The 53,507-nt window shown below is 70.9% G+C and carries 56 protein-coding genes (1 of these 56 cut by a window edge); 21 read left to right on the forward strand and 35 right to left on the reverse strand.

Annotated features, from left to right (window positions below):
* Nucleotides 1–767, reverse strand: the 5' portion of a protein-coding gene (locus HAV39_RS12075) for an alpha/beta hydrolase (protein ID WP_191839262.1). 97 nt of this gene lie to the left of the window's left edge; only the first 767 of its 864 coding nucleotides appear in the window; the start codon lies at nt 765–767; its stop codon lies beyond the left edge, outside the window.
* A 3-nt stretch (nt 768–770) separates the two neighbouring features.
* Nucleotides 771–1,469 carry a TetR/AcrR family transcriptional regulator gene (locus tag HAV39_RS12080; protein ID WP_191839263.1) on the reverse strand — a complete coding sequence of 233 codons (699 nt, stop codon included), beginning with the start codon at nt 1,467–1,469 and terminating at the stop codon, nt 771–773.
* A 123-nt stretch (nt 1,470–1,592) separates the two neighbouring features.
* Here HAV39_RS12080 and HAV39_RS12085 point away from each other — a divergent pair, with 123 nt between their 5' ends.
* Nucleotides 1,593–2,567, forward strand: coding sequence for an extracellular catalytic domain type 1 short-chain-length polyhydroxyalkanoate depolymerase (locus tag HAV39_RS12085; protein ID WP_191839264.1), 975 nt, complete (start codon nt 1,593–1,595; stop codon nt 2,565–2,567).
* A 444-nt stretch (nt 2,568–3,011) separates the two neighbouring features.
* Here the strand turns inward: HAV39_RS12085 and HAV39_RS12090 are convergent, their stop codons facing one another.
* From HAV39_RS12090 to HAV39_RS12105, 4 genes are all read right to left on the reverse strand, one after another.
* A complete protein-coding gene (locus HAV39_RS12090; protein ID WP_191839265.1) occupies nt 3,012–3,773 on the reverse strand; it encodes a DUF6518 family protein in 762 nt (253 codons plus the stop codon).
* 72 nt (nt 3,774–3,845) lie between these two features.
* The gene (locus tag HAV39_RS12095) at nt 3,846–4,352 is read right to left on the reverse strand and encodes a hypothetical protein (RefSeq protein WP_191839266.1); all 507 of its coding nucleotides are present in this window, start codon (nt 4,350–4,352) and stop codon (nt 3,846–3,848) included.
* A 70-nt stretch (nt 4,353–4,422) separates the two neighbouring features.
* Nucleotides 4,423–4,875 (reverse strand): hypothetical protein, encoded by a 453-nt coding sequence (locus HAV39_RS12100; RefSeq protein ID WP_191839267.1) that lies wholly within the window; start codon nt 4,873–4,875, stop codon nt 4,423–4,425.
* 733 nt (nt 4,876–5,608) lie between these two features.
* Complete coding sequence (locus tag HAV39_RS12105) at nt 5,609–6,586, reverse strand: EamA family transporter (protein WP_191839268.1); 978 nt, start codon at nt 6,584–6,586, stop codon at nt 5,609–5,611.
* An 87-nt stretch (nt 6,587–6,673) separates the two neighbouring features.
* Between HAV39_RS12105 and HAV39_RS12110 the strand changes: the two genes are divergently transcribed.
* Nucleotides 6,674–7,219: a CGNR zinc finger domain-containing protein gene (locus HAV39_RS12110; protein WP_191839269.1), complete on the forward strand. Its 546-nt coding sequence runs from the start codon at nt 6,674–6,676 to the stop codon at nt 7,217–7,219.
* Nucleotides 7,220–7,221: 2 nt separating this feature from the next.
* Here the strand turns inward: HAV39_RS12110 and HAV39_RS12115 are convergent, their stop codons facing one another.
* The 7 genes from HAV39_RS12115 to HAV39_RS12145 all read right to left on the reverse strand — a co-directional run bounded on the left by HAV39_RS12115 (nt 7,222) and on the right by HAV39_RS12145 (nt 14,139).
* Nucleotides 7,222–7,986 carry a sulfite exporter TauE/SafE family protein gene (locus HAV39_RS12115; RefSeq protein ID WP_203736221.1) on the reverse strand — a complete coding sequence of 255 codons (765 nt, stop codon included), beginning with the start codon at nt 7,984–7,986 and terminating at the stop codon, nt 7,222–7,224.
* A 214-nt stretch (nt 7,987–8,200) separates the two neighbouring features.
* Complete coding sequence (locus HAV39_RS12120) at nt 8,201–9,637, reverse strand: sigma-70 family RNA polymerase sigma factor (protein WP_191839270.1); 1,437 nt, start codon at nt 9,635–9,637, stop codon at nt 8,201–8,203.
* Between the two features lie 130 nt (nt 9,638–9,767).
* Nucleotides 9,768–10,811: a coiled-coil domain-containing protein gene (locus HAV39_RS12125; RefSeq protein WP_239120532.1), complete on the reverse strand. Its 1,044-nt coding sequence runs from the start codon at nt 10,809–10,811 to the stop codon at nt 9,768–9,770.
* A 170-nt stretch (nt 10,812–10,981) separates the two neighbouring features.
* Nucleotides 10,982–11,476 (reverse strand): GNAT family N-acetyltransferase, encoded by a 495-nt coding sequence (locus HAV39_RS12130; RefSeq protein ID WP_191839271.1) that lies wholly within the window; start codon nt 11,474–11,476, stop codon nt 10,982–10,984.
* A gap of 120 nt (nt 11,477–11,596) precedes the next feature.
* Nucleotides 11,597–11,935, reverse strand: coding sequence for an RNA polymerase-binding protein RbpA (locus HAV39_RS12135; protein ID WP_120319291.1), 339 nt, complete (start codon nt 11,933–11,935; stop codon nt 11,597–11,599).
* A gap of 116 nt (nt 11,936–12,051) precedes the next feature.
* A complete protein-coding gene (locus HAV39_RS12140; protein WP_239120531.1) occupies nt 12,052–12,567 on the reverse strand; it encodes an aldo/keto reductase in 516 nt (171 codons plus the stop codon).
* Between the two features lie 93 nt (nt 12,568–12,660).
* The gene (locus tag HAV39_RS12145; RefSeq protein ID WP_191839272.1) at nt 12,661–14,139 is read right to left on the reverse strand and encodes a cellulase family glycosylhydrolase; all 1,479 of its coding nucleotides are present in this window, start codon (nt 14,137–14,139) and stop codon (nt 12,661–12,663) included.
* 266 nt (nt 14,140–14,405) lie between these two features.
* Between HAV39_RS12145 and HAV39_RS12150 the strand changes: the two genes are divergently transcribed.
* Nucleotides 14,406–14,945: a dihydrofolate reductase family protein gene (locus tag HAV39_RS12150; protein ID WP_191839273.1), complete on the forward strand. Its 540-nt coding sequence runs from the start codon at nt 14,406–14,408 to the stop codon at nt 14,943–14,945.
* A gap of 177 nt (nt 14,946–15,122) precedes the next feature.
* On the opposite strand, the gene HAV39_RS12155 is transcribed toward HAV39_RS12150, so the two are convergent.
* Entirely contained in the window at nt 15,123–15,443 is a 321-nt protein-coding gene (locus HAV39_RS12155; RefSeq protein WP_191839274.1) for a hypothetical protein, read from the reverse strand.
* 198 nt (nt 15,444–15,641) lie between these two features.
* Here HAV39_RS12155 and HAV39_RS12160 point away from each other — a divergent pair, with 198 nt between their 5' ends.
* The 4 genes from HAV39_RS12160 to HAV39_RS12175 all read left to right on the forward strand — a co-directional run bounded on the left by HAV39_RS12160 (nt 15,642) and on the right by HAV39_RS12175 (nt 18,926).
* On the forward strand, nt 15,642–16,877 hold the full coding sequence (locus HAV39_RS12160; protein ID WP_191839275.1) for a lipocalin-like domain-containing protein: 1,236 nt from the start codon (nt 15,642–15,644) through the stop codon (nt 16,875–16,877).
* A 79-nt stretch (nt 16,878–16,956) separates the two neighbouring features.
* Nucleotides 16,957–17,532 (forward strand): TetR/AcrR family transcriptional regulator, encoded by a 576-nt coding sequence (locus tag HAV39_RS12165; RefSeq protein ID WP_191839276.1) that lies wholly within the window; start codon nt 16,957–16,959, stop codon nt 17,530–17,532.
* Between the two features lie 14 nt (nt 17,533–17,546).
* Nucleotides 17,547–18,215 carry a lysophospholipid acyltransferase family protein gene (locus tag HAV39_RS12170; RefSeq protein WP_203736220.1) on the forward strand — a complete coding sequence of 223 codons (669 nt, stop codon included), beginning with the start codon at nt 17,547–17,549 and terminating at the stop codon, nt 18,213–18,215.
* A 189-nt stretch (nt 18,216–18,404) separates the two neighbouring features.
* On the forward strand, nt 18,405–18,926 hold the full coding sequence (locus tag HAV39_RS12175) for a hypothetical protein (protein ID WP_239120530.1): 522 nt from the start codon (nt 18,405–18,407) through the stop codon (nt 18,924–18,926).
* 9 nt (nt 18,927–18,935) lie between these two features.
* Here the strand turns inward: HAV39_RS12175 and HAV39_RS12180 are convergent, their stop codons facing one another.
* Both HAV39_RS12180 and HAV39_RS12185 read right to left on the reverse strand, forming a co-directional pair.
* Nucleotides 18,936–19,829, reverse strand: a complete 894-nt coding sequence (locus HAV39_RS12180; protein ID WP_191839277.1) for a hypothetical protein — start codon at nt 19,827–19,829, stop codon at nt 18,936–18,938.
* Nucleotides 19,830–19,882: 53 nt separating this feature from the next.
* A complete protein-coding gene (locus HAV39_RS12185; RefSeq protein ID WP_191839278.1) occupies nt 19,883–20,509 on the reverse strand; it encodes a calcium-binding protein in 627 nt (208 codons plus the stop codon).
* 74 nt (nt 20,510–20,583) lie between these two features.
* Here HAV39_RS12185 and HAV39_RS12190 point away from each other — a divergent pair, with 74 nt between their 5' ends.
* The 4 genes from HAV39_RS12190 (at nt 20,584) to HAV39_RS12205 (ending at nt 22,977) form a co-directional block, all read left to right on the forward strand.
* Complete coding sequence (locus HAV39_RS12190) at nt 20,584–20,901, forward strand: helix-turn-helix domain-containing protein (RefSeq protein WP_191839279.1); 318 nt, start codon at nt 20,584–20,586, stop codon at nt 20,899–20,901.
* A gap of 135 nt (nt 20,902–21,036) precedes the next feature.
* Nucleotides 21,037–21,510, forward strand: a complete 474-nt coding sequence (locus HAV39_RS12195) for a hypothetical protein (protein ID WP_191839280.1) — start codon at nt 21,037–21,039, stop codon at nt 21,508–21,510.
* Between the two features lie 13 nt (nt 21,511–21,523).
* The gene (locus tag HAV39_RS12200) at nt 21,524–21,979 is read left to right on the forward strand and encodes a hypothetical protein (protein WP_191839281.1); all 456 of its coding nucleotides are present in this window, start codon (nt 21,524–21,526) and stop codon (nt 21,977–21,979) included.
* Nucleotides 21,980–22,107: 128 nt separating this feature from the next.
* Entirely contained in the window at nt 22,108–22,977 is an 870-nt protein-coding gene (locus HAV39_RS12205) for an AraC family transcriptional regulator (protein WP_191839282.1), read from the forward strand.
* Between the two features lie 57 nt (nt 22,978–23,034).
* On the opposite strand, the gene HAV39_RS12210 is transcribed toward HAV39_RS12205, so the two are convergent.
* The 3 genes from HAV39_RS12210 to HAV39_RS12220 all read right to left on the reverse strand — a co-directional run bounded on the left by HAV39_RS12210 (nt 23,035) and on the right by HAV39_RS12220 (nt 24,876).
* Nucleotides 23,035–23,469, reverse strand: coding sequence for a DNA-binding protein (locus HAV39_RS12210; protein WP_191839283.1), 435 nt, complete (start codon nt 23,467–23,469; stop codon nt 23,035–23,037).
* A 106-nt stretch (nt 23,470–23,575) separates the two neighbouring features.
* A complete protein-coding gene (locus tag HAV39_RS12215) occupies nt 23,576–24,358 on the reverse strand; it encodes a hypothetical protein (RefSeq protein WP_191839284.1) in 783 nt (260 codons plus the stop codon).
* The gene (locus tag HAV39_RS12220; RefSeq protein WP_155390963.1) at nt 24,358–24,876 is read right to left on the reverse strand and encodes a SigE family RNA polymerase sigma factor; all 519 of its coding nucleotides are present in this window, start codon (nt 24,874–24,876) and stop codon (nt 24,358–24,360) included. The genes HAV39_RS12215 and HAV39_RS12220 overlap by 1 nt, the downstream gene beginning before the upstream one ends.
* A gap of 325 nt (nt 24,877–25,201) precedes the next feature.
* Here HAV39_RS12220 and HAV39_RS12225 point away from each other — a divergent pair, with 325 nt between their 5' ends.
* Nucleotides 25,202–25,894 (forward strand): type 1 glutamine amidotransferase domain-containing protein, encoded by a 693-nt coding sequence (locus tag HAV39_RS12225; RefSeq protein ID WP_191839285.1) that lies wholly within the window; start codon nt 25,202–25,204, stop codon nt 25,892–25,894.
* 544 nt (nt 25,895–26,438) lie between these two features.
* Nucleotides 26,439–26,645, forward strand: coding sequence for a winged helix-turn-helix domain-containing protein (locus tag HAV39_RS12230; RefSeq protein ID WP_373311737.1), 207 nt, complete (start codon nt 26,439–26,441; stop codon nt 26,643–26,645).
* A 146-nt stretch (nt 26,646–26,791) separates the two neighbouring features.
* Here the strand turns inward: HAV39_RS12230 and HAV39_RS12235 are convergent, their stop codons facing one another.
* The 3 genes from HAV39_RS12235 to HAV39_RS12245 all read right to left on the reverse strand — a co-directional run bounded on the left by HAV39_RS12235 (nt 26,792) and on the right by HAV39_RS12245 (nt 33,445).
* Nucleotides 26,792–27,298, reverse strand: coding sequence for a hypothetical protein (locus tag HAV39_RS12235; protein ID WP_203736219.1), 507 nt, complete (start codon nt 27,296–27,298; stop codon nt 26,792–26,794).
* Nucleotides 27,299–27,528: 230 nt separating this feature from the next.
* Nucleotides 27,529–32,148 carry a galactose-binding domain-containing protein gene (locus HAV39_RS12240; protein ID WP_425547561.1) on the reverse strand — a complete coding sequence of 1,540 codons (4,620 nt, stop codon included), beginning with the start codon at nt 32,146–32,148 and terminating at the stop codon, nt 27,529–27,531.
* Between the two features lie 460 nt (nt 32,149–32,608).
* Nucleotides 32,609–33,445 (reverse strand): alpha/beta fold hydrolase, encoded by an 837-nt coding sequence (locus tag HAV39_RS12245; protein ID WP_191839288.1) that lies wholly within the window; start codon nt 33,443–33,445, stop codon nt 32,609–32,611.
* Between the two features lie 20 nt (nt 33,446–33,465).
* Between HAV39_RS12245 and HAV39_RS12250 the strand changes: the two genes are divergently transcribed.
* Nucleotides 33,466–34,548, forward strand: a complete 1,083-nt coding sequence (locus tag HAV39_RS12250) for a sigma-70 family RNA polymerase sigma factor (RefSeq protein ID WP_191839289.1) — start codon at nt 33,466–33,468, stop codon at nt 34,546–34,548.
* 13 nt (nt 34,549–34,561) lie between these two features.
* Here HAV39_RS12250 and HAV39_RS12255 read toward each other — a convergent pair whose 3' ends face one another.
* The 4 genes from HAV39_RS12255 to HAV39_RS12270 all read right to left on the reverse strand — a co-directional run bounded on the left by HAV39_RS12255 (nt 34,562) and on the right by HAV39_RS12270 (nt 37,580).
* On the reverse strand, nt 34,562–35,809 hold the full coding sequence (locus tag HAV39_RS12255; RefSeq protein ID WP_191839290.1) for an MFS transporter: 1,248 nt from the start codon (nt 35,807–35,809) through the stop codon (nt 34,562–34,564).
* Nucleotides 35,810–35,855: 46 nt separating this feature from the next.
* Nucleotides 35,856–36,248, reverse strand: a complete 393-nt coding sequence (locus HAV39_RS12260; protein WP_191839291.1) for a hypothetical protein — start codon at nt 36,246–36,248, stop codon at nt 35,856–35,858.
* An 81-nt stretch (nt 36,249–36,329) separates the two neighbouring features.
* Nucleotides 36,330–36,779: a hypothetical protein gene (locus HAV39_RS12265; protein WP_191839292.1), complete on the reverse strand. Its 450-nt coding sequence runs from the start codon at nt 36,777–36,779 to the stop codon at nt 36,330–36,332.
* A gap of 249 nt (nt 36,780–37,028) precedes the next feature.
* Nucleotides 37,029–37,580 (reverse strand): TetR/AcrR family transcriptional regulator, encoded by a 552-nt coding sequence (locus HAV39_RS12270; RefSeq protein ID WP_191839293.1) that lies wholly within the window; start codon nt 37,578–37,580, stop codon nt 37,029–37,031.
* 103 nt (nt 37,581–37,683) lie between these two features.
* Between HAV39_RS12270 and HAV39_RS12275 the strand changes: the two genes are divergently transcribed.
* The gene (locus tag HAV39_RS12275) at nt 37,684–38,940 is read left to right on the forward strand and encodes an MFS transporter (protein WP_191839294.1); all 1,257 of its coding nucleotides are present in this window, start codon (nt 37,684–37,686) and stop codon (nt 38,938–38,940) included.
* Nucleotides 38,941–39,045: 105 nt separating this feature from the next.
* Here HAV39_RS12275 and HAV39_RS12280 read toward each other — a convergent pair whose 3' ends face one another.
* Nucleotides 39,046–39,792: a class I SAM-dependent methyltransferase gene (locus tag HAV39_RS12280; protein ID WP_191839295.1), complete on the reverse strand. Its 747-nt coding sequence runs from the start codon at nt 39,790–39,792 to the stop codon at nt 39,046–39,048.
* A 105-nt stretch (nt 39,793–39,897) separates the two neighbouring features.
* Here HAV39_RS12280 and HAV39_RS12285 point away from each other — a divergent pair, with 105 nt between their 5' ends.
* Complete coding sequence (locus HAV39_RS12285) at nt 39,898–40,758, forward strand: SAM-dependent methyltransferase (protein WP_191839296.1); 861 nt, start codon at nt 39,898–39,900, stop codon at nt 40,756–40,758.
* 4 nt (nt 40,759–40,762) lie between these two features.
* Here HAV39_RS12285 and HAV39_RS12290 read toward each other — a convergent pair whose 3' ends face one another.
* Together HAV39_RS12290 and HAV39_RS12295 are read right to left on the reverse strand one after the other, a co-directional pair.
* Nucleotides 40,763–41,377, reverse strand: a complete 615-nt coding sequence (locus tag HAV39_RS12290) for a dihydrofolate reductase family protein (RefSeq protein ID WP_191839297.1) — start codon at nt 41,375–41,377, stop codon at nt 40,763–40,765.
* 50 nt (nt 41,378–41,427) lie between these two features.
* A complete protein-coding gene (locus HAV39_RS12295) occupies nt 41,428–41,715 on the reverse strand; it encodes a DUF1905 domain-containing protein (RefSeq protein WP_191839298.1) in 288 nt (95 codons plus the stop codon).
* Between the two features lie 84 nt (nt 41,716–41,799).
* Here HAV39_RS12295 and HAV39_RS12300 point away from each other — a divergent pair, with 84 nt between their 5' ends.
* Together HAV39_RS12300 and HAV39_RS12305 are read left to right on the forward strand one after the other, a co-directional pair.
* The gene (locus HAV39_RS12300; RefSeq protein ID WP_191839299.1) at nt 41,800–42,144 is read left to right on the forward strand and encodes a PadR family transcriptional regulator; all 345 of its coding nucleotides are present in this window, start codon (nt 41,800–41,802) and stop codon (nt 42,142–42,144) included.
* Complete coding sequence (locus HAV39_RS12305; protein WP_191839300.1) at nt 42,141–43,181, forward strand: hypothetical protein; 1,041 nt, start codon at nt 42,141–42,143, stop codon at nt 43,179–43,181. The genes HAV39_RS12300 and HAV39_RS12305 overlap by 4 nt, the downstream gene beginning before the upstream one ends.
* Nucleotides 43,182–43,219: 38 nt before the next feature.
* On the opposite strand, the gene HAV39_RS12310 is transcribed toward HAV39_RS12305, so the two are convergent.
* The 3 genes from HAV39_RS12310 to HAV39_RS12320 form a co-directional block, all read right to left on the reverse strand.
* Nucleotides 43,220–44,962: an alpha/beta hydrolase family protein gene (locus HAV39_RS12310; protein WP_191839301.1), complete on the reverse strand. Its 1,743-nt coding sequence runs from the start codon at nt 44,960–44,962 to the stop codon at nt 43,220–43,222.
* Nucleotides 44,963–45,091: 129 nt separating this feature from the next.
* Nucleotides 45,092–45,544 carry a DUF3291 domain-containing protein gene (locus HAV39_RS12315; protein WP_191839302.1) on the reverse strand — a complete coding sequence of 151 codons (453 nt, stop codon included), beginning with the start codon at nt 45,542–45,544 and terminating at the stop codon, nt 45,092–45,094.
* A gap of 32 nt (nt 45,545–45,576) precedes the next feature.
* Entirely contained in the window at nt 45,577–46,203 is a 627-nt protein-coding gene (locus tag HAV39_RS12320) for a helix-turn-helix transcriptional regulator (protein ID WP_223124412.1), read from the reverse strand.
* Nucleotides 46,204–46,372: 169 nt separating this feature from the next.
* Here HAV39_RS12320 and HAV39_RS12325 point away from each other — a divergent pair, with 169 nt between their 5' ends.
* Complete coding sequence (locus tag HAV39_RS12325) at nt 46,373–47,068, forward strand: hypothetical protein (protein ID WP_191839304.1); 696 nt, start codon at nt 46,373–46,375, stop codon at nt 47,066–47,068.
* 64 nt (nt 47,069–47,132) lie between these two features.
* Here the strand turns inward: HAV39_RS12325 and katG are convergent, their stop codons facing one another.
* The 3 genes from katG to HAV39_RS12340 form a co-directional block, all read right to left on the reverse strand.
* Complete coding sequence (gene katG / locus HAV39_RS12330; RefSeq protein WP_191839305.1) at nt 47,133–49,361, reverse strand: catalase/peroxidase HPI; 2,229 nt, start codon at nt 49,359–49,361, stop codon at nt 47,133–47,135.
* 33 nt (nt 49,362–49,394) lie between these two features.
* On the reverse strand, nt 49,395–49,826 hold the full coding sequence (locus tag HAV39_RS12335) for a Fur family transcriptional regulator (protein ID WP_191839306.1): 432 nt from the start codon (nt 49,824–49,826) through the stop codon (nt 49,395–49,397).
* A 156-nt stretch (nt 49,827–49,982) separates the two neighbouring features.
* The gene (locus tag HAV39_RS12340) at nt 49,983–50,186 is read right to left on the reverse strand and encodes a hypothetical protein (protein ID WP_191839307.1); all 204 of its coding nucleotides are present in this window, start codon (nt 50,184–50,186) and stop codon (nt 49,983–49,985) included.
* Between the two features lie 688 nt (nt 50,187–50,874).
* Here HAV39_RS12340 and HAV39_RS12345 point away from each other — a divergent pair.
* The gene (locus HAV39_RS12345; protein WP_191839308.1) at nt 50,875–52,410 is read left to right on the forward strand and encodes a sigma-70 family RNA polymerase sigma factor; all 1,536 of its coding nucleotides are present in this window, start codon (nt 50,875–50,877) and stop codon (nt 52,408–52,410) included.
* A 454-nt stretch (nt 52,411–52,864) separates the two neighbouring features.
* Nucleotides 52,865–53,507: non-reducing end alpha-L-arabinofuranosidase family hydrolase (locus tag HAV39_RS12350; protein WP_191839347.1), on the forward strand; the 643-nt coding region annotated here is incomplete at its 3' end.

Genomic DNA, 53,507 nt, shown 5'->3' on the forward strand with positions numbered 1-53,507 from the left:
AGCGACGGCGCCTGCGCCGCCCAGTGGTCCACCACCGGCTGCGGCAGCATGCCCGGCTCCTGCCCGAACATGCCGCGCGGGGCGTGCAGCAGCGTCGCGGGCAGCGGCAGCCGCACCAGGTCGTCGCCGAACGCCGAGCCGTTGACCAGCAGGTCCCGGCCGTCCGCGTAGACGGCCTCGGAGCTGGTCCGGGAACGGACCGCGCCGGGCTCACCGGCGGCGTCGTAGCGCACGTACTCGGCCATGTCGTCGTTCCAGTCCCCGGCCAGTGCCGGGTGCGCCTGGAAGAAGGCGACGTAGGCGTCCGCCGACGGGTAGGTCTCGCGCAGCCGGGCGACGGCGGGGCCGATGGTCAGCTCCAGCAGCTGGTCCGGGTCGAACTCGGCCGGCACCGGCAGCGGCAGCCCCCCGTCGACCAGCACCAGGCGGTCGAACAGCTCGGGCCGCCGCACGGCGGCACGCAGCGCGGCGTACGCCCCCATCGACTGCCCGGTCAGCGCGACCGGCGCGCCCAGCTGCTCGGCGACCGCGGCGAGATCGGCGGCGTGCGCGTCCATGCCGTACGGCCCGGGCGTTCCGGCGCTGCCGCCGCGGCCGCGCAGGTCCACCGCGACCAGGCTCCAATCCGCCGGAAGATGCCGGGCCACGGTGCGAAACGACATCGCCGAGGCGGTGATGCCGTGCGCGGCGAGCGCGATCTTCGCACCGTCGCCGAAGCGCAGCGCGTGCAGCGAACCGCCGGGAACCGGGATCTCGATCGAGCGCATCAATCAGCCTTTCTTCGCGGGGGTGGCGCCCGGGGCGCGGGCGGTCTTCTTCGCCGGGACGTCGGCCGCGCCGGCGAGCTGGAGGGCGTAACCGGCATAGGTGTCGGCGACCTGGTCCCGGGTGTACGGCTGGTCCGGGCCGAACCAGTGCGCGACCTGCATGCCCATCGAACCGATCGCGGTCGCGGCCAGCAACGGGTCGGCGACGTGGAACACGCCCTGCGCGACGCCGAGCCGCAGCACGCGCAGACCGAGCTCGCGGGACTGCTCGCGCAGCGCCAGCGCGGGGGCGGCACGTTCCGGCGACAGCGCGTGCAGCTCCGCGTTGGCGACCAGCGCCAGCAGCGGGAAGTCGGCGTGCGCGGCCACCTGCGCCCGCACCAGCGCGGCGAGCTGCGCGGCGGGTCCGGGCGGGGCCTCCACGAGCGCCTGCTGCAGGCGGCGGTGCAGTTCGGTGTGCCCGAGCAGGACCAGCTCGGCGAGCACATGCTCCTTGGCCGGGTAGTGCGCGTACAACGTGGCCGAGTTGATCCCGGCCGCCCCGGCCAGGTCGCGGATGGACGTGCCGTGGAAGCCGTACTCGGCGAACAGCCGCAGGGCCGACAGCAGGATGCGGCCGCGGGTGCCGGGCGGGGTGACGCCCTCGGGCAGCTCGACGGCGACGGCGCTCAGCCGCCGCGGCTCCCACCGGGGCGTCGTCACATGCACTCCTCTACCGATCGAACGATTGGTTGACACCGTAACCGACCGGGCGCATAGTCGCTAGCAATCCTGCTACCCAATCAATCGATTGGTTGGCAGCCGGAACCGAGAGGAGAGCGTGCCATGTCTGTCCCGTCCCCGGACCGCACCGCCGTTCCACCGCTCCGCCGCCTCGCCACCGCCGCCGCCACCGCACTCGCCCTGCTCCTGGCGCAGCTGGCGGTGCCCATCCCGGCGCACGCCGCGGGCGGGTTCTTCCACGGCGTCTACGCGAGCATCTACGGCGCCCGCGACTACCACGGCTACGTGCCGTCGTCGTACCGTCCCGGCACGCCCATACCCCTGCTGGTCGCCCTGCACGGCTGCACCGAGAACGACGTGGGCTTCGACCTGCTGTCGGGCTGGAGCGCCGAGGCCGAAGCGCGCGGTTTCATCGTGGTCTTTCCCGACCAGAGCAACGTGGCCAACCCCGCCACCTGCTGGAACTGGTTCCTGGAGACCAACCAGCACCGCGGCTGGGGCGAGCCCGCCATCATCGCCGGCATCACCAACCGGATGCGCTCGCAGTACACCGTCGACGCCAGGCGGATCTTCACGACCGGCGTCTCCGCGGGCGGCGTGATGGCCGGCATCATGGCGGTGACCTATCCGGACCTGTTCGCGTCCGTCTCCGTCATGGCCGGCTGCGAGTACGACTGCGACGTGCTGCAACTGCAGACCGCGCGGGAGTCCGGCCGCAAGGCGCTGCAGGAGATGGGCAGCCGGGCCCGCCCCGTGCCCGCGATCGTCTTCCAGGGCACCGCCGACCTCGTCGTGCCACCGTCCACGGCATACCGCATCGCCGAGCAGTGGACGACCGTCGCCGGGACCGACCCGGTCGCCGACACCGTGACCACCGGCCAGGTGCCCGGCGGCCGCACCTTCACCCGCCTGACCTACCGCACCACGTCCGGGCAGCCCCTCGTCGAGCAGTACATGATCGACGGCGCGGGCCATGCCTACCCCGGCGGCTGCCCCTGCAGCCTCTACGGCGACCCCACCGGCCCCGACGCCACCGCCCTCACCTGGGACTTCTTCCTGGCCCACCCCAAACCTTGAGAAAGGAAGGGCACCTTCACCACGCTATAGGGGGTCGACGCGCATCCGCACCCGGGTCCGTAGGCGGCACTCTGGTGCTATCGGAGTTGGCGACGCTACCGGCAGCTCCACATCGGCGGGGGCCGCACATCGGCGTGAAATAAGGCTACAGGAGTGATTCGGCATCGGAGGTACTCCGATCCCGAACCACTATTTCATGCATCAATATCACTTCGATCGATCTGGACCCCCGTCGAAGATGTGCCGACGATGACGGTCCCGTCGAATCGAAGGGATCCTCGGGGCGCGTGTTGATGAGTTAACGATGGAGCACGTGCAAGGACTTGTCGATCAAGTCGGCGAGACTTTTGATCTTGAGTTCAGCAAAGGATCTCCACGGGACTTCTGCGCGGGGGAGCGCCACACCGCGTCGACCACGCCAGGGCCGTCGGGGCGTTACCTGGATCAGAGCGCCCCTCGGATATCGCCGACCATCTCCCAGAGTCCCGCGACTGCGGCCGTCGACGTTAGCGACATCAGTGCCAGCAGTGCCCAGTTAATCCGCTTTGCCTTCAACACGGCCGCACCGATAAGAATGATGCAGGCCAGAGCGATCTGACATATTGCGGGGAGAATCTGTTCGGATGTGGTGGTGTTGACGCCGACCCGGGCGACAAACAGCAGCGCGTTGACGCCCGGACCCGCGACAATGCCGAACGTCACACCGACGGCGGCGGTCTGCAGCAGGGCGCTGCTGTTGCGAATGGCGAATCCAAGCTGGCCCATGACGACGCCTGCGAGCACCGACGCCGCGACCCAGAACCCGACGCCGCGGGCCATCGATCCCAGCTCCTCAATCCAGGTGGGCGACGAGAACACCGGCCCTGCGCTGGTTTGGGTTGCCTCATAGCCGCCGGCGCGGACGCCAGAAAGCGCTATGGTGCCGTAGTAGGTGAGCGTGGCGAGCAATAGCAGCCCGGTGGCGGCCAGTGAGCTGCTGCGGCGGCTCACGCACATGTAGCCTGCGATGACGGCGAGCGAACACCAGGCGGCGGCGGTGCTGAAGACCGCCTGGATGATCTGGCTGATCGGGTCGGGTGCGACGTCCGCAGCGAAGCTCATTACGCCCAGGATCACCCCTGCCCCGATGACATACCCTTTGACGTGACGTCCGTCAATGTTCACGGCGGCATTCTCGGCGGGCCGGGCTTCCGGTTCGGGAGTCACGCTTTCTCGCCTTCTCGTCATTGTGGGTCGGTGGTTCTTAGGCTGGGCGGTCAGCCAGCCACGGCAATGTAGCTATGCGCAGTTCTGCGTGACTGTTGCCTTCACGCCGGAGTAGTCGCCGGCTTGGGCTGGGGTCACCACGTCGTGATCGAACACAGGCCGGTCTTGTGGGACGAGGCCTTCGGCGTAGAACGGCGTCTGGTGCACGCTTAGGACGTGTGGCAGTGCAGTGTCGTGGTCTGCCGGGGTCTGCGCCTCCACGAGCATCCGCGCCCACGAGCACCACCAATCGAAACTTGCGTCTATTCTCGCGGTGCCTTTCTGATACATCGCCTGTTTTCCGTCCGACAGAGTATCGGCGTAGGTTTTCTTAGGCTGCGGTCGCATTGGAGCGAAAGTCCATTTGGTGGCCTCTTGCTCGTATTCCGCCATTGTTTGCTGCGCTGTCAGGTATGCGATGCCGTCGAGGGTCTCCTGGCCGTCGTTGGCACCGGAACGGCCAGCTGATGTGACCCAAACGAGCGAAGCGGTGAGAATCGTGGCCGACGCGAGCACTACCAACCTGGTGGTTTTCTTCATTTTTCCTTGCCAATTGCGATGTCAAGAACTGTTTGGGGGCGGAGAGAGTCCGCCCCCAAACGTTCATATGTCAGTAGTATTCTTCGCCGACGAAGGTGTGGCTGCCTCCGTCTTGGGACGTGTGCCACCGAGCGAAAGCGTTCTTGAAGACCGTCGCGTGGGGGATGCTTGCTCCAATCCTCTTGGTGGTCTCGTCGCCGATCAGGACGGACCAGCAGCTGTTGGGCAGACAGCTGCCGTCGAGCTTGGTGGCCTGGAAGTAGATTCCGTCCGGGGAGCCGTCCTTGTAGGTGGGCAGCCGCGAGAACTTGACTTGCATGTCGCCGGTGCCGCTCTTGTAGCGCTGCGTGCTGGACAGGAACCATTTGCCGCCGGTCGACCAGGTCTCGCCGCTGATGGGGTTCCAGGCGGCTGCGCTGGCCGCAGTCGGGGCGAGAAGGGCGCCCGCTGCTGCGGCCGCGACAATCGCGCCTGCGATTCCGAACGACTTAGCCGATGTGCGACCGGCGAAGATTCGCTTCATGTTGATCCTTTATTGCGGGGCATTTGCCCTAGGGGTCCAGCCGAGTGAATGCGACGAAGAGCGTTTCCGGACACGCCTTCTGAAGGTCCTCAAACGCATTGCGGCAGATTCATTCGGTTGGGCGGGAATCCCAACCTGGTGCAGCGGCTCCGCGGCTCCGTGCCGGTTGGGAGCGTGAAGTTAGCACGTGCACAGCACCTATGGGTGTCGGCAGCCCTCAGCCATTGCCGTGTATTTCACGCTGCGTTAGTCCTTTTGGGACGCCTTCCGCATGGCGTCGATCGGCGTCTCGCCCACCGCGATTACCGTCAGTGAAATACGACCAAATACCTGTGAGCCAGGTCACATGATGGGCTCGACCTGGTAGCTGTCTACCCCCGTTCGGCCGATGAATACTTGGCCCCAAGGTCGCCACCATCAGCAGGTCGCCGTGGTCCTGACTGGCAGAGCTGCCGACCGAGGTGCAACGGCAACTCTACGAAGCACTCCGACTCCAGGTGATCATGACGAGTCGAACCACCGCCATTATCAAGATCACCCTCGCCAGGGACGGCCCCACGGAGGTGGCCGCCATCGCCGTACAAGATCAAACAGCCGTGGTCGGCGGCGACACCGCGACGGTAGACCAGCATCCGCACAAACGTGCGGATGCTGGTCTACCCCGTATGCGTTGTAGAAGGTGCCCTCCCCATCCGAATCGTTCGGGTGTGCAGCCGCGACCTGCGGCGACGTGCTAGCGCGACTGGCCCGCGAGCGCCGGCTCGGCGGCGGGCACGATCTCGTCCGGCACGGACGGCGCGGACCGCAGCTCGTCGACGCGCACCAGCACCACGCCGCCGATGATCAGTGCGCCGCCGAGCAGCTGCACGGGCACCGGCAGCTCGCCCAGGAACAGCCAGGCGATCAGCACCGCGAACAGCACCTCGGTCAGCCCGACGAACGACGACAGCCGCGCGCCCAGGATCCGGGCCGCGCCGATGCCGGAGACGTACGAGATCACCGCGGCCACCAGCGACAGCCCGACGATCGGCACCAGCCAGCTCATCCGCTCCCCCGCGAACGTGACGTCGCCGAAGGTCGCCCGCAGCGGCAGCGCGCCGAACGCACCGAGCGCCAGCAGCACCACCGCGCCGATCGCCATGCCGGTGCTGGCCATGGCCACCGACGGCAGCCGCTCGTCGACCCGCGCGCTGAGCACGAAGTACGCCGCCAGGCCCACCGCCGCGCCCAGGCCCCACAGCACACCCACCGGGTCGATGCTGCCGCCGCCGGTCACGTCGAACACGAAGAACAGCCCCAGCATCGCCGCCGCCGACCCGGCCAGGGTCAGCCGGCGCGGCCGCTGGCCGTGCCGGGCCCACATCCAGAACACGACGAGGATGATGCCCAGGTATTCCAGGAGCAGGGCGACGCCGACGGGCAGGTATCGGACGGCGTTGAAGAAACCCACCTGCGCGCCCACGACGGCGAGCAGCCCGAAGACGCCGATCGAGCCGAGGTTGCGGCGCAGCACGTGCCACTTGCCGCGCAGGGCGAGGACGGTCGGCACGGCCAGCATCAGGGCGGCGGCGCCCACCCGCGCGGCGACCGCGGCCTCGGCCGACCAGCCCGCCTCGATCAGGGACCGGGCGAAGGTGCCGGAGGTGCCGAACGTCGCGGCCGACAGCAGGGCCAGACCGAGGCCGACACCGGCGGAGCGTTGGGTCTGCATGGAACTCACCTCGGAAGTTGCCAGAAGCGTAATGAGCAAAACACCGCTATGCTAATGACAGTAGACCGATGGGTGACAGGAGTCAAGGTGCTTTTTGCTCATGACACTGAAGTAGCGCTGGTGGCCGCCGCGGCACTGGTCAACACCACCGGCTCGGACGGCGAGAAGCTGCCCGACCTGGCCGCGCTCGACGACTTCGTCCGGGCGTACGAGTGGACCGGCGGCCGCGAGCACACCGCCGCAGAGCTGCGCGCGGTGCAGGACCTGCGCCCACGGCTGCGCCGGGTGTGGGAGGCCGACGAGGACGAGGTCGTGCAGATCGTGAACGCGCTGCTACGCGAGTCGAACGCGCTACCCCAGCTCGTCAAGCACGACCAGTGGGACTATCACCTGCACGCGACGCCCTCCGACGCGCCGCTGGCCACCCGCTTGGCGGTCGAGGCCGCGATGGCGCTGGTCGATGTGGTCCGCAGCGGTGAACTCAGCCGCCTGCGCGTCTGCGAACTCCCCGACTGCGGCAACGTGGTCGTCGACCTGTCCAAGAACCGCTCGAAGCGCTTCTGCGACGCCGGCTGCGGCAACCGCGCCGCCGTCACCGCGTACCGGGCCCGCAAAGCCGCCGCCCGCGCCTGACCTCAGACCAGGAGCTTGATCATGGCGACCAGGCCGATGACGACGATGAGGGCACGCAGGACCGCCGGGGGCAGGCGGCGGCCCCAGCGGCCGCCGATGAGGCCGCCGACGACCGAGCCCGCCGCGATCAGCAGCGCCGGCTGCCAGGCGACCATGCCCAGGGCGATGAACAGCACCGCGGCGACCCCGTTCACCAACGCCGCCAGCACGTTCTTGATGCCGTTGACCCACTGCAGGTCGGTGGAGAGCAGCACCCCGAGCAGCCCCAGCAGCAGCACGCCCTGGGCCGCGCCGAAGTAGCCGCCGTACACACCCGCACCGAACACGCCGAGCAGCAGCAACGGCCCCACGCGCCGGTCGCTCTCGGGACGCCGGTGAGCCAGCGACCGGGCCAGCCGCGGCTGCAGGATCACCAGCACCAGGGCCAGGCCGATCAGCACCGGCACGATGGCGTTGAACGCGCCCGGCGGCAGCCACAGCAGCAGCACCGCGCCGAGCAGGGCGCCCAGCACCGAGGCGGTGCCCAGGCGCAGCAGCAGCGGGCCGTGCCCGGCCAGGCCCTTGCGGTAGGCGTACGCCCCGGACAGCGAGCCGGGCACCAGGCCGACCGTGTTGGACACGTTCGCGACGACCGGCGGGTAGCCCAGGGCCAGCAGCACCGGGAAGGTCACCAGCGTGCCGGAGCCCACCACCGCGTTGATCCCGCCCGCGGCCATCCCTGCCAGCAGCACCGCCACGCCCTCGGCGACGGTCAGCGTCGTCTGCATCCTTGTCGCGCCTTCCCCGGGCCGGTCGACGCCGACAGGTCGCCGCCACCCGGATCCTCATGATCCGATGACGCGAGCCTAGGCGGCCGCCTGCCGGGGTCCACCATCGAAGCGGCGAAGGTCACCGCCGGATGATCGCTCGACTTGCCAGGCACATGTGGCAATCCATGATCAAGATACGCACACGTGCCAGGCAAGTCCGACGATCTTGGCGTCAGCGGAAGCCGAACATCTGGGTCCAGTAGTAGCGGTAGCTGCCGCCGGTCGCCCGGCCCACGCCCATCGCCTTGTAGGAGCAGTTCAGGATGTTCGCCTTGTGGCCGGGCGAGTTCATCCACTGGGTCATGGTGGCCTTCGCGGTGGCGTTGCCCGCGGCGATGTTCTCCGCCGACGGCTGGTCGTAACCGGCCGCCTTGGCCCGGTCCCACGGGCTGACCCCGTCCGGGGTGGTGTGCGAGAAGTAGTTGCGCTTGGCCATGTCGGCGCTGTGCAGCCGGGCGGCCTTGTCCAGCTTCGGCTCGGCGCGCAGCGCACCGCAACCCGCGCTCTTACGGGCCTGGTTGACCAGCGCCAGCATCTGCGCCTCCAGCGTCACCGGGGCGGCCTTGGTGGGGCTGGGCGGCACCGACGCGGCGGCCGACGGCGAGGCCGACGGGCTCGCCGGAGCAGCCGAGGGCGAGGCCGAGGCCGGCGCCGCGACCGACGGCGGCGCGGACCCGGGGGCGACACCCGCCGCGACGGCGGCCGCGGCGCTTCCGGCCCGGTCGACGTCCGGGCCCTCACCGACCACCGGGACCAGCGCGTACACGCCGGTCGCGGCCAGCACGGTCGCCGCCGAGCCGAGCGCCAGCTTGCCGGGCAGGCGCAGCCCGCGCGCGCCCGCGGCGGCGATCGCGGCCGCCGGGCTGGTCTGCGCCGAGCCGCCCGGCACCGGCCCGTCGGTGAGCGCCAGCAGCGCGGCGAGCACGGTGGCCGCGCCGTTGCGGGCGGACAGGCGGCGGCACCGGTCGCAGCCGCGCACGTGCCGGTCGACCTGCGACCGTTCCCGGGAGGTCAGCCGCCTGCGGCCGTGCACGATGGCGTCGAGCCCGGCGCAGCGGCCGTGCCTGCGGGCGATGAGCACGGTGCGCACCGCGCTGCCCAGCGCCGCGCGCGAGCGGTGCACCAGCACCGCGGCGTGCGCGGTGCCGACACCGAGCACCTCGCCGATCTCGCGGCTGGTCAGCTCCCACCGCACGTTCAGCTCCAGCACCGCGCGCTGGCGCGGTTCGAGGCCGTGCGCGGCGGCCCAGACCAGCTCGTACGCCTCCCGCTGCTCGGCGGCCTGCTCGGGGTGGCGGCCGGGGCTGTCGTCGACCAGCAGCGCCGGATCGGGCAGCGGGGCCGGCGCGACCCGGGCCGCCACCGACCTCGCCCGCCGGTACGCGATGGAGAACAGCCAGGTCCGGAACACATCGGGGTCGCGCAGCTTGGCCAGGTCGCGCCAGGCGACGAGGAACGTCTCCTGCACCACGTCCTCGGCGGTGTGCCGGTCACCGACCTGCCGGAACACGAAGCCGAGCAGGCCCGGCCGGTACAGGCGGTAGAGCCGGTCGAACGCCTCGCGGTCGCCTGCCGCGGCGGCCCTGGCGAGGGACGTGTCTGACCGCATGACTGCCTCCCGAGGTAGCGGTGTCTCGCTGATAAGTCCCGCTACCGGTCGCGCCATTACACCCAACGCGAGAAAATCTGTCCACGCGAGAGCCGTGCCCGCTCGCCTGGCGCGGATCGGCGCCCGCCGGCTAGTACACCGACAGGTGCACGTGGTCGGTGTGGTCGGCCGACGGCGAGTCACCGCAACTCGACCCGGTCGGCGAGTACCTGTGCCAGCCGCCGCCGGTGGCGGTCCACACCTGGCAGAACCAGATGACGTACATGACCCCGAGCGCGCTGGCGTTCTTGACGAAGTACGCGGCCAGCTTGTTGCCGTAGGTCCGGTCGGCGCCGGAGGCCGTCCCGCCGAAACCGCCCGCCGCCGCCGAGAAGTCGCAGGCCCGGCCCTTGGGGTGCTCATACATGTCGCCGGGGCGCCAGCACGAGGTGTACCGCTTGAACCCGTCCTCCCGCGCCTGCTCGTAGGCGTGCAGCGTGCGCGGGGTGATGCAGGCGTCCGACGAGGGCCGGGTGGGGTCGTTGATGCTGCAGACCTCCTTGGGCCAGGTGCCGTCCGAGTTGCGCTTGGCCGGAGCGGCCAGCGGCGAGTCCGGGTCGACCCAGCCGCGGGTGGCCTCGCCGCCCAGCGCGCTGAGCGCCTTGTCGGCGGCCTTGCGCAGCTTCGCCATCTCGGCGAAGTGCTTGGCCTGCTCCTGCACGGAGGCGTCGACGGCGGCCTTGGCTGCGGAGATCTCCCTCTTGACATGGACCAGCTCGCTGATGCGGGCCTCGTCGCGGGCGGTCAACTTCTCCAACGCCGCGGAGCGGGCCAGGAACTCGTCGGACGAGTTCGCGTTCAGCATCACGCCGATGACGCCGAGCCGCCCGGCCTTGTACGCCTCGGCGGCGTACTTGGCGACGCTCGCCCGGACCCGGGTGTACCGGTTCTCCGCCGCCAGCAGCGTCTGGTTCATGGTGGTCTGTTCTTTTTTGGCCTTCAGCATCGCCGCCTCGGCCTCCAGGTACTGCCCGGCGGCGCTCTCCAGGTTCTGGCGCGCCTGGGCGACCTTGGTCGACGGGATCTCGTTGGGCTCGGCGTTGGCGGGCGTCCCGAAGCCGGCGACCAGCAACACGGCGGCCACGAGCAGGGCGAGCAGGGACGCAGGGCGGGGGCGGCGCACCGGGGCAGGCACGTACAGGATCCTTCCGTCGTCCGCCGCGTAACAGCCGGGCACGCGGCGGCGGCCGCCAGGGGTGAGGGGGAACTCTGCACGGGCGCGGCCGCCTGGCAGATTACCGCGCCGCGGCGGCGCGGGAAAGTCTTCGAGGTCGCCGTGGGTGACCACGGACCGCTCGCGAGGCCTCAGCCCACCGATATCAGCAGGTCACGGACGTACCGCATACCCGGACGGTCACCCAGAGTGATCGGACCATCGACAGTGAAGCCGTTACGGCGCAGCACCGCGGCGGAGGCGGCGTTGTCGAGGGTCGTCACGGCGGTGAGAGCGGTCAGCCCGTACTCGCCGGCGGCCAGCGCGCAGACCTGAGCCACCATCGCCGTGGCCAGACCCGCGCCCGACGCGCTCTCGGCGATCCGGTAGCCGAGCTCGGCGCGGCCGTCGGCGACGTCGATCAGGTTGACCCGGCCCACGATCGCCGCGGCGGGGTCGGTCACCACGTGGAAATGGTGCAGCCCCGCCGCCTGCTCGGCGAGGATCGCCGCGTGCCGCTCGGGGAAGTGCGTGAAGTAGTCGTCGCCCCGGTCGGCGATGGTCCGCGCGAACCAGGCCCGGTTGGCGGTCTCGAACGCCAGCAGCGCCGGGGCGTGCGCGGGGGTCAGCCGCCGCAACTCGTACATGCGCCGGGACGCTACCCGACCGGACCGCCGCGCTGCGTCGAATTTGTCGCGGTCCGGATCGGGGAACACGAATGCCGACGCCGGTCTCGGGGACCGGCGCCGGCATCGGCGGTGTCGGGGTCAGCGACCGCGCTTGGTGCGCACCTCGGCCAGGCGCTCGTTCAGGATCTCCTCGAGCTCCTCGATCGAGCGGCGCTCCAGCAGCATGTCCCAGTGCGTACGCGGGGGCTTGACCTTCTTCTGCTCCGGCTCCGTGCCGTCGACCAGGCGCGCCACGGCGCCGTCGAACTTGCACTCCCACGTCGAGGGCACCTCGGCGTCCACCGCGAACGGCACCTCGAAGCGGTGCCCGTTGACGCAGGAGAACTCACGGGTCTGCCGGGGCGCGAACTCGGTGTTGCGGTCAGACTCGTAGCTGACGGCGCCAAGTCGGCTTCCCCGCAGCACGCGCTCGCCCATACCAGCTCCTCACAGTTGAAATGGCCTCTGGTGACGCAACGACGCGCACACCCGTCGTGTTTCCCCAGCGGCAGACGACAGTACGCGTCCGGCGCCAGCCACGACAACCCGACACGTCAGGCCCCGGCGGCGTCCAGGCGCACCATCTGCTCGCCGGAGAGCACGGCGTCGAGCGCGGCATGCGCCGTCTCATACTGCTCCAGCGTGCGCGGGCCCACCAGTGGAATCATCGTGGGCGACTGGCGCAGCAGCCAGGCCAGCACCACCTGGTCGGCCGTGACGCCGATCTCAGCGGCCACCTGCGCGACCGCGGCCAGCCGCGCCTGCGCGTCAGGGCCTTCGTAGTTCTCCATGGCCCAGTGCCCGGCCCGTTTGGCCGCCGAGTCGCGGACCCCCTTGCGGATCGGCGAGTACGCCACCGGCGGCAGGTCGTCGTGCGCACGCAGGTAGTCGAGCTGCTCGCCGTCCAGGATGGAGGCGGAGTCCAGCCCCGCCCTCGGGCGCAGGTAGGTGTGCTGCTGAAGGGCGACCGGGGCGGGCCAGCCGTCGGCCGCGCGCAGCCGCCGGATCCGCTCCAGCCGCCAGGTGCGCACGTTCGACCAGCCGATTCCTCGATCGCGTACGCCGGCCACGCTAGAAGCTGGAGTGCGCTCCAGGTCAAGCCTGACCGCACGGCGCGGCCCCCTCGCCGGGCACGAGGGGGCCGCGCCGCCGATCGGGGCGGGTCAGCTGGTCGGGAAGTTGTCCGCGGTCCGGATGCGGTTGCGCATGAAGTTGCCGGACTCGGTCAGCACCGCGGTGCCCGCGTACTGGCCGCCGTTGCAGGTGCCGGGCCTGAACGCGGCACTGCCCTCGTCGGCGTCGGAGTAGGTCCAGTTCGCGTAGCCGATCTTCAGCCGGTCGAGCATGTCCAGCCAGGCGGTGCTGCTGGAGGTGTCGACCGCGCCGCCGCCGGTGTAGGTGACCGTGCCGAACTCGGTGACGAAGATCGGCAGCGCGGCGGCCGCCCGCTCCACCTCGGCGCGGTAGTTGTCCTTGTGCGAGGCGGCGTAGAAGTGGAACGCGTACATGACATTGGTCGCGTTGACCTTGTTGTTGATGATCTCGGTGGAGTTGCCGCCCTCCGAGACGCCCAGCGACGACCAGCCGCGGGTGCCGACGATGACCACGGCGTCCGGGTCGTTGGCACGGATCACCGGGATGACCTGCTCGGCGTAGTTCTTGATGGTCGACCAGCTCACGCCGTTCGGCTCGTTGGTGATCTCGTAGATCACGTTGTTCTTGGCCGCGTGGCGGGCCGACACCGCGGCGAAGAACGTCTTCGCCCGGTCCAGGTTGTACATCGGGTCGCCGGGGGTCAGCGTGTGGAAGTCGATCAGCGCGTACAGGCCGCGCTCGGTGGCCTCCTCGACGAGGTTGTTCACCTGGTTGGTGAACCCGGTCGGGTTGGTCTCGTAGCCCTGCTCCTGCACGTACATCGACACCCGCAGCAGGTCGGCCTGCCAGTCGCTCGCGAGCGCGTCGAGCGAGGCGTCGTTGTAGCAGTTGGCGAACCACTGGATGCCGTGCGTGCTCATACCGCGCAGCTGGATCGGGCGGTTGAACCGGTTGCACAGGTTCACGCCGCACACGCGCAGCTGCCCGTTGATCGCGACGGGCGTCTGCCCGACCGGCTGCGACGGGCTCGGCGAGGCCGACGGCGAGGCGGACGGCCGGGGCGACGCCGACGGCGAGCTGCTCGGCGCGGGCGAGCTGGGCGTGGGCGAGCCGGGGTTCGTCGCACCGGTGCACACGACGCCGTTGAGCGTGAACGAGGTCGGCAACGGGTTGGCGGTGGTCCAGCTGCCGTTGAAGCCGATGCCGGTGGAGGCGTTGGTGGCCAGCGAACCGTTGTAGCTCATGCTCGCCGCGGTGACGTTGGCGCCGCTCTGGGCATAGGTGGCCGACCAGCCCTGGGTCACCTGCTGGCCGGAGTTCGGGAAGGCGAATCCCAGCGTCCAGCCGTTGATCGGGTCGCCGAGGTTCTTGATGGTGATGTTGGCGGTGAAGCCGCCCTGCCACTGGTTGACGGTGTAGGTGACGGCGCAGCCGCTGGCCGCCATGGCGTTGACCACGGGCAGCGCGACCGTCACACCCATGGCGAGCGCGCCGACCGCGCCGGCCGCGATCAGGGCGCGCCGGGACGCACGCGGGAGGAGTCTCATGACGAGCCTTTCGTCGGGATCGGGCGTGGGCGCGCGCCGGCGCGACCCTTGTCGGGCAACAAGGGGCAGCAAACGCCCTGGCCAGAGACCGGGAGCGCTCCCATCGACCAGAGCTTAAAGCTCCGGTAATCCCTTCGCAACATGTGCATCAATCGAAGCCCCATATCGCCGCAGAGCCCCTGAAACTTTCAGAAATGCGCCCCGTCGTGATCGGATGTACGGTCCCGGCACGAGGCGGGGCAACGCACACCCACGGGAGGAAACGTATGGGCAAGGTGCTGTGGCACATCACGATGTCGCTGGACGGCTTCGTCACCGGACCGGGCGGCGACATGTCGTGGATGGCGGGATACGCCGGCCCCAACCCGGCCGTCGACGAGGTGCTGTCCCGCATCGGCGCGGTCCTGATCGGCCACCGCACCTATTTCGGCCCGGACGGCGACGGACCCACCGACGAGGGCCGGGTGTACGGCGGAGCCTGGACCGGGCCGCAACTGGTCTACACCCGCGACGTCCCGGAGCACCCCGACCCGGCGTACATCTTCGTCGACGACCTGGCCGAGGCAGTCGCCACCGCGAAGGCCGCCGCGGGTGACGGCTACGCGGTGCTGATCGGCGCGGCCATCGCCCGCGCGTGCCTGGACGCGGGGCTCCTGGACGAGGTCCTGATCCACGTCGTCCCGACACTGCTCGGCGACGGCACCCGCCTGTTCGACCGCCCCGGCGGCGACGGCACCCGCCTGGAGCAGGTCAGCGTGACCCATACCCCCGTGTGCACCAACATCTGGCTGCGCGTCCCCCGCTGACGGCACCGCGTCCTGGAACGGGCCGGGCGGCGCTCAGGGCCGCCGGTTGAGCGCCGCCAGCACGGCGACGAACTCCTGCTGGTCGAGCACGATCCGGTTGCGGTGGCGGGCCCGGGAGCCCGCACGCCAGATCGGGGTCGGGTGGTCGCGCTCCGGGTCCCCGCCGGTGACCCAGATCTACCAGGCGTCGAAGTCGTCGGCCTGGCCCGCCCAAGCGCGGTTCAGCTGCGTCCAGGGGATGACCCGGGTGCGCCACACGTGGCGGATCTTGATGCCCTCGAAGCCGATATAGACGCCGACCAGCGTGACCCGCCAGACGAGGGTCACCCAGCTCGGGATGAAGACCGCGTAGACGATTGCCACGGCAGGCGTGAACTCGCCTGCAGCCAGGCCGCCGGCCGGAATCAGCACGGCGGCCACGGCGGACCCCAGCACGGCGATGGTCACCTGCGCGTCGTGCGCGCCGCCGTCGCCGTAGGGCCTGCTCCACTTCGCCATGGGCGCAGCGTAGTGATCCACGGCAATACCCGCCCCGGCACGGAGCAACCTTCGGACGCGACCCCGCACGGGGCAGCGGGACCACCTTTGCGATCTCGGCCACGCGGACCCGAAACGAGCGCTACATTACGCAAACCAGGGCAATAGGGTGTTACACCTGAAAGGCCGGCGCTGCGGCGTGATGGGACGGCGTGCAAGATGAGTGAGGTTCCCGGAAGGTTCTCCCGCCGCACGGCGCTGCGGGCGCTGGCAGCAGGTTCGTTCGTCGCCCTGCCGGGTCTGGCCGCGTGCGGGAACTCCGGGCCGCCCGCCCCGCCCGCCGCCGGCCCCACGCTCAACCGCTACGGCACCAGCCCGAACGACTACGCCCTGCTCAACCTCAAGCCTGACACGTTCTACGCCTGGGAGGACGGGTTCCGCACGGCCGCCACCAACGAGGACCCCCGGGTGTACGAGTGGTGGCACACCGAGCTGACCGGCGACGACGGCATCGTGGTCTCGTTCACGCTGAAGACCCGCCCCGGCGACGGGCTGACCGCCGAGTCCGACCGGCGGCCCGCGGTGAACCTGCTGATCACCACCCCGTGGGGCAACGAGTTCAGCGTGTTCCAGACGTACAGCTGGAACGAGTTCGCCAGCGCCACGGACCGCTGCAACGTCAAGGTGGGCCCGTTCACGCTCACCGGCGACCTGAAGAGCTACCAGCTGCGCGGCACCGCCAACGACATCACCCTCAACCTGAACCTGACCAGCACCGCCGCGCCGTTCCGGCCGGGCACGGGCTACGTCTACCTGGGCGGGCCGGACCAGTACCAGGCCTGGTTCGCCGCCGTCCCGTCGGGCAAGGCCGAGGGCCACATCGTCTTCTACAACGAGAAGCGCGACTTCATCGGCACCGGCTACCACGACCACACGTGGGGCAACCTGCCGCTGCCGCAGTTCGTCGACCGGTGGCGCACCGGCATGGGGGTGGCCGACCGCTACTCGGTGATCGCCCGGGACATCCACCTGCGCGGCAAGTACGACTCGACGGACCTGACCGTGCTGCTCATCGACGACATCGAGGCGGGCAAGCGGCTCGTGGCGGCGTACAACGACGAGACGCTCAACGCCACCGAGATGCAGACCGGCGAGGACGACGACTTCGCCGAGGTGCAGTGGAACTACACCGGCGACAACTCCGCGATCGTCACCATGTCGGCGACCGACCGGTCGGTGCCCGGACGGCCGTACGTCAACGGCACCGGCTCGGTGCTGCCCGCCTCCCGCGGCGAGGCGCCGCGCAAGCGCTGGTACATCCGCAACGAGGCCGAGGTCGCGCTGAGCCTGGGCACGATGGGCCCCGGCTACCGGGTCACCGGCAAGGGCACCCTCGACAACGCCCAGTTCGAGCTGCTGTCGGGGCAGCCGACCCCGAAGCCCAAGCCCTCCTGAACGGTCGGCGCGCGTTTCGCCTCCGACCCGCCGGACGCAGCCAGTAGACACTGTCTACCCACTCTGGTAGACAGTGTCTATGCCGGATCCGGACACCACCCTGCGGGCCCGCCTGATCGAGGTGGGCGTGGACCTGCTCACCCGCGAAGGTCCCGGCTCCCTGACGCTGCGCGAGATCGCTCGGCGGGCCGGGGTGTCGCACGGCGCGCCGCGCCGCTACTTTCCCAGCCACCTGTCGCTGCTGTCCGCCATCGCCCAGGTCGGCTACCAGGACCTCGGCGGGCGCATCGCCGGGCTGCGCGACGAGGCCGACCCGCGCGCCGGGCTGCTCGCGCTGGGCCGCGGCTACCTCGACTTCGCCCGCACCCAGCGCGGCATGTTCGAGCTGATGTTCCGCCACGAGCTGCTGCGCGGCAACCAGATCGGCCTGCGCGACGCCAGCCGCCAGCTGTTCGGCGTGCTCGTCGACCTGGTCTCCCGCGCCCGGCACGGGGTGACCGCCCCGGAGCCCGTCGTCGTCGCCGGGGCGCTGTGGGCCAACCTGCACGGCATCGCCCAGCTCTGGCTCTGGGGCAGCCTGCAGATGACCGTGCAGACCGACGACGTCGATCCGCTGCTACGCGCCGCGCTGGACGCCCACCTGGGCCCGGCTTGATCACCGGAGGACACGTGTCGATCCAGTCCGTCACCCGGATGCTGCTCACCCCGCTGTCACGGGTGGCGTTCCGGCCGATCGTCGAAGGCCGCGAGCACATCCCGCTGGACGGACCGCTCATCCTGGCCGCGAACCATCTGTCGTTCCTGGACAGCTTCATCATCCCGCTGATGACACCGCGGCCGGTCGCGTTCATGGCCAAGGCGGAGTACTTCACCGGCGCCGGCCTGCGGGGTCGGCTCATCCGCGAGCTGATGACCGGCCTCGAAGCCATCCCGGTGCAGCGCGGCGGCCACCGCGCGGCGCAGGAGTCGCTGGAACTCGCTCTCGGCCTGCTCCACCGCGGCGGCGCGTTCGGCATCCACCCCGAAGGCAGCCGCTCGCGTGACGGCCGCCTCTACCGCGGCCGCACCGGCGTGGCCTGGCTGGCGCTGGCCTCCGGCGCACCGGTCGTGCCGGTCGCCGTGCTCGGCACGGACCGCATCCAGCCGGTCGGCGCGAAGCTCCCCCGGCCCGGCCGCGTCACCATCCGCTTCGGCACGCCCCTGCGTTTCACCCAGCAGCCCGGCGTCAGCGTCGCCCGCGCCCGCCGCCAGGCCACCGACGACATCATGGCCGCCATCCAAGCCCTCTCCGGCCAACACCCCGCCGACACCTTCAACGACCTCTCCCTCACCCCCTGACCCCCACCCCGGCCCGCGCGGCCCGGCCCCGCCGCGGGTCCATGATCACTGTTTAGTGCCAAGATCTGCGGTCGGACCACAGCTTTCGACACGAGACGGCGATCATGCAGTACCCGGGCACCGGCGGCGCGGAAACGGCGTGCGGAAACCGGCTCGCGCGAGAGGGGTCGGGACGGCATGCTCGGCGGCGTGGTGGTGATTCAGCGGATCAGGGTGCGGTGGTCGACAGACGCGCGCGGGGCGAGTGACGCCGACCTGCGCCGCGGGTTGACCGATGCGCGCCGCCTGCCCGAGTCGCTGCCCGACGGGCCGGTCGTCGTGCACGACGTGCTCGCCGACCACGCGAACGGATACCGCCTCACCGAGCAGGTCATATCCGGCAGGGACCCCGCATCGTCGGCATCGCTGCAGCTCAGCGAGACCGAACGGGGTGTGACGGTCCAGGTGTGCGTCCGTGGTGCGGTCTATCCGCTGCAGGATCGGCAGACCCGGCTGTTCACCCTGGCCCCCGGCGAGATCGGGCTGTACCGGGCGAACTTCCGGTTCCGCGGGCAGTGTTGCTGCTCGGCGTCGTGGTGGTACGAGGACTGGACGGTACGCGTCGCGAACGCCCCCGCCCGGCCGGAGCTGTTCCTGCACCAGGTGCCGCAGCAGGTGAGCGACCGCCGGGTGGGCCTCTACGGCGGCCGTGCCCGCCTCAGCGCCGCCTGACCAGTCGGCTCACTCCTCACACCAGAGGAGCGCGCCGGGGCACCCCTTGTACGAGTGGGCGATCAACTTGCGCGCGTTCGTCTCGACGACGGCGGCGGTGCGGAACGGCCGGCCGTGGTCGTCGATGAATAGCGTGCCGGTGCGGCCGGCGCTGGTCCACCGCAGGCGCAGCCGCCAGCTGCAGTCGCAGCGACCGGCCTCGGCGGTGACCGTGAAGATCTCCGGGTCGGACGCGGAGACGCTGAAAGGGAACGCCACCGCCGGGATCTTGTTGCCCGCCACGTCCACGCCCGCCTCGGGGACCGGCCGCGGGTCGGCGGCGTCCAGGCCCACTCTGAACAGGCGAGGCGATTCACCGTCGCCACACCCGTAGTCGGGATAGAACAGGTTCGCCGCCTCGACCGGCGGGCCCTTCGGCCCGACCACCTCGACGGTCAGGTCCTGCAGCACCACCGTCTTGTCACCGGTCCCCTGCACCGTGAGCAGCAGGAGCCCCTCGGAGGGGACCGCGTCGACCCGCTGCATCCACTCGGCGACCTCGTCGTCGGCGGGCCGCACCCGCGAGTCCGGGTCGACCACGCGGTGCGGGCTCGACAGCTCACCCGGGGCGGCGTTCACCACGTACGGCCTGCAGAAGTAGCCGCGGTACAGCACGTCCACGCTGAACGGCAGGTCGGCGGCGGCGGCCGAGGTCGGCGCACCACCGCCGGGGGCTTCCCCGCTCGGGGTGAGGTACGCGAGCGCGACACCGCTGATCACCGACACGACCACGGCCGAGGCGACGCCGCCGAGCCAGTTGCGCAGCACCCGGTGCCGCCGCCACCAGCCCATGGGCGGGCGCGCGACCGGACTCGGCGGACCCGGCACGGGGCGCCGTTCGTTGGGGTCGATCGGCAGCGTCACGGCGCTCCCCTGTCCGGTGTGGAGGCAGTACCGGACGCTGACCCTACTGAGTGTCAGTGGCCGGTCGCAGCGCCGCCACGGCCAGAGTTGCCCGGCCGATCGACCAACTCCGACCGGGTGACGGCATGAGCGGCACGCAGCCGTGCCCACACTGCCCGGAACAGCGTGGGCGCAGTATCGAGGTCAATGATGGGAAGGGCACCTTCCACAACGCATGGCGATGTGAAGGTGCCCTTCCTTTGCTCAGGCGGTGAAGGTTTCGCAGCGGGTGCCGGAGTGAGGTTGTTGCCGCGGCCGGGGTGGGCGGTGTCGGTGCCCGTGCCGCAGTCGAGGACGTCGTTGCCGCTGCCGGTGGTGACGGTGTCGGCGCCCGCGGCGGTGTTCACGGTGTTGTTGCCGTCGCCCGCCTCGACCCGGTCGTCGCCGCCTGTGGTGGTCACCACGTCGTTGCCGGCGCCGGTGCGTACGACGTCGTCGCCCTCACCCGTGTTGACCACGTTGTTGCCGTCGCCGGCGTCGACCCGGTCGTCGCCGCCCGTGGTGGTGACGACGTCGTTGCCCGCGCCGGTGACGACGCAGTCGCCGCCGCCGTTGCCGGTGACGACGTCGTTGCCGCCCTTGCCGATGATCAGGTCCGCGTCCGCGGTGCCCGCGATCGTCTCGTTGCGGGTGGAGCCCACGAGCACGTACCACTGGCGGAACAGCGCTACGAGACATATCTGAAAGAACGCACCGAAGAGGAACGAGGCCAACGGTGAGCGACTACAGCCGATGGAGCGAGGTCCGCGCCGAACACGTCGCGCGCGCGGGCGGCGAGGACGCGATCGAGGCAGGCAAGCAGGAACTGCTCAACGAGGTGTTCGGGCACCGGCTCGCCGAGCTGCGTCGCGCACGCGGCCTTACCCAGCAGCAGGTCGCGGACCGGATGGGCGTCACCAAGGGCCGCGTCTCGCAGATCGAGCAGGGCCACATTTCCGGGCAGGAGGTTCTCGCCCGGTTCGCGACAGCCCTGGGCGGACGACTGCACCAGGCGATCTACTTCGACAACGGGGACATCGCGGCAGTGGCCTGACTGCTACCCGCGGCGTCGCGAAGTCAAGCCGTGCTTGTTCGCTATCACGGATTGGCCCGACGGCGGAGCAGCAACTTACGAATTTGCGCGCCATACTCGTAAGCACCAGCTCTCGTCGAAGGGCAGGAGCCAGCCATGACCGTCGCGTCCGACCGCGAGAAGATCGCCGACCTGCTCTCCTCCGTGGAGGAGCTGGAGGACATCGCCCGCACCCTCGACGACGAACGGCGGGCGCGGCTGCTGCGCGTCGCCCGGCAGTGGCTGGCCACCTGCGAACCCATCCGGCCGGTGATCGCCGCCGAGCTGCTCGACCTGAGCGAACCGACGATCCGGGAGTGGGCCCGGACCGGCATCTTCGCGATCGTGGAGGTCCACGGGCAGCCACGGCTGGAGCCGCGGCGCTTTCACGAGGTCTGGCACCTGGTCCGGGAACTGCGCGCGGCCGGGCAGACCCGGGGACTGCTCGACGCCGTCTGGCGCTACCTGGAGGACACCGCGCTGCTGGAACGTGACGACGTCCGGGAGAGCCTCGCCCAGATGCGCCGTGGCGAGGGCACGACCATCGACACCGGCGAGCTGCTCGCGCGTACCCGGCGCAGCGGTTCCTAGGCAGGTCGCCGACGTGCCCGTCACCCTCGACTGGACCCCCCGCACCGAGCAGCAGTTCGACGGCCTGCGCAGCCGCCAGCAGCAGCAGGTCGCCCAGTTCCTGCGCCACCTCGAAGCCGAGGGCTGCGCGGCTCTCGGCTATCGGCTCACCGGCGGGGCCCCGCTCGACCGGCTGTGCGTGAAACACGTCGGCGACCTGCGCATCGTCGTCGCGTTCCGGTCCGGTAGGCGCGCCTGCGTGGTCCTGATCGGACGCCACGACGAGGCCGATCCGGGCCTCGACGTGTACGCGGCGCTGTATGAACTGGCCGGGGTCAAGTCGCCGACGGATCCGCGGACCAAGCCGCCGTGCTGTGATGACGGCGGTCTGCCGCCGGAGATCGGCACGGCCGTCGACGAGCTCGCCGACCGGGCCGTCCGGATCCGCCGCACCCGGCGCGGCGAAAGCCGCGAGTCTCCGCGCGGTTAGGTTCAGTCCCGCCGAGCGTGTCGGCCCGCCGCGGTGACCCGGTGCCCGTCCGCATGATCGGATCGGTCCGCCACGATCGGGCGCGGCCAGGGGTCCCTCGGCCAGGCTTGACGTCGAAGGGAGGCCACATGATCTCGGCACTCAACCGGCTCGTCGACATGGTCGAGCAGCACCTCACCGAGGACCTCGACCTCGGCGGGCTGGCCGCGTCGCTCGGCACCACCGAGTACCACCTGCGCCGGATGTTCTCGTCGCTGTCGGGCATGCCGCTGTCGGAGTACGTACGCCGCCGCCGCATGACCGTCGCCGCCGCCGACGTGGTCCGCGGCGAGGACGACCTGCTGAGCATCGCGGTCCGGCACGGCTACGGCTCGACCGAGGCGTTCGGCCGGGCGTTCCGGGCCGTGCACGGGGTCGGACCCGGCGACGTCCGCCGGGACGGCGGCCCCCTTCGTACACAACCACAGCTCAGGTTCCGCCTGACCGTCGAAGGGAGCATCCCCATGGACACCCGCATCGTCGACCGCCCCGCGTTCCGCCTCATCGGGCACGCGGCCCGGGTGCCGCTGATCCACCACGGCGTCAACCCGCACATCCAGCAGCACATCGCCGCCCTGCCGGTGGCGGAGCATGCCCGGCTGAAGGCCCTCAGCGCCGCCGAGCCGGCCGGTCTGCTGCAGGTCACCGACGGCGTCGACCCCGACGCCGTCGAGGGCACCGAGCTGACCTACCTGCACGGAGTCGCCGTGGCCGCGGACACCCCGGCCCCCGCCGACCTCGACGCCATCGAGGTGCCGGCCGGGCGCTGGGCGGTCTTCAGCACGTCCGGACCGCACCCGCAGGCGCTCCAGACGACCTGGGCCGCGACGGCCACAGAGTGGTTCCCGTCCAACCCGTGGCGGCTGCGGCCGGGTCCGTCGATCGTCGCGGTCCTCGACCGGGCCGCCGACTTCAGCACCGCGAGCTGCGAGCTGTGGCTGCCCGTCGAGGCGGCGTGACGGACGCCACGATATAGAGGACGGCCCGGTGGGCGGCGCGGCAGGCCGCCCGCCGGGCTAGTCGGCCGGGCGGGTGCGGCCGGTCAGGCGCTCGTAGCGCTGCCGCGCGGCCTGCGGGGTGCCGAGGCCGAGGCCGAAGGCGATCGACTGCCAGGTCAGGCCGCGGGCACGGGCGAGGTCGAGCAGGCCGATCTCCAGGGCGTCGAAGTCGGCGCGTACGCGGGGAAGCAGGGTGAGCGCGGCGGTCAGGTCGGCCTCGTCGAGCGGGGCCTCGTCCGGCTCGGGCAGCGCGGAGCCGGCCGCGAGCGACACCGCCAGGCAGACCGCCTCGTAAGGGTCGAGCACCGCCGCGTTGCGCCAGCGGTCACGCCGGCCGTTAGTCGCGGCGTGCCGCTCGGCGATCCGGGTGAGCGCGGCGAAGTCCCGCATCGCGCGGGCCCGCCCGGCATCCGGCGGAACGAACAGGTCATCGGTCTCATGCGCGTCAACCATGCCGTCAGTCAACCCCGGCAACGCTCCGTTGTCAACTTTCCGTGTTGAACGGTCTGTTCAAGAAATGCGGCGGGCCGACGACTGCTGTCGGCCCGCCGCGACAGGATCAGACGGGCCAGCGCGGGCTGGTCGCCATCACCTCGAGCTGCGCGAGGGTCAGCACCGGCACCTGGCGAGTGGGCGTGTTGCCCTTGGGCTTCACGGCGTTGTACGCGGTGACCGCGACCCGCACCCCGTCCGGCCGTAGGAGGTCGACCGTCCGCTGGACGATCCGGTCGTGACCCGTGGTCTCCGGACCCTCGGTCACCACCATCCGGGTTCCGTCATCCAGCACCCTCTCGGTGCACGTGGTGCCCCGCTGAGCCCAGCCGCTGCGGCCCTCGCAGGTGAAGATGTCACGCAGGTCCCCTCCGCCGGGCTTGCCGCCCTGCCCGAAGGCCGGCTGGACGTTCACCATCACCTTCGTCCTGCCCAGCCGGTCGGTGATCACCACCTCGGCGAACCCGTCCTGGGACACCGGCTGGGAGACCGCCGAACCGGTCGGGAGCAGCGCTTTCAACGCCGCGAGGACCTTGGCCGCGGCGGGTTCGCCCGTCGGGCACGGGCAGCCGCCCGCCGTCGACGGCGAGGGCGACGGGCTCGCCGACGCGGGCGCCACCTGCGGCACCGGCACGGCCGGCTGGACATCGTCGGTCCGACCCAGACCCAGCACGCTCACGACACCCGCGAGCAGGCCGAGCGTGGCGACCCCGGCGGCGACCGTCACCAGCCGCTGCCGGGTCCGGATGCGCCTGGCCGTGGTGAACACCGCGGCCGGGCCGTCGGCGATCGGCGGTTCGTCGGTCTCGATCGCGGTGCGGAGCGCCTTGCGCATGTCGTCGAGCTGCATCACTCGATACCTCCAAGATTGAGCATCAGTTCTTGCGGGGCATCCGCCAGCACGTCACGCAGCGCGGCCAGTCCCTTGGCGCACTGGCTCTTCACGGTGCCCTCGGTGACGCCGAGCGTTTCGGCGGTCTCCTCGACGCTGCGGTCCTCCCAGTAGCGCAGGACGATCGTGGCGCGCTGGCGGGGCGGCAGGGTGCGCAGCGCGGCGAGGACGGTGAGCGCCTCGGCCCGGTCGCCCGGCGGGGCGGGCCGGTCGGCCAGCTCGTCCGACAACCGTTCGCGGCGTCGCGAACCGCGCTGGCTGTCGTCGAGATATACCCGCAGCAGCACGCGGCGGGAGTAGGCGTCCAGGCTGTCGATCCGCCGCCGTCGCGCCGCCACGACCATCCGGGCCAGGGCGGTCTGGACCAGGTCCTCGGCCCGGTGCCAGTCCCCGCACAGCAGGTACGCGGTGCGACGCAGGTGCAGGTAGCGGGCTTCGACGAAGGTGTGCAGGTCGGCTTCGACATCAGGTTTCATCGGCAAGACCCCTCGTTGGCTGGCTCTGTCACCGGTCCTAGACCGATGCGGCCATGCGGGAGGTTGCCCGGGGTCGGCGACGTGAAGAAGGTACGGGGCCGACGCGCCAAGCGTGCCGTGTGGCGGATAACTCGAAACGGCGGGAGTCTTCCGGAGTCGGTGCTTAGACTTCGGAGTTGATTACGTTTCGTCGGCCCGGTCCGAGGCGCGGTGCGTTTAGCAAACAACGCACAAGGATGTATGTATTCGGCGCATACATCGCTTTTTCGACATCCAAGGCGGATTGGTGGCCCATTACCGTCCTCACTTGAAGGCGAGACCTCTCATGGCGAAAGTTCTTATGGTGCTGAGCGGCGCGCAATACTGGACCATGAAAGACGGGCACCGGCATCCCACCGGGTATTGGGCTGAGGAGTTCGTGGCCCCGTACACCGTGTTCACGCAAGCCGGTCACCAGGTCACCGTGGCCACTCCAGGCGGTGTGATCCCCACCGTGGACACGATGAGCCTGCGGCCCAGCATGACGGGCGGTGAGAAGACGTCCCTCCAGGAGGAGAACGTCATCGAGGCGGCTGACGAACTCCGCCACCCCGTCGCCATCAAGGACGTGCGCTTCGAGGACTACGCCACCGTGTTCTACCCCGGCGGACACGGACCCATGGAGGACCTCGCCTACGACGCCGATTCAGGCAGGCTCCTCCGCGAGGCGCTGGCCTCGGGCAAGCACTTCGGCATCGTCTGCCACGCGCCGTCCGCGATCCTCGCGACCCGTGACGAGCACGGCGACACTCCGTTCGCGAACTACAGCCTCACCGGCTTCACCAACGACGAAGAAGCCGGCGTCGGCCTCGCCGACAAGGCCAAATGGCTCCTGGAGGACGAGCTGAGGAAGCTGCCCACCAACTACTCGCGCGGCCCGATGTGGGAGCCGTACCTGGTCACCGACCGCACCCTGCACACCGGCCAGAACCCGGCCTCTGCCGGCCCGCTCGCGAAAGAACTCGTGTCGGTGATCTGAGAGAGTCGGCGCGGCAGCAGTGTCGGTGGCGAGCGCGGGCCTTACGCGGTTGCAAGCCAGGGGCTACGCGCTCACCACCCCACCTGCCATACCGGGCAGGAGCATCCGGCGCCTCGGCGGCATGGGACCCCTACTCGTACCGGCCGGCCATGCGCAGTTCAGCGCGAGCCTGCCGCGCACCGAGGCAGTTCGGTTGCAGACAGATACCGCACCGCCCGGAACGTTGCCCATCCCGATGGCGATGTAGTTCGCGGCGCAGGTACTCCGCACGTGCATCGCTGATCGGTTCGATGTAGGACAACACGGATTCCCCCTCGATGGTCAGACGTAGGTGCCCACGGTTCGGTGCACTCAAGTTGAGCTTGCGTCGAAGTGGGCGAGCCAGGGTGCGAGCCAGCTCGCCCACTCACGCCCAAGTGCCAACCCGGACGCAACCTGAAGCCTACTCCACCTAATGGAGTAGGTCCATCATCTGGTGGTGGTGGAGTAGGTGACCGTGATCCAATCGGGGTGCCAACCCGGGAGTGTCGCCATGCCGTTGCCCATGAGCTATCTGAAAATCGCCGAAGACCTCGCCGCTCGCATCAAGTCGGGTGAGTACCAGCCAGGCCAGCAACTGCCCTCATACAACGAGCTGGCAACGCTGTACTCCGTCCACTTCTCCACCATCACGCGCGCCATCGGCGTGCTGCGGCTGCAGGGTGTGGTCATCGGCGTGCCGGGCCGAGGTGTGTTCGTGCCGGAGGAGTAGACAGGGCTCAGGGAGTCGCCCCCACCATCGACCTGGCAAAGCCAGTCGAACATGATCTGCGTGACGGACGACTGCCCGAACCGTCGCGGCACCCATGGTGGAATCACTGGTCGACCTCTCATGAAGTGCCGATGTCAACCGCGGTGTCAGAAGTTCCACTCGGTCGGCAGGTCTGCGTCGCACACGGCACAGACGAAGTCGTCCTCCTTGACGATGTTGCGCTCCCCGCATCCGGGGCAGCGCCGGAAGACGTACTGCTGGGTGAAACCGGCCGGGTGACGTAGTCCTGCGGCGTCCAGCGCAGCAGCAACGGCCGTCCACGAACCCGGATCCGGGCAGTAGCCGGTGGACTGGTTGGTGATCTCATCGACGGCCCATTCCGCCCGGTCCCGGCAGAAGATGATCTCTCCGGCCGCCAGCACAGCATCGCCGGCCGCGCAGGCGACGTGTTCACTGCGCCGTGGGGCCAGACGAAGAACGCCATCGAGATCAACAACAAACGTGAACGCTTCCCCGAGGTCGGCCCGACTGCAACCGTCCAGCCAGACACCGAGGTCGGCACCAGTGCGGACACGACGACCACCGACGGCGTCCGACACGAGAAGCAGAACATCCTCAGGTCCGACGTATGAGTAGTGCCTGTCTGCCGTCACGCCGCAAAGATAGTCACGCCAGCCCCAACGCACCTCACCATTTCGGGACCACCGCCCAGAGCACTCCCCCGGCATCTTCGGCTGCAGTTTCGGGGAAACTGCAGCTGTCGCGCGCTCGATGGCCGCAGTTTCCCCGAAACTGCAGCGGGGGGCCGGCCGGCCGGATGGCCAGGGGGCCTGCCGGCGTGAACGCCGGCAGGCCCCTGGGAGGTGCTTCCTGTGCGGGCAGATCAGCTGCCCGAGAAGGTGAACGTCGAGCCCGGCTGGGTCACGATGTTGCCGGTGCCCGAGTTCGTGATGGTGACGTTCGACAGCGCCGCGCTACCGCGGGCCTGGGCCATGGCCAGCATGCCCGCGCCGTTGTTCGACTTGTCGATCTTCACGTTGGTGATGACCACCCCCGGAAGCTCACCGGCCTTGAACTGGATGCCGTCGTACGTCGAGTCGTAGATCTCCGTGTCACGGATCGTGACGCCGGGGATCGCGACGGTCGCCGCGAACAGCGTGATCGCGCCGAACTCCTGGTCCTCGTTCCAGAAGGCGCCACCCGTGCGGTAGAGCGCGTTGTTGGCGATCAGCGTCTGACCCGTGAAGGGGATCGGGTCGTGGTCGGTCGCCAGCATGATGCCCGGGTAGTTCATGGTGTCGTAGATCAGGTTGTTCTCGATCTTGTTGCCGTAGCCGCCGTAGACCGCGATGCCGTTCGCCCGCCACGGCAGCTGCACCGTGTTGTTGACGAAGCGGTTGTCGTGGCCGATGTCGACCGAGGTGTCCTTCACGTACTTGCTGGCCCAGACCGCGAGCGCGTCGTCGCCGTTGTTGCGGAACGACGAGTTGAACACGGTCGAGTTGCGGGTGCCGTTGGTGAAGTTGATGCCGTCGGCGTACGTGTTGCGCACGCGCATGCCGCTGAACTCCAGCCCGTCACCGGGTCCCCACAGCTCGGGGATGTTGGAGTAGTCGCGGCCGACCCAGGCGCCGACGTTGGCGTGCTCGATCCAGACGTTGGTGATCTTCGTGCCGACACCGAGCCGGCCGTTGATGCCGACGCCGCCCTCGGCGTTGCCGTCACCGCCACGGATCCGGCCGGAGCCGAAGATGGCCAGGTCGGAGATGATGGTGTTCTTGTCGATGTCGAAGCCGAAGTTGCCCTCGTGCGGGTGGTTGATGCCGCCCGCGTTCTGGGGCTGGGTCAGCGTGTAGAGGCGGGAGTGCCACATGCCCGCGCCGCGGATGGTGACGTTGCTGATGCCCACCTGGTTGTGCGTCCCGCGGTTCAGCGGGTCGTCGGTGAGGATCTTCTGCTCCTGCCGCCACTGGCCGGCCGGGATCCAGACGCAGCTGATCTGCCCGTTCTGGTCGGCGGTCACCGCGGCCTGGATGGCCGCCGTGTCGTCGAGGCCGTCGTTGGGCACCGCGCCGTAGTTGGTGATCGAGGTGCACTCGGCCGGCTTGCTCAGCGCGGGCGCGACCTGCTCCAGGTCGACGAGATCGATGATGTAGAAGGAGGCGTTGTCGCCCGAGTCGCGCTGCAGCTTGAACTTCGTGCCCGGCGGGTACGACGTGGACAGCAGGGCGTTGGACTCGTCGAACAGCCGCCGCGCGTTGGTCTGCGGGGTGTTCGTCAGGCCCTCGGGGTCGTCGGTGGTGCCGTAGAGCCAGCTGTGCACCGAGGACAGGGTGAGCTTCCGGTCGAACACACCGTTGATGTAGAGGCTGATCGTGTAGTCCTGGCCGCCGCCGCCCGCGGCGTCGGGGACCGAGTTGCGGACCACGATCGAGTTGGCCTGGTTGGTCGAGGTGAACTCGACGTACTGGCCCTGGTTGGTCAGGCGCACCGACTTGCGGCCCGAGGACTCGGTGGCGAAGTTGGTGTGCCCGAAGGTGCGCAGCGCGTCCGTCTGCAACAGCTCACCCTGGTAGGCGGCGGACTCTGCCTCGTACGAGGTGTACGGGACGGCCGCGCCCCGGCCGACGACGATCGACTGGGTCAGCGAGTTGTTGGTCTCGTTGGTCTCGGTGACGACGTTGGTCGCGTCTGCGCTGGCGGTGATGGTCGCACCACCGGAAGTGGCGGTCCAGGTGCCGTTGACGGCCACGTTGACGGTGGCGCCCGCGGCGATGGACGCGGTGTTGGTGTTGAGGGTGGTGGAGCCGACCGTCACCTGGGTGACCGTGGTGACGCCCGAGGCCGTGGTGCCGCGGTTGTTGACGGTCACCGTGAAGCTGACCGCCGCGCCGACGGCCGGGTTGGCCGGGTTGGTGGAGATGCCCGTGACCTGCAGGTCGGGGCCGGGGGCCTGGGCCACGACAAGGTTGCTCGCGGCGTTGGCGGTGTTGTTGTTCTCGTCCTTCTCGGTCACCGTGCTCGCGTTGTCGGCACGGGCGCTGACGGCGTACGAGCCCTGGCCGAGGGTGCCGATGGGCAGGCTGACCGACTGCGAGCCGCCGGCCGCGATGGCCGCGACGTCGACGGTGCCCTTGAGCGCGCCGTCGAGGTAAAGGCCCACCTTGGAGGCGGGGGCGGACAGGTCGCCGATGTTGTTGACGGTGGCGGTCAGCGAGATGCTCGACGCCTCGTTCGGCGAGGACGGGGTCCACGACACGTTGCTGACGGTCAGGTCAGGGTTCGGCGCGGGGGTGCCGCAGACCTCGAATTCCGCGACCTGGCCCGAGGGGGCGCCGGTGTTGGAGTTGAAGGACAGCCGCACGTCGGCGGTGGTCGCCGAGACCGGGACGCTCACCACGTTGTTGCCCTGGGTGAACTGGTAGCTCGCCGCCGACACCAGGTTGGTGTAGGTAGACGAGGACTGCTCGCGGCCCAGGATCTGGAAGTTCTGGGTACGCGTGCCCCACGCCGGGTCCGGGTTCAGCTTGACGTTCACCGCGGTGATGACGTGGTTGCCGCCGAGCGCCACGGTCAGCTGCGCCGGGTAGCCCGCACCCTCCCAGTAGGTGGCGACCTGGCCGTCGTTGGCCTTCTCCGGGGTGAACGTGAACGTGGAGCCGTTCGCGGTCATGGTCTTGCCGGACGCGACGTTGGTGCAGCCGGGGGGCTGGGTGCCGGTGCGGGTGACGGTGTTGCTGTTGCCGGACACGTTGCCGGCGTTGTCCCGCGCCCGCACGTAGTACGACACGGTCGCCGTGGCGGCCTGGGTGTCGTTCCACGTGGTCACGGTGCCGACCTGCGCGGCCAGCGCGCCGTTGCGGAAGACGTCGTAGCCGGCCAGGCCGCTGCCACCGGAGTTGTCGGTCGACGCACCCCAGTTCAAGGTGATCGTCGTGCCGGACGTGCTGTGGCTCAGCGTGCCGGGCACGCTCGGCGGCGTCGTGTCGGTCGTGGTTCCGGTGCGGGTGACCGTGTTGCTGTTGCCGGACACGTTGCCGGCGTTGTCCCGCGCCCGCACGTAGTACGACACGGTCGCCGTGGCGGCCTGGGTGTCGTTCCACGTGGTCACGGTGCCGACCTGCGCGGCCAGCGCGCCGTTGCGGAAGATGTCGTAACCGGCCAGGCCGCTGCCACCGGAGTTGTCGGTCGACGCACCCCAGTTCAGGGTGATCGTCGTGCCGGACGTGCTGTGGCTCAGCGTGCCGGGCACGCTCGGCGGGGTGGTGTCCGGCGTGGTCCCGGTGCGGGTGACCGTGTTGCTGTTGGCCGAGATGTTGCCCGCGTTGTCACGCGCCCGCACGTAGTAGGACACGGTCGCCGTGGTCGGCTGGGTGTCCTGCCAGGTGGTGACGGCGCCGACCTGCGCGGCCAGGGTGCCGTTGCGGTAGATGTCGTAGCCCGCGAGGCCGCTGCCGCCGGAGTTGTCGGTCGACGCACCCCAGTTGAGGGTGATCGTCGTGCCGGACGCGCCGAGGGTCAGGTTCGACGGCACGCTGGGGGCGGTGGTGTCGGGGGTGCCGCCGCCGGGGCCGTACACCTCGATCTCGGAGAGTTGGCCCGCCGGCCACGCGGTGTTGGCGGTGATGTTGATCCGCACGTACCGGGTGGTGGTCTGAGTGAAGTTGATCGTCACCGAGTTGCCGGCCACGGCCGGGTTGAACGTGTACGACGCCGAGCCGACGATGTCGGTGAATGTCGAGCCGTTGGTGCTGCCCTGGACGGCGAGGGTCTGCGAGCGGGTGCCCCAGCCGGAGGTCGGCAGCTTCAGCACGACCCGGTTGACGGCCACGGACGAGCCGAGGTCGACGGTCGCCCACTCCGGGAAGGAGTTGTTGACGCTCTCCCAGTAGGTGCCCTGGTTGCCGTCGACGGTGCGGCCCGAGTCGTAGACGTCGGCGTGGCCGCTCTCGGTGGTGGGACGGCCCTGGGCCAGGTTGGTCGACGAGCTGGCCGTGCCGTAGATCTCCAGCTCGGACAACTGCGCGGCGGCCCAGCCGGTGTTGGCGCTGATGTTGACGCGCACGTAGCGCGGCGAGGTCGCCGGGAAGTTGATGGTCACCGAGTTGTTGGCGACCGACGGGTTGAAGCTGTAGCCCTGCGACGCGACGATGTCGCTGAAGCTGGAGCCGTTGGTGCTGCCCTGGACGGACAGGGTCTGGGTGCGGGTGCCCCAGCCGGCGGGCAGCTTCAGCACGACCTGGTCGATGGCGGTGGCGGCGCCGAGGTCGAGCTGGGCCCACTGCGGCAGGGAGCCGGAGCTCTCCCAGTAGCTGCCCTGGTTGCCGTCGTTGAGGTTGCCGGTCACGTAGGGGCCGTTGACCGAGCTGGCGGACGTCGACTTGCCGAGGCTGAGGTTGGGTCCGCCGGCCGCTTGCGCGACGGCTGCCCACCCGGCCGTGGCGATCATCGCGGTGGCGACCGCGGTCGCCACCGCTCTGATCGGATTCCTGGTTCTCATCACTGTCCTTTGTCACGGAGGGACGGTTCCGCGTGTGGAGGGGGTTCCACAGGCGTGCGGTGAAACGGGGTGACTGATCAGCCGCGACGGTGAGCGGGACCGCGCGGTTGATGTTTTGCAGGCGTGGTGTAACCGGTGACGTGGCGCGGGCGTGAACTCAGCCCGGACCGCGTGGGGGTGATCGACCAGTGCGTACGAATGCCGACGTCATACCGGGCCTCTCCTGAACGAATGGAGAACACCGGCAGGTGAGCGGCCTGCAGGGAACTTGCACAAGCTAACGACAAAACTAAACATTCGTTTGTCGAAATCTTGCACTGCGTCGGGGGCAACGTTACCGACACGTCACGAACACGTCAACACTTCGACAGTCGTGAGCCGACGAACGGATGAACGGCGCGGACGACAACAGGGCCGTCCGGCTGAAAACCGGACGGCCCTGTGTCCATTCTCGACGGTATGATCAGCTTGCGGCCAGCACCTCCCGCAACCGCGCGGCGAACGCCGCCGGGTCGTCGGTGAAGCCGATGTGGTCGCCGGGGAACATCGTGGGCTCGATGTCCAGCCGCGCCGCCAGCGCCCGCGAGGTGCGGTCGCAGAGCTGGCCGGCGGAGTCCGCGCCGATGCCGACCACGACCCGGGTGCCGCCGTTGCCGCGCAGCATCGCGGTGTCCGGGACGAAGCTGACCGTCGGCAGCAGCATGTGCGCGTACTGGAAGTGCTCGTCGGCGACCGACTGCTCGTCGCGCTCGCCGCCGACGATGGCCTCGAACACCGGCGGGGGCAGCTCGATGTTCGCGATCTTCAGGAACTTCGCGAACGCGCCACGCGGGTCGCCGCCCAGGTAGGTCGCGATCATGTCGTCGGTCGCCGCGCGCAGCTCGGCCCGGTCCTCGACCAGCTCGTCCAGCGGCGGTTCATGTGCGATGACCGTGCTGACCAGCTCCGGGCGGGTCTCGGCGAGGGCCAGCGCGCTGACCGCCCCGCCGCTGGAGCCCAGCACCACGGCCGGACCGGCGTCGAGGTGGGTGATCAGCCGGGCCAGGTCGTCGCCCCGCTGCTGGGGCGTCGAGTCCTGGCCGCGGTCGTCGACCGTGCTGCGGAAGATGCCCCGCGGGTCGGTGGTGAGCACCATGTGGTCGACGGCCAGCAGCTCGGCCAGCGGCGTGAACGCCCGGCCGTCCATGGGCGCGCCGACGAGCACCACCAGCGGCCCCGCGCCTCGCACCTCGTAGTGCAGCCGAGCGCCCGGCACCTGGAGGGTGCTGCTCGTGACGGGGACGGTCGAAGTGTCGTTCATCAGGTCTCCTAGGCGGTGAGATGGCTCCCGTACCTGATAAAGACCGGGGCGGTGCGGCAGAATCGTCGCTTGTGAGCGAACTTTCCGCAGCCGTGGCCGGGGACGCCGACCTGGCCCTGGCGCAGGGCGGGGACGACGCCGCGTTCACCCGGCTCGTCGAGCCGCTGCGGCCGGAGCTGCACGCGCACTGCTACCGGATGCTCGGCTCGACCCATGACGCCGACGACGCGCTCCAGGACGCGCTGCTGCGGGCCTGGCGCGGGCTGGCGGGCTTCGCCGGGCGTGGCTCGCTGCGGGCCTGGCTCTACACCGTGGCCACCCGCACCTGCCTGGACCTCGTCGAGGCCCGCGGCCGCCGGGCGCTGCCGATGGACCTCGGCCCGTCCAGCGCCCACGCCGTGGTCGGCGACACCCCGCTGACCGAGGTCGCCTGGCTCGGGCCGTACCCCGACGCGGGTGTGGGCAGCGGGCCGGCCGGGCCGGGCGCGCGCTACGAGCAGCGCGAGGCGGTCGAGCTGGCGTTCGTCGCCGCGCTGCAGCATCTGCCCGGCAACCAGCGGGCGGCGCTGCTGCTGTTCGAGGTGCTGGGTTTCTCCGCCGCCGAGATCGCCGCGATCATGGACACCTCGACGACCTCGGTGAACTCGGCGCTGGCGCGGGCGCGCCGGATCGTGGCGGAGAAGGCGCCCTCCCCCAGCCAGCAGCAGACCCTGCGCAAGATCGGCGATGCGCGGGTGCGCGACGTCGTGCACCGGTTCGCCGGGGCGCTGGAGCGCGGCGACGCCGACGCCCTGATCTCGCTGCTGGTCGAGGACGTCACCTGGTCCATGCCGCCGCTGCCGCACTGGTATCACGGCCTGGCCGCGGTCACCGACTTCGCGGTGCGGGTCCCGCTGACCGCGTGCGGCTCCTGGCGGCACCTGCCGGTCAGCGCCAACGGCCAGCCCGCGGTGGCGTGCTACCTGCGCCCCGACGCCACGGGCGAGCACGTGGCGTGGTCGGTCAACGTGCTGACGCTGCGCGAGGACCGCATCGCCGAGGTCACCGCGTTCATCGGGGCCGAGCACTTCACCCGCTTCGGCCTGCCCGCCGCGCTGCCCTGACGCGGCGGCGCGCTCACGCGGTCGCGGGCACCGGTTCCTCGTCCGCGTGGGCGATGCGGGTCATCTCGCGCCACAGCAGCACGACGAAGGCCGCCGAACCGGCGAAGGCGAACCAGAACGGCGCGGTGACCCCGTAGTGGGTGGCCAGCACGCCGCCGATCACCGAGCCGACGACCAGGCCGCCGAAGACGGCGATGGTGTTGAGGCTGTTCACCCGGCCCTGCAGCGGCTCGGGCACGGCCCGCTGGCGCACGGTGACCGAGGTGGTGCCCCAGACGAACGCGTGCGCCCCGAACACGAAGAAGATCGCGGAGGCCAGCACCGGTGAGGTGGTCACGGCGAGGCCGAGGTGGGTCAGGGTCTCGATGATCAGCCCGACGCGCATCACGTTGCCCAGGCTCACCCGCCGGGTGATCGCGCCGTAGAGCGCCGTGCCTAGCAGGCCGCCGACCGCCGAGACCGTGGTGAGCAGGCCGAACCCGATGGCGCCGAGGCCGAGCTGTGCCTGGGCGTAGAGCACGAGCACCGACCACGCGGCCCCGAACGTCACGTTGAAGATCAAAATCGTGAGCACGAGGGTACGCACGGCCGCGTGGTTCACCGTCCAGCGGAACCCCTCGGCGACGTCCCGCCGCAGGCTGCGCCGTGCCCCGTCCGGTCGCTCACGGGCCGGCAGCCGCACCCGCGACACCAGCACCACGCCGGCGGCGACCAGCACGACCTCGGCCGCGAACGGCCACGCCGTGCCCGCGGCGAACAGCGCCGCCCCGATCGGCGGGCCGATCAGCTGGTTGAGCGTGATGAACCCGGTCTGCAGCCGGGCGTTGGCGATCGCCAGGTCGTCGCGGTGCACCAGCATCGGCGTCAGCGTGCCGGCGGTGTTGTCGGCGAACACCTCGGCGACGGTCAGCAGGCCCAGTGCCGCCAGCGCGCCGAGCGCCGTCAGCGTCCCGGTGAGCATCATGGCCACGAGCACGGCCAGCACCATGACCCGGGCCGCGTTCGCCGCGATCATGATGCGGCGCCGGTCGAGCCGGTCCGACAGCACGCCCGCGTACAGGCCGAACATCAGCGGCGGGGCCCAGCGCAGCAGCGCGGCCAGCGAGATCAGGAACGGGTCGTCGGTCAGCGAGGTGACCAGCAGCGGCCCGGCCGCGAGCGCCACCCCGTCGCCGAGGTTGCTCGACCAGGACGAGGCCAGCAGCCAGCGGTAGCCCGCGCCGAGCCGGGCGGGCACGACGGAGTCGACTACCTTGCGCACAAGGTCGAGACCCTACGGGGACGCGCGGGCCGGCCGCAACGCGTATTCATCGGCTCGCGAAACCGATCACGGCGAGCACGGCGGCGGCCAGCGCGAGCACGCCCGAGACGACCTCGCCGCGCACGGAGCACCGGCCGCTGCCCCAGCGCTGCGGGAACAGGAACTCGTCCGCCCGGCGCGCCTTGACGACGACATACGCCGCATAGAGGTTGAGCAGGGCCGCCCCCACCGCGACCGCGGGCATCAGCCAGGAGTGCCATGCCGCGAGCAGGATGCTCAGCACCAGTCCGACCGTGCCGGCCAGCGCCGCGGGCAGGCCCGCCTGCTGCCAGCTGCGCGCCTCGGTGAGCGCCGAGCGGGTCCGCGTCCGGCTGCCGGGCTGCAGCCGCGCGGCGGCCGCGGCGCGGCGGGCGCGGACGTCTCGTCGTGATTTCGGCATGGGAGGCAGTGTGCCCGACGCCGTCCAGCGCCGGGCCGCCGCACCGATCCCCGGTACGGCGGCCCCGACGGTCGTTCGCTGCTACCGCGTGGACAGTCGCTCGTCGGACTCCGCCTCGGCGGCGCCGCGGGCGAGTTTGGCCTCCCGGGCAGTCCGAGCGGACTCGACCTCCCGCTCGGCGTCGGCGGCACCGGCCTCGGCGGCCCGCTGCGCGGCCAGTTCCGTGGCGATGCTTTCGTGCCTGCGCTTCAGGTCGAGGTTCTCGGCCCGCTGCGCCTGCAGCTCGCGGCGCGCCGCGAGGCGGCGGCGGGCGCGCCGCCCGGCTCCGCCGAACAGCATGAACAGCCCGGCGAGGATCAGCGCGCCGGCGGCCGCGCCGATGAGGAAGACCTCGCCGACCGTGAGCGCGGCCTGGTAGCCGAACAGCTCGACCGTGCCCACCGACGTGGTGAACAGGCCGTCATTGTCCATGAAGGCCACGAGCGCCAGTCCGGCCAGGCCGAATACCAGCAGCAATCCGAGCAGAATCATGGTGATGCCTCCTGCGTGCCGACAGCGGTGTCAATTCGTGGTGCCGGCGCGCAGATACCCGGGGGAGGCGGTCGTAAACCGCTGCTCAAACGAACGTTCCCCGCCGACCACGGGGGAAGTCGGCGGGGAACGTCTATGACGATACTCCTCCGGGCCCGAGCGTGAAAGTCTCGGTGCGAAGCCGTTCGTTCAGATTTCCGATCCGCATCGGAGCCGCCCGGCCGACCTCCGTCGTGATCGGATGCCGGTTCAGCGACCCGCGAATAGCCGGTTCACCAGGGCGGCCGCCAGGTCGGTCTGGTCGAGGCTCCAGGGCCGGAACAGCACGCGGTACACGATGGGTGCGATGACATGGTCAATCACGTCGTCGACGGGCACCCCGCCGCCGGCCCGCTCGACCAGCAGGGTGGCCTCGGCCCTGCGGTTGCGCAGGCAGTCCGAGTCGCCGGCGCCGGCCGCCACCGCTCCGCCGCGCAGCATCGCCGCCGCGGCCGGCTGCCGGAAGTGCTCGATGATCTCCTGCGCCCAGTCGACCAGGTCCGCCCGCAGGTCGCCGGTGTCCGGCAGGGGGCGGTCCGGCGACATCCGGTAGGTCGCCAGGTCGTTGATCATGGAGGCGGCGTCACCCCAGCGGCGGTAGACGCTGGTCGGGTTGACCCCGGCGCGCTCGGCCACCATCGGAATGGTGACCTGCGCGGCGCCGCGCTCCTGGACCAGTTCCTCGACCGCCGAGCGCACCGCGGCCAGCACGGCGGCACTGCGACCGCCGGTACGCCGGGCAGGGCTGGATGTGGCAGACATGACTCCCATACTAACGCAGAAATATTTGCTTTAACTCCGGTGCTGTAGGTACGGTCGCCTACGACTTAAACGCAATGATCTTTGCTTTAGGGAGCGCCACTTCATGACCATCGCCGACCGGGCCCTGTACCGGCCCCGCCACGCCACGCAGACCGCCCGCCGGTCGCTGTCGCCGACCGTCGCCTTCACCGGCACCGCGCTCGCCTTCGCCTCGCTCTACCTCGCCGCGGGCGCGCCGACCCCGCTGTTCGTGCTGTACCAGCGGCAGTGGGGCTTCGCGCCGTCCATGCTCACCGTCGCCTTCGCCGCGTACGCCTTCGCGCTGCTCGCCGCCCTGCTGGTGGCCGGTTCGCTGTCCGACCACGTCGGCCGGCGTCCGGTGCTCGTCGGAGCACTGCTGGTCGAACTCGTCTCGATGCTGATGTTCGTGTTCGCGCCGAACCTCGGCTGGATCATCGCCGCCCGTGTCGTGCAGGGCCTGGCCACCGGCGCGGCCAGCAGCGCCTTCACCGCCGCGCTGCTGGAAGTCGCGCCGCCGCGCTACCGCCGGTGGGGTTCGCTGATCGGCAGCGTCGCCCCGGCGGGCGGCCTCGGCCTGGGCGCGCTGCTCACCGGCGCCGCCGTCCAGTTCACCCATTCCGCCAGCCTGATCGTGTTCGGCACGCTGGCCGCGATCATGGCGGCGGGCACGGTCGTGCTCTTCCTGTCCGCCGAGACGTCCACGCCCCGGCCCGGCGCGCTGGGCTCGCTCGTGCCCCGGGTCACGGTGCCGCACCCGGCCCGGCGCGAGTTCACCGCCGCCGTCCCGGTGCACCTGGCGTCCTGGATGATGGCCGGGTTGTTCATGGGCCTGGGACCGACCATCGTGCGCGGCGTCTTCCACCTGGACAGCGGACTCCTCAACGGTGCGACGGCGTTCGTCGCCCCGGGCGCGGCGGCCGTCGCGGGCGTGCTGACCGGGCGGCTGCACGGCCGCCGGGCGACCCTGCTCGGCACCGCCGGGGTGCTCGCCGGCACGGTGATCGTCGCGGCCGGGATCGCCGCTGGCCTGCTGCCCGTGGTCTGGCTCGGCGCGGCGGTCAGCGGGCTCGGCTTCGGCTCGGCGTTCGGCGGCGCGCTGCGCCTGGTCGGCCCGCACGCCCAGCCGCACCAGCGGGGCGGGCTGTTCGCCGCGGTGTTCCTGGTGGCCTACCTGTCGTTCGGGCTGCCGCTGATCGTCGCCGGTCAGGGTGTCGCGTTGCTCGGTCTGCAGCCCACCGTGCTGACCTACAGCGCGGTCGCCGTGCTCGTCGCGGCAGCGGGCCTGCTCACCCAGCTGCGGCTGCGCCGCCAGGAGGCCATGCTGCCGGCCACCGCCTGACCAGGAGCCGCGGCAGAGCGTGGCTGGGCAGGGCGTGCGGGCACGCCCTGCGCCCCGCGCCGGCGTAGCGCGGAGCGCAGGTGGTCGGCGCGGCGGCGGGGTGGCTCAGCGAAGCCGGGCGGTCAGCAGGAAACGGTGGCTGTGCACACGCAGCGTTGCGCCCGCGGCGAGCCGGTCGTGCAGCACGCGCAGCCGGGTCTCGTACACCGTGGGGTCGAAGTCCGGGATCTGCCAGGGCGTGAGCCGCAGCAGCAGCACGACCGCGCCGATGTCGTGCAGCACCCCGCCGACCAGCTCCTCCCGCCGGTCGGCCACGGTGAAGCCGTCCCGCTCCAGCTCGCGGGCCGCGGTGTCGAGGTCCCAGGTCCGGAAGGTGTGCGGCGGGGCGTCGAGGGCGGCGTTCAGCTCCGCGAGGTCCCGGCCGCCGACCTGCTGGGTGACGAACAGCCCGCCCGGGGCGAGCACGCGGCGGACCTCCGCCGGCACGTACGCCCCGTGCCTGCTGAGCACAAGGTCGAACACGCCGTCGCCGAACGGCAGCCGACCCGGGTCCGCCGAGACGTCCGCGACCTGGATGCCGAGCGGCCCCAACCGCCGCCGCGCGACCAGGACGTTGGGCGGGTACGCCTCGGTGGCCGCCGTCACCGGCGGCAGCGGTGCGAGCGAGGACAGGAACTCGCCGCCACCGGTACACAGGTCGAGCAACGCCGTCGCGGACCGCAGCGGCTGCCCGACCAGTCCGCGGTAGTCCCACGACGGCGCGCCCTGCACGTAGCGTCCATCCAGGACACCGAAGTCCCAGCCCTCGATCGCGGTGTCCACCGCGGCGTCGACCAGCTCCCGAAACGTCACGGCGGACAGGCTATGCGCGGCCTCGCGGCCGTCGCACGCCATATACGGCCGGGCATGCCGTCGTCGCCGCGCGGTGCGGGCCGCGAGCGTCTACAGTGGGCGGCCATGACCTTCCAGGCGGATGCGGTAGCGGGTGCCGAGCGGGTACGCCGCTACTACGACAACAACGCCGCCGCGTTCGAGCGGCTGGGGCAGGGCGGCGCGTCCATCCACCGCGCCGTGTGGGGTCCCGGGGTGGCCACCCGGGCGCAGGCCTTCCACCACGTGGACGAGCTCCTGCTCGACACCCTGCCACCTGACCTGGCCTGCCCGTCCGTTGTGGACCTAGGCTGCGGACTCGGCGCGAGCCTGCTCTACCTGGCCGCCCGGACCGACCTGACCGGCGAGGGCATCACCATCAGCCCGCTGCAGGCGGCGCGGGCGGCCGAGCTGATCGCCGAAGCGGGGCTGGACACCCGCGTGCGCTGCCGCGAGGGCAACTACCTGGCCGTGCCCGACGACCTGGCCGGCACCGCCGACCTGGCGTTCTCCATCGAGGCGTTCATCCACAGCCCCGACGCCGACGGCTACTTCCGCGAAGCCGCCCGCACCCTGCGGCCCGGCGGCCGGCTCGTGATCTGCGACGACTTCCTCACCTCCGCCGCCACGCACGATTCGCCGCGGACCGCCCGCCGGATGGCGGAGTTCCGCACCGGCTGGCACGTCGGCTCGCTGCTCACCGTCGGCCAGGTGCGCACCATGGCCGCCGGGCACGGCCTGGAGCTGGTGCGCGACCTCGACCTGACGCCCTACCTGGAGCTGCGCCGCCCGCGTGACCGCGCGATCAGCGCGCTGCTGGCGATGGGCCGCGTGTTCCGCCCGTCCGGCCTGTACTGGCAGTCACTGGTCGGGGGCGACGCGCTGCAGTGGGCGCTCATCCACGACCAGCTCAGCTACCGGTTCCTCGAACTGCGCCGCCGCGGCTGACCGGTCACTCGACCTCCATGGAGCCGTACTCGGGGACCCCGGCGAGTTCGAGGGTCTGCATCGTCACACCGGTCGGCGTCGACGTGACGTCGGCCAGCCGGAACCGCGACGGCGTGCGACCCTCGGCGAACAGCCGTTTGCCCGAGCCGAGCACGACCGGGAAGACGATGAGCCGGACCAGGTCGATCAGACCGGCGTCGAACAGGGTCTGCGCGAGCGCACCACTGCCGTGGATCTGCAGTTCCCGGCCGGACTGCTCCTTGAGCTTGGCGACCTCGGCCACCACGTCGCCGCCGAGCACGGTGCTGCGGTGCCAGTCGGCGGCGGTCAGCGTGCCTGAGGCGACGTACTTGGGCAGCGTGTTGAGGGCGGCCGCGATCGGGTCAGCCGGGTCGGTGGACCTCGGCCAGGCCTCGGCGAAGATGTCGTAGGTGCGCCGGCCGAGCAGGAACGCGTCGACCTCGCCGAAGACACCGGTGATGTAGCCGCCCAGGACGTCGTCGAAGAAGGGCACCACCCAGCCGCCGTGCACGAAGCCGTCGGTGGTGTCCTCGGCCGGGCCGCCGGGGCCCTGGTACACGCCGTCGAGGGTCACGAACTCGGTGAGTGTCAGTCTCATACCGGGTATGACGAAGCGGCCGCCCGGAAGTCATCGGTCCGGGCGGGGACTCATGCGTCGACGTCCAGCCGGACCGTCACCATGTCACCGGTGTCGAGCCCCTCGGCCCGGCGCACCACGGCCTTGACCGGCACGATGTAGCGCCCGTCCTTGGGGAACAGCGAGGTCGTCCAGCCGGTCCGGCCGATCCGGGCGGTCACCGGGATCATGCCCCAGCCGTAGCTGACCAGCGACGACGCGTCTTCCAACGTCTGGCAGTGCTCGTCGGGCACGGTCACGAAATACCAGGGCGCGGGGCCTCTCCAGAACCAGATCTCGCCGCTGAACTCCATGTCCATCGGGCCAGGATAACGAGCCCCGCCGACACTCGATCGTCATTACTACGATTGACAGACTATACCGATAGTCGTACGGTCGGCCGCATGCGTTTGGCGGAACCCACGTTCTTCATCCTGACCTCGCTGACCGACCAGCCGCTGCACGGCTACGGGGTGATGCAGGCCGCCCGCGAGCTGTCCGGCGGCCGCCTGCAACTGCGGCCGGGCACCCTCTACGCCGCCCTGGACCGGCTCGCCGAAGACGGGCTGCTGGTGGTCGACCGGGAGGAGGCGGTGGACGGCCGGCTACGCCGCTATTACCGGCTCACCGACGACGGCGCGACCGCGCTGGCCGCCGAGGTCGAGCGGATGCGGGCCGATGCGACGGTGGCCGCGGCGCGGCTGCGGCGCCGCGGCGTGCCCGGGCTGGCCCTGGAGGGCGGCCGGTGAACGACATCGAGGAGCTGCGGGCGCGATACCGGCGGCTGTTGCGGGCCTATCCGGGCTGGTATCGGCGCGAGCGCGGCGACGAACTGCTGACCACCCTGCTCGACGACGCGGCCGAGGGGCAGCGGCATCCGGGCCGCGCCGATGCGCTCGACCTGCTCCTCGGCGGTATGCGGGTGCGGCTGCGCCCGCCGAGGGCGACCACGGCCCGGGTGCTGACCGTGGTGTGCGCGCTGTACGCGGCACTGGCCGGGGCGGCGCTGGCCGTGTTCGCCGGGCCCTATCCCGGACCGCCCTCGGCACAGCAGGCCCTGGTCGTGGCGACGACGGCGCTCGGCCGGGCGCCGCAGGGCGTGCCCGGCCTGGCCGTCGAATGCGACCTGGTCTGTCCGGCCACCGAAAGCGGCGACGAGGTGGTGATGTTCGACCACCCCGAGGATCGCACCGACGCGGCGGTGGTGGTCTGGGCAGACCCGACCGGATTGGACCCGGCCCAGCTGCGGGCGCGGCTGGTCGCCGCGGGCTGGACGGCGAGCCCGGTGGTCGGCGAGACCAGCGGGCTGCACTGGTTCGACGCCACCCGCGACGAGTTGTCGGTATCAGTGTCGGTGCGCCCGCCCGCAGCGCCCGAGGGCGCGGTCACGCGGGAGGGGGTGCTGGTCGTCTCGCACCGGGCGACGGTCGCGGTGGTCGCGTCGGCACTCGCGGCCGCCGTCGCCGCGGGCGCCGCCGGCTGGCTCGCCGCGGTGTGGGCGTTGCAGCGGTGGCGGCGGCACACCCGCTGGGTGCGGTTCGGATCGGCGCTGGCCGGGGCCCCGTTCGCGCTCGTGGCCACGGCCACGGTGGTGGACGGCGTGATGTGGGCGTTCGTGCCGATCCTGACCCGCACCGCGATCAACGAAGTGGCACTGCCGCTGGGCCTGCTGACGATGGTGCCGGTGGCGACCGTCGCGGCGGCCGGCTCGGCCGCGCTGTGCTGTGCCCTGGTGGCGCTGCCCAGCCGGGGCGCGTCACCGGCGCTCGGGCGGCGTACGGCGTGACGGCCCGGCCGGCGGGTGCGCCTGCCGGGCCGTGACGGTCACGACGACGATCCGCGAGGCACCTTGCTGCGGCCGCGCGAGCGTTTCGGGTCGGCCGGCTCGTGCCGGATGGGCGGCTGCTGGTGATCGCCGGCCGCCGGAGCCGGACCGCCCTTCTTGCGCGAGCCGCGACCCCGGCCGCCGGGCTTCGCCGCCCGATCGACGCTCGGCACCGGTTCGGCCCCCTCAGGCGATGGCGGCACGGTGCCGGATCCGCTGGCCAACGGCGGCCCGGATCCGTTGGGCGATGCCGACGGCACGGGTCTGGGCTGCTCCGAGGGTGCCGCCGCCACGGATGTGGGCTCGTCGGGCGAGGCCTGCGGCACGGGCTTGGAGCCGTTGGGCGACGCTGCCGGCACGGGCCCGGACCCGTGGGGCGACGCCTGCGGCACCGGCTGGGGTGACGGGTGGGACGCCTCCGGCGGCTCCACCGGCTCGACGGCAGGCATCGGGCCGCGGTTGATGCGGCCGTCCGCGTCGATGATCCACTGCTCGGAGGGGAAGGCTTCGCCGCGTACCCGGGCCGCGAGCCAGTCGGCCACCAGGATCGCCGCGGACGGGCCCAGGCGCGCCGACGGCACGCCGCCGATGTGGTGCGGCGAGTCCTGATAGACCACCAGCTGCCGCGGACCCTGCACCGCGTCGAGCAGGTCACGGGTCCAGTCGAGCGGGCTGAGCTCGTCGTCCTCCCCGGCGACCGCCAGGTACGGCATACGCAGGCGTTCGGCGTGCCCCTGCCAGGTGAGTGTCCGGGTGAACCGGTCGAACTCCGCCTCGTCGGTGTGCCCGGTCATGTACATGAAGCGCATCTTGTGGGTCGGCGACGCCTCCTCGAACACGGTCGTCCAGCCCGGCTCGTGGCAGACCTCCATGACGGCGCAGGCGCGGAACCGGGGTTCGTTCGCGGCCACGATGGTCGCGGCGAACGAGCCGAAGCCGCTGCCGGTCAGCACCACCTGCGCCGGGTCGACCTCGGGCCGCCCGGCCAGCCAGTCCAGGCAGGCCGGGCCGACCTGCGCCCAGGCGGGCAGGCTGAAGTGGGTGCCGAGCATCGCGCACTCGTACTGGCCCGGTCCCTCCATCGCGAGCACGGCGAAGCCGCGGCTGAGGAACCGGTCGCCGTGCAGGGCCACCGTGGCCTCTTTGCAGCTGTCCAGGTCCGGCACCACGACGGCCACCGGGATCCGGCCGCCGCTGTATCCGGGCGGCAGGTGCAGCCAGGCCGGCAGCGAGCCGCGGTGGGTGCCGGGGAACGGGATCCACACCGCTTCGACGTGGTGGTCGGCGAGCTCGGCGAAGCGGCTGTAGCAGGCGCGTTTGCGCTCGTGGTGAGCCCGGTCGGCCGCGTCCTCGGCATGGCCGGGCCACTGCGCCGCGCTCCAGTGCACGGCGGCGATGAAGTAGTTCTCGCGCGCGGTGACCAGGTCGCCCATGGCCTCGGCGGTGCGGGCGCGAGCCTCCCGGTGGCGGGCGGCCGCCGCGAACGCGGGCGCGATGGCCGCGTAGGTGCGCGCCTGGCGGCGGATGTCGGCGAAGTCGGCCGCGGCCTCGGTCCCGCAGGCCGCGTTCCAGTGCACCGTGCGGGGGTGATCCCAGTCGACGCCGCGTGCGGCGATGGCGGACGCCCACCGCTGCCGTTCCGCGATCCAGCGCCTGACCGGCGGCAGCGTGCTCCCGGACTGGTCGTGCTGATCCACGGTATTGCCGGCCGCCCTGGTCTGGTCGGCGAGAATCCTGTCCATCCCGGCTCCTCTCCTTGCGACCAATCTGCCCTGGTTCAGCCACCGAAGTGGCTGATTCAGGCAGATCAGGCGTAAATCGGCACACCGGGCGGCGCGTTCCGGTCCCCTAGGCGCGGCACCGTGCCTCGATCAGGCGGGGGTGCCGGACGGCTCGTGGAAGTCCTTGAAGGTGAACGCGCCCGGCCCGGGACCGTGCTCGGCAAGCCGGGCGAGCCGCGACATGCCCTCCGCCGCGCTCGGCAGGTGACCGTCCGGCACCCACCACATCACGCTGTGCACCTCGACCGTCCGGGCGAACCACTCCCTGCGCCGCTGCAGCACGGCGAGGTGGCGGGTCCGGTAGACGTAGTTCCACAGGTCCTGCCGGGTACGCCAGACCGACATGTTGATCAGCAGGTCGTCACCCGAGTCGTGCCGGTAGGCCACCGCGGAGTCGGTGTCCGACGCCGTGAACCGCCACACGAATCCGGGTGCGTCGTCGGCCAGCGCGTTGATCGGTTCGAGGAGGGCGACGAATTCGGCCATCTCCGGGGCGTCGAGCGGGGCGACCAGTCGCCCGACGTTCAGCTGCGCGAGATTCATGGATCGAGGGGACCACTCACTCGGCTTCTATGTCAATGAGATTTGTTTTTAGAGAACGAGACGCAGCACTCGTCCGGCCGCGGGTCCAGCTCCGCGGTGGCGTCCCCACCCGCGATCCCCTGGCACAGCGCCAGGTTCATCGAGCACACGAGCAGCGGTTGCGCCTGGGCGACCTGCCGGAAGGGACAGTTGCGCAGGCGCACCCGGGCTCCGTCCGCATAGGGCTCGTAGCCGCGTGCCCGCAGTGTCGCCAGCCACGCGCCGGGCTCGTGCATCCGCTCGCCGGCCGCACCGGCCGCCGCCACCGCGCGGTCGTCCGCGGCCGTGTCGTGCACCGCCTCGGCCAGTAGCGCCGCGAGCTGTTCGTAGTCGCGATGGGGCAGCGTGACCGTACGCACGATGGGCCCCCGGCGGTAGACCTTCGCCGGACGCCCGCCCCCCGGCCCGGGCCTGGCCTCGGTCAGCCGCATGAAGTCGACCTCCAGCAGGCCGGCCTCAGCGAGCTTGTCCAGGTGAAAGGCGGCGAGGGTGCGCGAGATCCCCGTCTGTTCGGCCGCCTCGTTGCGCCCGACCGCCCGGCCCTGGGCCGCGACGTAGTCGTAGAGCGCCCGGCGCACCGGGTCGTGCAGCGCGGCCACCGCGGCGAGATCGTCGGTCACCCCCGAAGTGTGCCTGCCGACCAGGCCGAGGGCCATCCGCGGGTCCGCCGCCGACCGCCCGGACGACCCGGGAGACCGTCACACTCGCCCGCGTCGGGCGGGTGTGACGGTCGTCCGATGTGGACGAATCGCTTGGCGCACCGTTGCCCGCACATGTGAAACTCCAGTGGTGACGCTGCCTCCACCGCCGAATCCCCCCGGCTACCCGGGCGCCGCCCCCTGGGGACCGGGCGTGGGCGCCCCGCCGCCACCGCCGAAGAAGAACAACACGCCGCTCATCCTCGGCCTGATCGCCGGCGTGGTGGTGCTGTGCCTGGTCGGTCTCTTCGTGGGCGGGCTGGTCTACAACATCGTCAACGACGGCGAGAGCCCGTCGGCAGGACCGTCGCTGTCGACGCAGCAGACCGGCCGCCCGGCCCCGTCCGACCGGCACTCCCCGCCCGAGGTGGCCCCGACGACCGAGGCCGCGCTGCCCGCGCCGGCCGCCGTCGGCGACTGCGTCTCCGTGGACGTGAAGGGCAGCTTCCTGGGGCTCGGCAACTGCAACGGCTCGCGCGGGACCTACCGGGTCCTGTCCGTCGACCGGGCGCAGGGCACCTGCGCCGACCCGGACGGGCCCTGGATCACCACCGGCGGCTACCGGCTCTGCATGGAGCTGTACCTGGTGCGCGACTACTGCTACAAGCTGCCGACGGAGACCGACTTCGCGGTCCCCGCGACGAAGTGCAAGGACAAGGGCACCGTGCACATCGTCGACATCGTGCCCGGCGGTGCGAACGGCGACAAGTGCACCCAGGACTACAAGTGGAACCACTGGTACCGGTTCACCCACCCGACCGTCGTGTACTGCGTCATGAGGTACTGACGCCCGCCCCGGCACGACGAAGCCCGCCGACATCGATCGTCGGCGGGCTTCGTCGTCGTCAGGATCAGGCGAGGTCGTAGCGGTCCAGGTTCATGACCTTCACCCACGCCGCGACGAAGTCGCGCACGAACTTCGCCTTCGCGTCGTCGCTCGCGTAGACCTCGGCGAGCGCCCGCAGCTCGGAGTTGGAGCCGAAGACCAGGTCGGCCCGGCTGCCGGTCCACTTGACCTTGCCGGTGGCGAGGTCGGCACCCTCGAAGGTGTCCTCCCCGGCCACGGGCTTCCACGCCGTGCCCAGGTCGAGCAGGTTGGCGAAGAAGTCGTTGGTCAGCGTGCCCGGCGACTCGGTGAGCACACCGACCGAGGACTGCTTGGTGTTCGCGCCGAGCACCCGCAGGCCGCCGACGAGCACCGTCAGCTCCGGCGCGCTCAGCGTGAGCAGGTTGGCCCGGTCGACCAGCAGGTACTCGGCCGGCAGGCGGTTGCCCTTGCCCAGGTGGTTGCGGAAGCCGTCGGCGGTCGGCTCCAGCGGGGCGAACGACTCCGCGTCGGTCTGCTCCTGCGATGCGTCGGTGCGACCCGGCGTGAAGGCGACCTCGACGGCGTGTCCGGCGTTCGCGGCGGCCTGCTCGACGGCGGCGGACCCGCCCAGCACGATCAGGTCGGCCAGCGAGACCTTCTTGCCACCGGTCTGGGCGGCGTTGAACGCCTGCTGGACGCCTTCCAGCGCGTGCAGCACGCGGGCCAGCTGGTCGGGGTCGTTGACCTCCCAGCCGCGCTGCGGCTCGAGGCGGACGCGCGCGCCGTTGGCGCCGCCGCGCTTGTCACTGCCGCGGAACGTCGACGCCGACGCCCACGCGGCCGAGACCAGCTCGGAGACCGACAGCCCGGTGGCCAGGATCTGTGCCTTGAGCGCCGCGACGTCGGCCGCGTCGACCAGCTCGTGGTCCACTGCCGGCACCGGGTCCTGCCAGATCAGCGTCTCGGCCGGGACCTCCGGGCCGAGGTAGCGGGCGATCGGGCCCATGTCGCGGTGGGTCAGCTTGAACCACGCGCGGGCGAACGCGTCGGCCAGCTCGGCCGGGTTGGCCAGGAAGCGGCGCGAGATCTGCTCGTAGACCGGGTCGAAGCGCAGCGCCAGGTCGGTGGTCAGCATCGTCGGGGCGTGGCTCTTGGACGAGTCGTGCGCGTCGGGCACGGTGCCCGCGCCGGCGCCGCCCTTCGGCTTCCACTGGTGCGCGCCGGCCGGGCTCTTGGACAGCTCCCACTCGTACCCGAAAAGGATCTCGAAGAAGCTGTTGTCCCACGCCGTCGGCGTGTTGGTCCACGCGCCCTCGAGGCCGCTGGTGATCGCGTCGCCGCCCACGCCGGTGCCGAAGGTGCTCTTCCAGCCCAGGCCCTGCGCCTCGATCGGGGCGCCCTCGGGCTCGGGGCCGACGTGGTCGGCGGGGCCCGCGCCGTGGGTCTTGCCGAAGGTGTGGCCGCCAGCGATCAGCGCGACGGTCTCCTCGTCGTTCATCGCCATCCGGCCGAACGTCTCGCGGATGTCGCGGGCCGAGGCGATCGGGTCCGGGTTGCCGTTGGGGCCCTCCGGGTTGACGTAGATGAGGCCCATCTGCACGGCGGCGAGCGGGTTCTCCAGCTCGCGGTCGCCGGTGTAGCGCTCGTCGCCGAGCCAGGTGGTCTCGGGGCCCCAGTAGACGTCGGTGTCGGGCTCCCAGACGTCCGGGCGGCCGCCGGCGAAGCCGAAGGTCTGGAAGCCCATCGACTCCAGCGCCACGTTGCCGGTGAGGATCATCAGGTCGGCCCACGAGATGGCCTGGCCGTACTTCTTCTTGACCGGCCACAGCAGGCGGCGGGCCTTGTCCAGGTTGCCGTTGTCCGGCCAGCTGTTGAGTGGAGCGAAGCGCTGCATGCCCGCTCCGGCGCCGCCGCGGCCGTCGCTGATCCGGTAGGTGCCGGCGCTGTGCCACGCCATGCGGACCATGAACGGGCCGTAGTGGCCGTAGTCGGCGGGCCACCAGTCCTGCGACGTGGTCAGCACCTCGGCGATGTCCCGCTTCACGGCGGCGAGGTCGAGGCCGTTGAACGCCTCCGTGTAGTCGAAGTCCTCGCCCAGCGGGTTGGCCACGGCCGGGTTCTTCGCCAGGATCTTCAGGTTGAGCTGGTTGGGCCACCAGCCGCGGTTGCCGTCACCCTGGGTCGGGTGGGGCGCGCGTCCGTGCGCCACCGGGCAGCGCGACTCGGCCCCGGCCTCGGCGTCGTGGACGACGGCTTCGTGGTTCTCAGACATCGGATTCCTTCCGTGACTTGCGGATCAGGTGGATCAGGAACTGCCTGCGGTGGAACAGCCGGGGCACCGGCCCCAGAAGACGACCTCGGCCTCGTCGACCGAGAAGCCGTCGCCGTCGGGCGCGGTCAGGCAGGGCGCGTCGCCGACGGCGCAGTCGACGTCGGCGATGAGCCCGCACGACCGGCAGACCATGTGGTGGTGGTTGTCGCCGACCCGGGACTCGTAGCGGGCCACCGAACCCGCGGGCTGGATGCGCCGCACCAGGCCGGCGGCCGTCAGCGTCTGCAGCGAGTCGTACACGGCCTGGTGGGACACCTCGGGCAGGCCGCGGCGCACCGCGCCGATGATCGAGTCGGTGTCGGCATGCGGGTGCGCGAGGACCGCGCCCAGCACCGCCACCCGCGGCCGGGTCACGCGCAACGCGGCTCCGCGCAGCAGCTGCTCGAAGTCCAGAGTCGCGGGCACGTCCCGTAGTCTGGTCCGCTTTCTGGAATGAGTCAAGAATAAGCGACTGATCTTGTCGCGTGTCGAGCGGCGAACATCGCGCCTGGCACGACAGAACCGGCTGGATACGGTGAAAGCATAATAATCAGGATGAGGTACGCGGGGCCCGCCACCGCCTCAGCGCAGAACCGTCGAGGACGGCCGGCAAAGCCGCGCCGCGGTGGTGGCGCGACGGCGTGAAGCCGGGCAGCACATGTCGAACTCGAGGCCGCGGCCGGTGAGCAGCCGCACGCGGGCTGCGGATGCGTCGTCGCCGAGCAGGTGCCGGCACATCCGGCCAGGCCCGGCGGGCGCGACAGGACCGCAGGGCAGCAGATCCACCGCGGCATCGCGCCAGACCGGGAAACGTCGCCACCACCGCATCACGAGCAGCGATGGGCAAGCGATCGCGGGGGCAGGCGGGGACGACCGTGGGGAGAACGTCGGGTGAGAGGTCAGCGGGAAAGGGCTGGGGGCGGGACGGCTCGGCAGACGAGGAGCGGGGCGACGCCACCTCGAACGCTCAAATCGAGACTAATCTATATATCTCGCTCCTGTCATGCCGTAACGAGCCTTTCGTGTATCCATTGGCAGCTCGGTGAATCCGGCCGCCCGGACCGGCAGGGACCGGTCACATCGATATTCGACGAGATTGCCAGAATGTTTCGGCGCTATCAAGAGGCATCCGGCAACTCGACCCGTCGACACCTTTCTCCCACCTCCTCATCGCCCGCAAGACCAGGAGTATGAGCAGCTGGCAAACGCCATGGAGGCCATTCGACACCGCGCGAGACCTTCTTCGGCGACTTTCCGTACAGGATCTGCATAACACTTTCCCGCACCCGACTTCCGAGCACATCCCAGCGAAAGGTTGTCGCGAAGAAGTGTTATGCGATGCACGGCTCCGTGGTCGCATGACGCGACGGGCCGGAACCCGGAACTTCCACGGCCGAACACCCGCATCTTGACGCGACACCCGGAACTCCGTCAGAGTCAACCACCCGATCCACCGACGACAGCGATGCGGAGAATGCCACCCAACGACGCGAACGAGGCGGCGCTCGTCGTCGCAGCGCAGGCCGGTGACCACGGGGCGCTCGACACCCTGATCGAGGCGTATCTCCCGTTCGTCTACACCATCGCGCGCCGCGCCCTCGACGCCGAGGACGACGTCGACGACGTCGTGCAGGACTCCATGCTGCGCGCGGTGCGAGAACTGCGCGGACTGCGCACCCCGGAGAGCTTCCGCGCCTGGCTGGGCGCGATCGCCGTCCGACAGGTCAGCACCCACCTGCACCGGCGGCGCACCGCCGACCGGCACGCCGGCGACCTGGCCGACCTGGTCGGCACGCCTGACGCGGACGCACCCTTCGAAGGGCTGACGATGCTGCGGCTGGGCGTCTCCCAGCAGCGGCGCCAGGCGGCACGCGCCGCGCACTGGCTCGACCACGACGACCGGCTGCTGCTGTCACTGTGGTGGCTGGAGGTCGCCGGCCACCTGACGCGCACCGAGCTGGCGAACGCGATCGGGGTCAGCGTCGCCCACGCCGGGGTGCGCGTGCAGCGCATGCGCCGGCAGTTCGACAGCTGTCGCGCCCTGGTGGCGGCCCTCGACATCCGACCCCGCTGCCTCGATCTCGACGGTCTCGTGGCGGGCTGGGACGGTGTGCCGGGCGCGACCTGGCGCAAGCGGCTCACCCGGCACGTCCAGGCGTGCGGCGCCTGCGCTCCGGTCGCCGAGACGCTGCCGGCCGCCGACCAGCTGCTCATCGGACTCGCGCTGCTACCCGTCCCCATCGCGCTCAGCGCGGCCGTGCTCGGCAAGGGCGCGCTGGCGACGACGGCCTCGGCGACCGCGCTGACCGGGGCCGCGAAGGCAGGCGTGCTGGGTCACCTGACAAAGGCTCTGGCAGCTCACCCGATCGCGACGCTCGCCGTGACGGGTTCGGTGATCGCCGGCAGCACGCTGGGCGTGATGACCTGGCCCACGGCCGCGCCGCCGCCACCCCCGCCGGTCGCGACACCGCAGTCCTCGGCCGCCGCGGTCCCGCCCAGTCCCTCCCCCCGGCGCCCCAGCCCGAGCCCCAGCCCGGCTGCGCCAAGCCCTTCCCGGAACCAGGCGCGGGTGCTGGCGGTCGGGCCGACCTCGCTGGAGGCGGGTGACGGGACCGGGCTCTTCGTCACGACCACCGCCGCACTCGGCGTGCTGACCCCACTGTCGAGCGCCAGTAGCATCTCGGCCCGCCAGCAGGCCACTTTCCTGGTCGTGGCAGGCCTGGCCGATCCGAAGTGCTTCTCCTTTCGCAGCCCGGACGGCCGCTACCTGCGCCACGCGTCCTGGCGGCTGCGGCTGAACCCGAACGAGGGCACCGCGCTCTTCGAGGGGGATGCCACGTTCTGCGTGCGCCCCGGCTCGTCGGCGACCACTGTCCTACTCGAATCCTCGAACTATCCCGGCTGGTTCCTGCACCGGCGGGGCAGCGAGCTGTGGGTCGACCAGACCGACGGCACCGCCGCCTTCCGCGCCGCGAGCTCCTTCCGGATCCGGCCACCGCTGGCGGGCTGACCCACCGGAGCCGCCCGACCGGGTCACCTCCGGCCGGGCGCGCACCCATGCGTTGACGTCGGCCGATGTCCTGGTGGGCGAGCCGCGCACTCCGAAACATTTTCGCCGGTATTGACGACGACGTTGTTATCGTTCACATTCGACTGACGGGACGGCTGGACACTCGATCGTCACAGCGTCATCAGCATCATTCGGAGCAGGGCGACGTCTTCCACGACGTGCTCCAGGGTGTGTTTGTGAACGATAACTGAGTCCCCCGTGATCTTCCTCGCAACCGCATCCGTGGACGGCCGCACTCATCGGCCGGGCGCACGGCGCTGCGTCGCGTCCCGCACCGACAACGAAGGAGGATGCCGTGACCGGCATCAGCACCATCACGCCACCCGTCTCCCGGCGGCAAGCCTGGCGCGCGGCGTTGATCACCGTAGTGGTCACCGCCCTGGTCAGCGCAGGCATGATCGCCCTGGCAGGCAACCGTGCCCAGGCCGCCACCGTGGACACCAGCGCGTGGTACATCCTGGTCAACCGCAACAGCGGCAAAGCCCTCGACGTGTACAACTTCTCCACCGCCGACGGCGGCCGCATCACCCAGTGGACCCGCGGCACCGGCAACAACCAGCAATGGCAGTTCGTCGACTCCGGCAGCGGCTACTACCGTCTCAAGTCCCGCCACTCGGGCAAGGTCCTCGACGTCTACAACTTCTCCACCGCCAACGGCGGCGCGATCGTGCAGTGGGCCGACAACAACAGCAACAACCAGCAGTGGCGCCTGGCCGACTCCTCCGGCGGCTACGTCCGGTTCATCAGCCGGCACAGCAACAAGGCCCTCGAAGTCCAGGGCGCGTCCACTGCCGACGGCGCCAACATCGTCCAGTACGACGACTGGGGCGGCAACAACCAGCAATGGCAGCTCGTCCAGGTCGGCAGCACCCCGCCGTCGAGCCCGCCGCCGTCCAGCCCGCCGCCGAGCGGCTCGTGCACGCTCCCGTCGAGTTACCGCTGGAGTTCGACCGGCGTGCTGGCGACCCCGAAGTCGGGCTGGGTCTCGCTCAAGGACTTCACCACCGCCCCCTACAACGGCAGGCAACTCGTCTACG

The sequence above is a fragment of the Catellatospora chokoriensis genome (genome assembly GCF_011297315.1).
Lineage (GTDB): Bacteria > Actinomycetota > Actinomycetes > Mycobacteriales > Micromonosporaceae > Catellatospora > Catellatospora citrea.

Bases quoted from the DNA above. Each gene is read 5' to 3' on its own strand.
- HAV39_RS12225 (WP_191839285.1), top strand. From the start codon at position 25,202: ATGGCGAAAGTTCTTATGGTGCTGAGCGGCGCGCAATACTGGACCATG.
- HAV39_RS12150 (WP_191839273.1), top strand. From the start codon at position 14,406: ATGGGCAAGGTGCTGTGGCACATCACGATGTCGCTGGACGGCTTCGTC.
- HAV39_RS12260 (WP_191839291.1), bottom strand. From the start codon at position 36,248: ATGCCGAAATCACGACGAGACGTCCGCGCCCGCCGCGCCGCGGCCGCC.
- HAV39_RS12250 (WP_191839289.1), top strand. From the start codon at position 33,466: ATGGCTCCCGTACCTGATAAAGACCGGGGCGGTGCGGCAGAATCGTCG.
- HAV39_RS12230 (WP_373311737.1), top strand. From the start codon at position 26,439: ATGAGCTATCTGAAAATCGCCGAAGACCTCGCCGCTCGCATCAAGTCG.
- HAV39_RS12205 (WP_191839282.1), top strand. From the start codon at position 22,108: ATGATCTCGGCACTCAACCGGCTCGTCGACATGGTCGAGCAGCACCTC.
- HAV39_RS12120 (WP_191839270.1), bottom strand. From the start codon at position 9,637: ATGCGGTCAGACACGTCCCTCGCCAGGGCCGCCGCGGCAGGCGACCGC.
- HAV39_RS12130 (WP_191839271.1), bottom strand. From the start codon at position 11,476: ATGTACGAGTTGCGGCGGCTGACCCCCGCGCACGCCCCGGCGCTGCTG.
- HAV39_RS12285 (WP_191839296.1), top strand. From the start codon at position 39,898: ATGACCTTCCAGGCGGATGCGGTAGCGGGTGCCGAGCGGGTACGCCGC.
- HAV39_RS12165 (WP_191839276.1), top strand. From the start codon at position 16,957: ATGCCGGATCCGGACACCACCCTGCGGGCCCGCCTGATCGAGGTGGGC.
- HAV39_RS12345 (WP_191839308.1), top strand. From the start codon at position 50,875: ATGCCACCCAACGACGCGAACGAGGCGGCGCTCGTCGTCGCAGCGCAG.
- HAV39_RS12155 (WP_191839274.1), bottom strand. From the start codon at position 15,443: ATGGCGAAGTGGAGCAGGCCCTACGGCGACGGCGGCGCGCACGACGCG.
- HAV39_RS12315 (WP_191839302.1), bottom strand. From the start codon at position 45,544: ATGAATCTCGCGCAGCTGAACGTCGGGCGACTGGTCGCCCCGCTCGAC.
- HAV39_RS12270 (WP_191839293.1), bottom strand. From the start codon at position 37,580: ATGTCTGCCACATCCAGCCCTGCCCGGCGTACCGGCGGTCGCAGTGCC.
- HAV39_RS12095 (WP_191839266.1), bottom strand. From the start codon at position 4,352: ATGAAGAAAACCACCAGGTTGGTAGTGCTCGCGTCGGCCACGATTCTC.
- HAV39_RS12265 (WP_191839292.1), bottom strand. From the start codon at position 36,779: ATGATTCTGCTCGGATTGCTGCTGGTATTCGGCCTGGCCGGACTGGCG.
- HAV39_RS12310 (WP_191839301.1), bottom strand. From the start codon at position 44,962: ATGGACAGGATTCTCGCCGACCAGACCAGGGCGGCCGGCAATACCGTG.
- HAV39_RS12145 (WP_191839272.1), bottom strand. From the start codon at position 14,139: ATGAGACTCCTCCCGCGTGCGTCCCGGCGCGCCCTGATCGCGGCCGGC.
- HAV39_RS12115 (WP_203736221.1), bottom strand. From the start codon at position 7,986: ATGCAGACGACGCTGACCGTCGCCGAGGGCGTGGCGGTGCTGCTGGCA.
- HAV39_RS12195 (WP_191839280.1), top strand. From the start codon at position 21,037: ATGACCGTCGCGTCCGACCGCGAGAAGATCGCCGACCTGCTCTCCTCC.
- HAV39_RS12295 (WP_191839298.1), bottom strand. From the start codon at position 41,715: ATGGACATGGAGTTCAGCGGCGAGATCTGGTTCTGGAGAGGCCCCGCG.
- HAV39_RS12105 (WP_191839268.1), bottom strand. From the start codon at position 6,586: ATGCAGACCCAACGCTCCGCCGGTGTCGGCCTCGGTCTGGCCCTGCTG.
- HAV39_RS12210 (WP_191839283.1), bottom strand. From the start codon at position 23,469: ATGGTTGACGCGCATGAGACCGATGACCTGTTCGTTCCGCCGGATGCC.
- HAV39_RS12100 (WP_191839267.1), bottom strand. From the start codon at position 4,875: ATGAAGCGAATCTTCGCCGGTCGCACATCGGCTAAGTCGTTCGGAATC.
- HAV39_RS12290 (WP_191839297.1), bottom strand. From the start codon at position 41,377: ATGAGACTGACACTCACCGAGTTCGTGACCCTCGACGGCGTGTACCAG.
- HAV39_RS12275 (WP_191839294.1), top strand. From the start codon at position 37,684: ATGACCATCGCCGACCGGGCCCTGTACCGGCCCCGCCACGCCACGCAG.
- HAV39_RS12085 (WP_191839264.1), top strand. From the start codon at position 1,593: ATGTCTGTCCCGTCCCCGGACCGCACCGCCGTTCCACCGCTCCGCCGC.
- HAV39_RS12245 (WP_191839288.1), bottom strand. From the start codon at position 33,445: ATGAACGACACTTCGACCGTCCCCGTCACGAGCAGCACCCTCCAGGTG.
- HAV39_RS12135 (WP_120319291.1), bottom strand. From the start codon at position 11,935: ATGGGCGAGCGCGTGCTGCGGGGAAGCCGACTTGGCGCCGTCAGCTAC.
- HAV39_RS12220 (WP_155390963.1), bottom strand. From the start codon at position 24,876: ATGAAACCTGATGTCGAAGCCGACCTGCACACCTTCGTCGAAGCCCGC.
- HAV39_RS12160 (WP_191839275.1), top strand. From the start codon at position 15,642: ATGAGTGAGGTTCCCGGAAGGTTCTCCCGCCGCACGGCGCTGCGGGCG.
- HAV39_RS12300 (WP_191839299.1), top strand. From the start codon at position 41,800: ATGCGTTTGGCGGAACCCACGTTCTTCATCCTGACCTCGCTGACCGAC.
- katG (WP_191839305.1), bottom strand. From the start codon at position 49,361: ATGTCTGAGAACCACGAAGCCGTCGTCCACGACGCCGAGGCCGGGGCC.
- HAV39_RS12215 (WP_191839284.1), bottom strand. From the start codon at position 24,358: ATGCAGCTCGACGACATGCGCAAGGCGCTCCGCACCGCGATCGAGACC.